The organism is Acidisoma sp. (genome assembly GCF_035492295.1).
Lineage (GTDB): Bacteria > Pseudomonadota > Alphaproteobacteria > Acetobacterales > Acetobacteraceae > Acidisoma.
Genome location: NZ_DATJJK010000197.1, coordinates 1 through 56,453 on the forward strand (window position 1 = coordinate 1; position 56,453 = coordinate 56,453).

General features: G+C 65.2%; 55 protein-coding genes (1 of these 55 running past the window's edge). 20 read left to right on the plus strand and 35 right to left on the minus strand.

Going from position 1 to position 56,453, the window contains the following annotated elements; translation table 11 throughout:
• The 3 genes from VL752_RS14790 to efeB all read left to right on the plus strand — a co-directional run.
• A partial coding sequence (locus VL752_RS14790; protein WP_325356594.1) for an FTR1 family protein occupies positions 1–1,087 on the plus strand: 1,087 nt, incomplete at its 5' end.
• Positions 1,074–2,312 (plus strand): iron uptake system protein EfeO, encoded by a 1,239-nt coding sequence (gene efeO, locus VL752_RS14795; RefSeq protein WP_325356596.1) that lies wholly within the window; start codon positions 1,074–1,076, stop codon positions 2,310–2,312. The genes VL752_RS14790 and efeO, both read left to right, overlap by 14 nt.
• 2 nt (positions 2,313–2,314) lie before the next feature.
• Entirely contained in the window at positions 2,315–3,574 is a 1,260-nt protein-coding gene (gene efeB / locus VL752_RS14800) for an iron uptake transporter deferrochelatase/peroxidase subunit (protein ID WP_325356598.1), read from the plus strand.
• A 40-nt stretch (positions 3,575–3,614) separates the two neighbouring features.
• On the opposite strand, the gene VL752_RS14805 is transcribed toward efeB, so the two are convergent.
• From VL752_RS14805 to VL752_RS14835, 7 genes are all read right to left on the minus strand, one after another.
• Complete coding sequence (locus VL752_RS14805; protein ID WP_325356600.1) at positions 3,615–5,258, minus strand: GMC family oxidoreductase; 1,644 nt, start codon at positions 5,256–5,258, stop codon at positions 3,615–3,617.
• The gene (locus VL752_RS14810; RefSeq protein WP_325356602.1) at positions 5,248–5,895 is read right to left on the minus strand and encodes a gluconate 2-dehydrogenase subunit 3 family protein; all 648 of its coding nucleotides are present in this window, start codon (positions 5,893–5,895) and stop codon (positions 5,248–5,250) included. Before VL752_RS14810 ends, VL752_RS14805 begins: the two co-directional genes overlap by 11 nt.
• Positions 5,888–6,898 (minus strand): hypothetical protein, encoded by a 1,011-nt coding sequence (locus VL752_RS14815; protein ID WP_325356604.1) that lies wholly within the window; start codon positions 6,896–6,898, stop codon positions 5,888–5,890. Before VL752_RS14815 ends, VL752_RS14810 begins: the two co-directional genes overlap by 8 nt.
• A gap of 10 nt (positions 6,899–6,908) precedes the next feature.
• A complete protein-coding gene (locus VL752_RS14820) occupies positions 6,909–8,009 on the minus strand; it encodes an enolase C-terminal domain-like protein (RefSeq protein ID WP_325356606.1) in 1,101 nt (366 codons plus the stop codon).
• A gap of 3 nt (positions 8,010–8,012) precedes the next feature.
• Positions 8,013–9,800: a thiamine pyrophosphate-requiring protein gene (locus VL752_RS14825; RefSeq protein ID WP_325356608.1), complete on the minus strand. Its 1,788-nt coding sequence runs from the start codon at positions 9,798–9,800 to the stop codon at positions 8,013–8,015.
• A gap of 227 nt (positions 9,801–10,027) precedes the next feature.
• Positions 10,028–11,236 (minus strand): DUF5666 domain-containing protein, encoded by a 1,209-nt coding sequence (locus VL752_RS14830; protein ID WP_325356610.1) that lies wholly within the window; start codon positions 11,234–11,236, stop codon positions 10,028–10,030.
• The gene (locus VL752_RS14835; protein ID WP_325356612.1) at positions 11,233–12,078 is read right to left on the minus strand and encodes a DUF6502 family protein; all 846 of its coding nucleotides are present in this window, start codon (positions 12,076–12,078) and stop codon (positions 11,233–11,235) included. The genes VL752_RS14830 and VL752_RS14835 overlap by 4 nt, the downstream gene beginning before the upstream one ends.
• Before the next feature lie 117 nt (positions 12,079–12,195).
• On the opposite strand from VL752_RS14835, the gene VL752_RS14840 reads away from it, so the two are divergent.
• The 3 genes from VL752_RS14840 to VL752_RS14850 are packed head-to-tail and all read left to right on the plus strand — an operon-like array spanning position 12,196 to position 15,532.
• On the plus strand, positions 12,196–13,008 hold the full coding sequence (locus tag VL752_RS14840; RefSeq protein WP_325356614.1) for a glycosyltransferase family 2 protein: 813 nt from the start codon (positions 12,196–12,198) through the stop codon (positions 13,006–13,008).
• Positions 13,005–14,567, plus strand: coding sequence for a DUF2142 domain-containing protein (locus tag VL752_RS14845; protein WP_325356616.1), 1,563 nt, complete (start codon positions 13,005–13,007; stop codon positions 14,565–14,567). The genes VL752_RS14840 and VL752_RS14845 overlap by 4 nt, the downstream gene beginning before the upstream one ends.
• Before the next feature lie 41 nt (positions 14,568–14,608).
• Positions 14,609–15,532: a bifunctional helix-turn-helix transcriptional regulator/GNAT family N-acetyltransferase gene (locus VL752_RS14850; protein ID WP_325356618.1), complete on the plus strand. Its 924-nt coding sequence runs from the start codon at positions 14,609–14,611 to the stop codon at positions 15,530–15,532.
• Between the two features lie 7 nt (positions 15,533–15,539).
• On the opposite strand, the gene VL752_RS14855 is transcribed toward VL752_RS14850, so the two are convergent.
• From VL752_RS14855 to VL752_RS14880, 6 genes are read right to left on the minus strand one after another with little or no spacing between them, the layout of a single operon-like run.
• Positions 15,540–16,352, minus strand: coding sequence for a sulfite exporter TauE/SafE family protein (locus VL752_RS14855; protein ID WP_325356620.1), 813 nt, complete (start codon positions 16,350–16,352; stop codon positions 15,540–15,542).
• A 16-nt stretch (positions 16,353–16,368) separates the two neighbouring features.
• Positions 16,369–17,967, minus strand: a complete 1,599-nt coding sequence (locus tag VL752_RS14860) for a TIGR01244 family sulfur transferase (RefSeq protein WP_325356622.1) — start codon at positions 17,965–17,967, stop codon at positions 16,369–16,371.
• 20 nt (positions 17,968–17,987) lie between these two features.
• Entirely contained in the window at positions 17,988–18,410 is a 423-nt protein-coding gene (locus VL752_RS14865; RefSeq protein WP_325356624.1) for a DUF6691 family protein, read from the minus strand.
• Entirely contained in the window at positions 18,407–18,841 is a 435-nt protein-coding gene (locus VL752_RS14870; protein WP_325356626.1) for a YeeE/YedE family protein, read from the minus strand. Before VL752_RS14870 ends, VL752_RS14865 begins: the two co-directional genes overlap by 4 nt.
• Positions 18,838–19,332, minus strand: coding sequence for an ArsR/SmtB family transcription factor (locus VL752_RS14875; protein ID WP_325356628.1), 495 nt, complete (start codon positions 19,330–19,332; stop codon positions 18,838–18,840). The genes VL752_RS14870 and VL752_RS14875 overlap by 4 nt, the downstream gene beginning before the upstream one ends.
• Positions 19,325–19,981 carry a peroxiredoxin gene (locus VL752_RS14880; RefSeq protein ID WP_325356630.1) on the minus strand — a complete coding sequence of 219 codons (657 nt, stop codon included), beginning with the start codon at positions 19,979–19,981 and terminating at the stop codon, positions 19,325–19,327. The genes VL752_RS14875 and VL752_RS14880 overlap by 8 nt, the downstream gene beginning before the upstream one ends.
• Positions 19,982–20,100: 119 nt before the next feature.
• Here VL752_RS14880 and VL752_RS14885 point away from each other — a divergent pair, with 119 nt between their 5' ends.
• From VL752_RS14885 to VL752_RS14900, 4 genes are all read left to right on the plus strand, one after another.
• The gene (locus VL752_RS14885; protein WP_325356632.1) at positions 20,101–21,048 is read left to right on the plus strand and encodes an MBL fold metallo-hydrolase; all 948 of its coding nucleotides are present in this window, start codon (positions 20,101–20,103) and stop codon (positions 21,046–21,048) included.
• A 71-nt stretch (positions 21,049–21,119) separates the two neighbouring features.
• Positions 21,120–22,724, plus strand: a complete 1,605-nt coding sequence (locus VL752_RS14890; RefSeq protein WP_325356634.1) for an FGGY-family carbohydrate kinase — start codon at positions 21,120–21,122, stop codon at positions 22,722–22,724.
• Positions 22,725–22,815: 91 nt separating this feature from the next.
• Complete coding sequence (locus VL752_RS14895; protein ID WP_325356636.1) at positions 22,816–24,261, plus strand: aminotransferase; 1,446 nt, start codon at positions 22,816–22,818, stop codon at positions 24,259–24,261.
• A 16-nt stretch (positions 24,262–24,277) separates the two neighbouring features.
• Positions 24,278–25,897 (plus strand): amidohydrolase, encoded by a 1,620-nt coding sequence (locus tag VL752_RS14900; RefSeq protein ID WP_325356638.1) that lies wholly within the window; start codon positions 24,278–24,280, stop codon positions 25,895–25,897.
• A gap of 144 nt (positions 25,898–26,041) precedes the next feature.
• Here the strand turns inward: VL752_RS14900 and VL752_RS14905 are convergent, their stop codons facing one another.
• The 8 genes from VL752_RS14905 to lhgO all read right to left on the minus strand — a co-directional run bounded on the left by VL752_RS14905 (position 26,042) and on the right by lhgO (position 34,317).
• The gene (locus VL752_RS14905; protein ID WP_325356640.1) at positions 26,042–27,055 is read right to left on the minus strand and encodes a homocysteine S-methyltransferase family protein; all 1,014 of its coding nucleotides are present in this window, start codon (positions 27,053–27,055) and stop codon (positions 26,042–26,044) included.
• 121 nt (positions 27,056–27,176) lie between these two features.
• Positions 27,177–28,130, minus strand: a complete 954-nt coding sequence (locus VL752_RS14910) for an SIS domain-containing protein (RefSeq protein WP_325356642.1) — start codon at positions 28,128–28,130, stop codon at positions 27,177–27,179.
• Between the two features lie 40 nt (positions 28,131–28,170).
• The gene (locus VL752_RS14915; RefSeq protein WP_325356644.1) at positions 28,171–29,037 is read right to left on the minus strand and encodes a carbohydrate ABC transporter permease; all 867 of its coding nucleotides are present in this window, start codon (positions 29,035–29,037) and stop codon (positions 28,171–28,173) included.
• Positions 29,034–29,942 (minus strand): carbohydrate ABC transporter permease, encoded by a 909-nt coding sequence (locus VL752_RS14920; protein ID WP_325356646.1) that lies wholly within the window; start codon positions 29,940–29,942, stop codon positions 29,034–29,036. Before VL752_RS14920 ends, VL752_RS14915 begins: the two co-directional genes overlap by 4 nt.
• A 34-nt stretch (positions 29,943–29,976) precedes the next feature.
• Positions 29,977–31,239 (minus strand): ABC transporter substrate-binding protein, encoded by a 1,263-nt coding sequence (locus tag VL752_RS14925; RefSeq protein WP_325356648.1) that lies wholly within the window; start codon positions 31,237–31,239, stop codon positions 29,977–29,979.
• An 18-nt stretch (positions 31,240–31,257) separates the two neighbouring features.
• The gene (locus VL752_RS14930; protein ID WP_325356649.1) at positions 31,258–32,208 is read right to left on the minus strand and encodes an N-acetylglucosamine kinase; all 951 of its coding nucleotides are present in this window, start codon (positions 32,206–32,208) and stop codon (positions 31,258–31,260) included.
• On the minus strand, positions 32,205–33,044 hold the full coding sequence (locus tag VL752_RS14935) for a DeoR/GlpR family DNA-binding transcription regulator (protein WP_325356650.1): 840 nt from the start codon (positions 33,042–33,044) through the stop codon (positions 32,205–32,207). The genes VL752_RS14930 and VL752_RS14935 overlap by 4 nt, the downstream gene beginning before the upstream one ends.
• A gap of 82 nt (positions 33,045–33,126) precedes the next feature.
• Positions 33,127–34,317, minus strand: coding sequence for an L-2-hydroxyglutarate oxidase (gene lhgO / locus VL752_RS14940; protein ID WP_325356651.1), 1,191 nt, complete (start codon positions 34,315–34,317; stop codon positions 33,127–33,129).
• Positions 34,318–34,424: 107 nt separating this feature from the next.
• Here lhgO and VL752_RS14945 point away from each other — a divergent pair, with 107 nt between their 5' ends.
• Positions 34,425–35,858 carry an NAD-dependent succinate-semialdehyde dehydrogenase gene (locus VL752_RS14945; protein ID WP_325356652.1) on the plus strand — a complete coding sequence of 478 codons (1,434 nt, stop codon included), beginning with the start codon at positions 34,425–34,427 and terminating at the stop codon, positions 35,856–35,858.
• 48 nt (positions 35,859–35,906) lie between these two features.
• Here the strand turns inward: VL752_RS14945 and VL752_RS14950 are convergent, their stop codons facing one another.
• The 3 genes from VL752_RS14950 to VL752_RS14960 all read right to left on the minus strand — a co-directional run bounded on the left by VL752_RS14950 (position 35,907) and on the right by VL752_RS14960 (position 38,310).
• The gene (locus VL752_RS14950; protein WP_325356653.1) at positions 35,907–36,083 is read right to left on the minus strand and encodes a hypothetical protein; all 177 of its coding nucleotides are present in this window, start codon (positions 36,081–36,083) and stop codon (positions 35,907–35,909) included.
• 167 nt (positions 36,084–36,250) lie between these two features.
• Complete coding sequence (locus tag VL752_RS14955; protein WP_325356654.1) at positions 36,251–37,453, minus strand: GGDEF domain-containing protein; 1,203 nt, start codon at positions 37,451–37,453, stop codon at positions 36,251–36,253.
• 182 nt (positions 37,454–37,635) lie between these two features.
• A complete protein-coding gene (locus VL752_RS14960; protein ID WP_325356655.1) occupies positions 37,636–38,310 on the minus strand; it encodes a DUF1345 domain-containing protein in 675 nt (224 codons plus the stop codon).
• 147 nt (positions 38,311–38,457) lie between these two features.
• Between VL752_RS14960 and VL752_RS14965 the strand changes: the two genes are divergently transcribed.
• Positions 38,458–39,729: an AGE family epimerase/isomerase gene (locus VL752_RS14965; protein ID WP_325356656.1), complete on the plus strand. Its 1,272-nt coding sequence runs from the start codon at positions 38,458–38,460 to the stop codon at positions 39,727–39,729.
• 78 nt (positions 39,730–39,807) lie between these two features.
• Here the strand turns inward: VL752_RS14965 and VL752_RS14970 are convergent, their stop codons facing one another.
• Entirely contained in the window at positions 39,808–40,560 is a 753-nt protein-coding gene (locus VL752_RS14970) for a manganese catalase family protein (protein ID WP_325356657.1), read from the minus strand.
• Between the two features lie 265 nt (positions 40,561–40,825).
• Between VL752_RS14970 and VL752_RS14975 the strand changes: the two genes are divergently transcribed.
• Positions 40,826–41,182 (plus strand): response regulator, encoded by a 357-nt coding sequence (locus VL752_RS14975; RefSeq protein ID WP_325356658.1) that lies wholly within the window; start codon positions 40,826–40,828, stop codon positions 41,180–41,182.
• Between the two features lie 15 nt (positions 41,183–41,197).
• Here the strand turns inward: VL752_RS14975 and VL752_RS14980 are convergent, their stop codons facing one another.
• From VL752_RS14980 to cysE, 5 genes are all read right to left on the minus strand, one after another.
• Positions 41,198–41,890, minus strand: a complete 693-nt coding sequence (locus VL752_RS14980; RefSeq protein WP_325356659.1) for a cysteine hydrolase family protein — start codon at positions 41,888–41,890, stop codon at positions 41,198–41,200.
• A gap of 97 nt (positions 41,891–41,987) precedes the next feature.
• Positions 41,988–42,782 carry an AttM family quorum-quenching N-acyl homoserine lactonase gene (gene attM, locus VL752_RS14985; RefSeq protein ID WP_325356660.1) on the minus strand — a complete coding sequence of 265 codons (795 nt, stop codon included), beginning with the start codon at positions 42,780–42,782 and terminating at the stop codon, positions 41,988–41,990.
• A gap of 36 nt (positions 42,783–42,818) precedes the next feature.
• The gene (locus tag VL752_RS14990) at positions 42,819–43,985 is read right to left on the minus strand and encodes an iron-containing alcohol dehydrogenase (RefSeq protein WP_325356661.1); all 1,167 of its coding nucleotides are present in this window, start codon (positions 43,983–43,985) and stop codon (positions 42,819–42,821) included.
• Positions 43,986–44,156: 171 nt separating this feature from the next.
• On the minus strand, positions 44,157–45,089 hold the full coding sequence (cysK, locus tag VL752_RS14995) for a cysteine synthase A (RefSeq protein ID WP_325356662.1): 933 nt from the start codon (positions 45,087–45,089) through the stop codon (positions 44,157–44,159).
• A gap of 108 nt (positions 45,090–45,197) precedes the next feature.
• Positions 45,198–46,028, minus strand: a complete 831-nt coding sequence (gene cysE, locus VL752_RS15000) for a serine O-acetyltransferase (protein ID WP_349255519.1) — start codon at positions 46,026–46,028, stop codon at positions 45,198–45,200.
• 199 nt (positions 46,029–46,227) lie between these two features.
• Between cysE and VL752_RS15005 the strand changes: the two genes are divergently transcribed.
• Positions 46,228–46,908 carry an endonuclease/exonuclease/phosphatase family protein gene (locus VL752_RS15005; RefSeq protein ID WP_325356663.1) on the plus strand — a complete coding sequence of 227 codons (681 nt, stop codon included), beginning with the start codon at positions 46,228–46,230 and terminating at the stop codon, positions 46,906–46,908.
• Here the strand turns inward: VL752_RS15005 and VL752_RS15010 are convergent.
• Genes VL752_RS15010 through VL752_RS15025 form a run of 4 tightly spaced genes read right to left on the minus strand, consistent with a single transcriptional unit; the run spans position 46,870 to position 50,939 of the window.
• Entirely contained in the window at positions 46,870–47,958 is a 1,089-nt protein-coding gene (locus VL752_RS15010; protein ID WP_325356664.1) for an ABC transporter ATP-binding protein, read from the minus strand. The two genes, VL752_RS15005 and VL752_RS15010, sit on opposite strands and share 39 nt — an antisense overlap.
• A complete protein-coding gene (locus tag VL752_RS15015) occupies positions 47,958–48,821 on the minus strand; it encodes an ABC transporter permease (protein ID WP_325356665.1) in 864 nt (287 codons plus the stop codon). The genes VL752_RS15010 and VL752_RS15015 overlap by 1 nt, the downstream gene beginning before the upstream one ends.
• Before the next feature lie 16 nt (positions 48,822–48,837).
• On the minus strand, positions 48,838–49,773 hold the full coding sequence (locus VL752_RS15020; protein WP_325356666.1) for an ABC transporter permease: 936 nt from the start codon (positions 49,771–49,773) through the stop codon (positions 48,838–48,840).
• Between the two features lie 38 nt (positions 49,774–49,811).
• Positions 49,812–50,939 (minus strand): ABC transporter substrate-binding protein, encoded by a 1,128-nt coding sequence (locus VL752_RS15025; protein WP_325356667.1) that lies wholly within the window; start codon positions 50,937–50,939, stop codon positions 49,812–49,814.
• Between the two features lie 508 nt (positions 50,940–51,447).
• Here VL752_RS15025 and VL752_RS15030 point away from each other — a divergent pair.
• The gene (locus VL752_RS15030; RefSeq protein WP_325356681.1) at positions 51,448–52,539 is read left to right on the plus strand and encodes a PA0069 family radical SAM protein; all 1,092 of its coding nucleotides are present in this window, start codon (positions 51,448–51,450) and stop codon (positions 52,537–52,539) included.
• On the opposite strand, the gene VL752_RS15035 is transcribed toward VL752_RS15030, so the two are convergent.
• Entirely contained in the window at positions 52,536–53,306 is a 771-nt protein-coding gene (locus tag VL752_RS15035; RefSeq protein ID WP_325356668.1) for a DeoR/GlpR family DNA-binding transcription regulator, read from the minus strand. The genes VL752_RS15030 and VL752_RS15035 overlap by 4 nt on opposite strands.
• 84 nt (positions 53,307–53,390) lie before the next feature.
• Between VL752_RS15035 and VL752_RS15040 the strand changes: the two genes are divergently transcribed.
• From VL752_RS15040 to VL752_RS15060, 5 genes are all read left to right on the plus strand, one after another.
• Entirely contained in the window at positions 53,391–53,972 is a 582-nt protein-coding gene (locus tag VL752_RS15040; protein ID WP_325356669.1) for an NUDIX domain-containing protein, read from the plus strand.
• A 75-nt stretch (positions 53,973–54,047) separates the two neighbouring features.
• Entirely contained in the window at positions 54,048–55,499 is a 1,452-nt protein-coding gene (locus VL752_RS15045) for a cryptochrome/photolyase family protein (protein ID WP_325356670.1), read from the plus strand.
• Between the two features lies 1 nt (position 55,500).
• Positions 55,501–55,962, plus strand: a complete 462-nt coding sequence (locus VL752_RS15050; protein WP_325356671.1) for a hypothetical protein — start codon at positions 55,501–55,503, stop codon at positions 55,960–55,962.
• A gap of 69 nt (positions 55,963–56,031) precedes the next feature.
• On the plus strand, positions 56,032–56,268 hold the full coding sequence (locus VL752_RS15055) for a CsbD family protein (protein ID WP_325356672.1): 237 nt from the start codon (positions 56,032–56,034) through the stop codon (positions 56,266–56,268).
• A gap of 42 nt (positions 56,269–56,310) precedes the next feature.
• Positions 56,311–56,453, plus strand: the beginning of a protein-coding gene (locus VL752_RS15060) for a CPBP family intramembrane glutamic endopeptidase (RefSeq protein ID WP_325356673.1). Its footprint extends 526 nt past the window's final position; only the first 143 of its 669 coding nucleotides appear in the window; its start codon is at positions 56,311–56,313; the stop codon falls past the right edge of the window.

Here is a 56,453-nt window from a genome sequence, read left to right on the forward strand (position 1 = left end):
GAAGATCAACCTGTCCCGGTTTTTTCGCGTCACCGGCGCCTTCCTCATCCTGGTCGCCGCCGGCCTCGTCATCTCCGCACTCCGCACCGCGCATGAAGCAGGCTGGCTCAATGCTGGTCAGCAGATGACCGTTAACCTCGCGTGGCTGGTCGCACCCGGTACGGTGCAATCGGCGCTGATCACCGGTGTGCTCGGCATCCCAACCGATCCGCGCCTGGTCGAGGGTCTTGGCTGGCTCGCCTATCTCATCCCGGTCTGTCTTTTCGTTTACTGGCCGCAGAAACACCGGCCGTCGGCGCGCGGCATCCTCCACCTGCGCTACGGCATCGGGGCCGGCCTGCTCGCGCTGGCGGCGGGGCTCGCCCTGCTCTATCCGGTGCCCTTGGTCAGCCTGCCAGCGCGTGCGCCGCTCGCAGGCGGCGGCTCGGCGCAATTTGCTCCAGCGCAGAACGGCGCCGCCGCCAACCTTTCCATCATCCGTGCCGATGGCAGCAAGGCCATCCTTCCACTTCCAGAAAAACGTGCCCAGGCCGAGCAGCATGACGGCATCGGCGGCCGCGCATGGCATCTCGACGCCACCGCTACCCCCGCAGGTGCGCCGGCAACGCTGACACTCGACCAGGTGGTCGAACTCGCCGGCGGCCGTGTGCCGCTGGGGCTCAATGCCGCCCAGCATCCCGGCCCCTACCAGGCACGCTGGACACTGCAAACCTCGACCCATGTCTGGGTCGCTGGCGACATGCTGCAGGATGCCCGGCAGAGCGGCACGACGATTCTTGCCCTCTCCGGCAGTGGATTGAGCAGCCCGCGGATTCTCAGCGTGAGCCATGGCCCCTATGCGGGCGCCGCAGGCTGGTCCGTCTCACCTGCCTATGCCGCACGGGCCGCTACCGCCCTCGAGGACCTGCCGCACGCCCGGCGGGAGCGGCGCTTCTGGGCCGTACACCTGCCCCTGCTGCTCGGCCTCGCGGGACTTCTCCTGATCGTCGTGACAGCAGCCAAGGCAGGCCGCCGCGCGACCCCCCGTGCCTCTTTCGATCATCACAGACGCAGTTCCACAAAGGAATCGACCCATGCCGCTGAATAGCCTGAACCGGCCGCTTCTCTCCGCTCTGGGCCTTGGCACCGTCCTGACGCTGACGACGGCGCTCTCGTCGCTCGCGCAGGCGCAATCGGCCAGCGTCGCCCCGGTCGTGAAAGGGGTCTCCCATGTCGCCATCACCCTGACGGACGACAATGGCGGCGCCTGCGTGCTGGACCATGACAGTGCCCAGGCTGGGCCGATCACCTTTACGGTGACGAACAAAACCGCGACGGCCATCACGGAGGTCGAGATCCAGAACGACAACCGCATTCTCGGCGAGAAGGAGAATCTTGCGCCGGGTCTGCCCTCCGTCGCGCTGACGCTCACGCTCGGCGGCGGCAAGTATCAGATCTACTGCCCGGGGGCCGCGGCCGAGATGGTGAACTTCGCGGTTACCGGCCAGGCGGCGGCACAAGCCACGGGCTCGGCCGCGCAGTTGCTGCAGGCCGGCGCGGAAGGCTACGCGCATTATGTGGAAGGCGTCGCGGACGCGATGGTGACCGCGGTCGGCATCCTGAAGGCCGATATCGATGCCGGCAACCTGGAGAAGGCGCGCGCGGAATACCCCCTCGCCCGCCCCTTCTACGAGCGTATCGAGTCCGACGTGGACGGCTTCATCCTGCCGGGCTTCAAAGCGACCGACAATGCCGGCAACCTCGATTATCTGATCGACATGCGCGGCTCGAATCTTGACCCCAAGGTCGGCTGGCACGGTTTCCATCTCATCGAGCGCGACCTCTTCCGCGACGGCAAGATCACCGATCAGACCAAGGCGACCGCCGCCGAACTGCAGACGAACGTTACCCTGCTGGCGAAGCTCGTGAAGGGTCTCAGCTACAAGCCGGAAGACCTCGGCAATGGCGCGGCCGATCTTCTGGAAGAGGTGCAGACAACCAAGATCACTGGCGAGGAAGAGAATTTCAGCCACGACGATCTCGTTGATTTCGCGGGCAATGTGGAAGGCGCCCAGCAAGCCTTCGCCTTCCTCGAACCGGGCATGCAGAAGATCGACCCCGATCTTACCGCGCGCGTGCAGAACGAGTTCAGCAAGGTGACCGCCCTGCTCGACAGCTACCGTGACCCGAAGGTGCCGGGCGGCTACGTGGTCTATACGGCCGACATCAGGAAGGCGGATGCCGCGAAGCTAAGCCGCGCGATCCAGGCGCTGCAGGAACCCCTGTCCAAGATCGCCGAGAAGGTGGCGACCGCCGGAGCCGTGGGTAACTGATCATGACCGAACGCCGCGCACAGGCGGGCGCCAGCTGCCCCTTCTCCCGCCGGGGTCTTTTGATGGGCGCGACGCTGGGCGCGGTCGGCGCGGTGGGGGGAGCCCTCCCCGCCGCGGCCGGCACCGAACCCGCGGCCGAGGATATGGTCGACCTCTCGCTGTCCCATCCCTTCTACGGTACGGCCGAACAGGCGGGCATCCGGACACCGCCGCAGCGCCATGTCTTCTACATGACCTTTGATCTGACGACCGCCAGGCGCCGGGATCTGCAGGTGCTGCTGGCCCTGTGGTCCGCCGCCATCGCGCAGATGATGAAGGGCGGCACCATCGGCCAGGTGGAGCCGCACGCACCGAATGCGGTCGGCATGGATACCGGCGAGGCGATGAATCTCGGTCCCGCCTCGCTCACCGTGACCGTGGGGCTCGGCCCCAAGGTCTTCACCGATATCTACGGCCTCGCCCACCAGAAGCCGGCGCTGCTGCGCGAGCTGAAGCAACTACCCAGCGATTCACTCGACCCTAACCTGACCGGGGGCGATCTTTCGCTCCAGGCTTGCGCGGATGACCCGCAGGTTGCCTATCACGCGGTGCGCGACCTTGCCCGCCTCGCCAAAAGCACGGGCGCCGCTTCCACCCGCTGGACGGTGATGGGTTTCGGCCGCGCTTCCGCCGGGCGCGGCCAGTCCACCCCGCGCAACCTGCTCGGCTTCAAGGACGGCACACGCAACATCCAGAGCGATGACGATTACAAGGAGTTTGTCTGGATCAAGGACGGCCCGGCCTGGCAGCGCCAGGGTACGTACCAGGTCGTTCGCAAGATCCAGATGCATATCGAGAACTGGGACACGGATCGCGTCAGCGACCAGAACAACGTCTTTGGCCGACACAAGCTCTCCGGCGCGCCGCTAACCGGTGCCAAGGAATTCGACGCGCCTGATTTCGCCCAAACGGATGGCAATGGCGACCTGACGATCCCCGTGAATGCGCATATTCGCCTTGTCGCGCATGAGAACAACGACGGCCTCAAAATCCTGCGCCGCTCCTACAACTATACCGACGGCATCAATCAGTTCGGCCTGCTCGATGCCGGCCTGCTCTTCCTCTCCTACCAGAAAGACCCGGCACAATTCGAAACGCTGCAGACCAAGCTCGGCGCATCGGACGCGTTGAACGAATATATCGCGCATATCGGCTCGGGCATTTTCTTCGTGCCGCCTGCTCCGCAGGAAGGCAGCTACATCGCGGAACAGATGTTCGCCTGAGACTTCTTATATCGTATTTTCAACAAAGACCGGTGCGGGGTCACAACTCCCCGCCCCCAGCCATCGCCTTGATCCGGTCCGCCGTGCGCAGCGATAGCGCGGTAATGGTGAGCGAAGGATTGACCCCGCCAACGGTCGGAAATACCGAGCCGTCGCAGATCCAGAGATTAGGAATGTCCCAGCTTCGGCAATCGGCGTTGACCACGCTCGTTTTCGGGTCGAAGCCCATGCGCGCGGTGCCGGCGAGATGGTTGGTATCGTTCTCCTGCCGGAAGACATCCCTGACGCCGGCCAGTTCCATGCTCGTCTGCATCTCCCTCAGCGCATGCTGGATCAGGGCTTTGTCATTCTCGCCCCAGCTGTAGGTGATGCGTGGAATACGGAGGCCGTATTGATCGACCTCGTCCGCGAGCGTCACGCAATTGCGCTCCTCCGGCAGCATCTCACCCACCATCTTGATGCCGACCGCGTGGTTATACTGCTGCATGGCGTTCCGCAACGGCTGCCCCCAGAGACCGAGCGAGCCGGTGACGATGGAGGCCCATTCGATCGGCAGCGGCCCCTGGGACATCCAGGCATAGCCGCCGAAGAAATCCTTGCGGTCGTCATAATTCCAATGCTCGGTAATGGCGAGGGATGGCGGCCCCTTGTACCAGCGCACCTGCTCCGGCACCGTGCCGAACACTGCCTGATTGGACTGGGTCATCAGATTCTTACCGACAAGGCCGGAGGAATTGGCGAGCCCCTCAGGGAAGCGGTCGGTTGCTGAAGCCAGGAGCAGGCGCGGCGTCTCGATCGCATAGCCCGCGACGATGACGTTCTTCGCACGCTGGAAGCGCCATTCCCCCGCGCGATGATAATGCACCCCGCGGGCGCGGCCGTCCGGCCCCATCTCGATTTTCCCCACCATGGCGAGATCGCGGATCTCGGCGCCAGCCTTGATGCCGCGGGGGATGAAGGTCACGAGCTGGCTCTGCTTGGCATTCGTCGAGCAGCCGAAGCGACAGAAGCCGCGATAGACGCAAGGCGGAGAATCGCCGCGCGGCGCGGAGACGGTCGCGAGCGGCGTCGGTGACCAGGCATAGCCCTGGGCTTCCGCACCGCGCGCCAGGATCTCGGCGGCCGCATTCAATTCATGCGCACGATAGGGGTAGCGCGGACGCTTCGGCCCCCATGGATACTTGACCGGGCCGGAGATCGCCAAGGCCTGCTCCGCCATTTCGTAGTAACGCCACATCTCCTGCCAATCGAGCGGCCAATCCACGCCATAGCCAAGCTTGGTGCGGGACTTGAACCAGTCCGGACGGAAGCGGAGCGAGACCATGGCGAAATGGACCGTGCTGCCGCCCACCGCCTTGCCGCTGTTGTTGCCGCCCATGCGAAGCGGATTGGCGCCGTCCACAATGCGTTGATCGGTCCAGTAGAGCTTGTCCTGCGCCACTTCGTCGGAGGCGAAATCTTCAAGCGGACGGAAATAGGGTCCGGCATCGAAGCCGACGACGGAGAAGCCCTGCTCCGCGAGACGCGCGATGAGCGGGCCGCCACCGGCACCCGTGCCGATGACAACGAAATCCACAGCCTCGGTCTCCGGATACTCGCGCATCTTGATCCAGCCGCCGGGCTTGAAGACGTCCGGCGCGCGGCCGCCCGTCGCGCGCGGTTCACTCAACGCATCAGCGGACATGAGCGTTCTCCACCCGGGCAATTTCTTCCCGGCCGGGCTCTGCCTCCGCCGCTTCCCATGGGTCGCGCCGGTTGGCACCCATGCGGACATAGCCGCGCGGGCTGGCGGGGCCGCCGAAACCCATTTCCGACCAGGCGGAAGGATGGGCGTAATAGACGGTGGTGACATCGGTCAGCAGGCGGTGGGAGAAGAAGAGGCCGCAGGGCATGTCGCCCCAGGCGCCGTCCCGCAGCGCGCCGCGCTGGCAGGCGCTCAGGATCTGGTCCTGCTCCGATCCATCCAACTGCACGAAGGATTTGCTAAACTGATGCCGGGCCGCCTCGTCCAGCCCTGCGAGGCCGCGGAGGTAGCATTCGCCCTGGTCGGGCAGCTGCACGAGACGATAACCGTCTCTCTTATTTTCGAAGAGCTTCTCGTCGACATAAGCCGCGATCGGCACGGGAGCCCGGCCGCTGGGCTGCGGCACGAGACGCGCCGCCGCCGCCTCCAGAATTTGGAAGAGTTCAGGCTTGAGGAAACGCGGTTCGCGCGGCACGGCGAGACGAGCATTGACCACCGCACGCGTCTGGTCATTCCAGGAGGGGGACAGGCGCTTGGACAGCACGTCATATCCGGGAAAAAGATCGCGTTCAGTCATCGGGGGGGTCCTCCATCAATCCAAGGGCGGCGAGCCCCGCGAGGGCAAGGCCGGCGAAGCTCGGGGGCGCCGGCAGCGGCGGCCCGTTCAGCAGCGTCTGCCGCCAGTTGCGCCAGCCGCCCATGTTCCGGCCGACGCCCACCGCGTGGAAGCCGCAACCGAGAAAGCCGAGCAGCGCCGTGAAGCGCAGCCACCAGCGCGTGAGCGGTCTCGGACGCCCGCCCTCCGCCAGCGAGCTCGCGGCGAGCAGGGCGGCCGCGGTCGGCGGCGCCGTCACGGGCAGGTACATCGCCGGGTTGTGGTAGGCGCCACGGAAATGCAGCAGCCCCGCCTCCGCCACCGTGCCGAGGAGGCCCAGGCTTGTCATGAGCCCCAGGATGCGGCCCGCGGGAAAACCCAGAATGGTGGGATGCTCGTCCGTGGGATTGTCCCGCAAACGCTCGGAGAGAAAGCCCAGCATGCCGGAAAGCGTCAGCGCCGCCGGCGCACCGAGAGGCGCCTGATAGAACAGGTTTTGCCAGGAAATGCCGCCCGGCTTCTTGGCGACGTTGTAAAGGTGGAACCCCGTGCCGACGAGGCCGGTGATGCCGGCTGTGGCATAAACCATGTCGCGCGCGATATGAGCGCCGCGCCGGTTATCGAAATGCCCGTGCGCGCTCACCATCAGAGACAGCGCCGAGGTTACGAGCGGCGTCACCATCGCCTTGTTGTGAAAGGATCCACGGTAATGCTCGACCGCGCTGTCCGCGAGGACAGAGAGGGCCAGCGTGCCGGCCGCACGGTTCAGCCTGCGGGCCGCGCGCACGGTGGTTTTACGGTCGAGCGGCGGCACGGCCGGCGGTTTGGCGAGCGGGCGAGGCAGCGACCATTGGGCACGGGCGGCCAGCGGGGCCTCCGCCGACGGAGCCTTTTTCAGCGCCAGCGCGACGCCGCCCAGAACGGCCGCGCCGCCGAGCATCGCGAGGGCAGCCGCGACCTCGCCGGTTGGTCTCTCAGTGCTCATGCTTGTCTCCTCAGGCGGCGTAGCGCTCTGCCACGGAGCGTTTGAAGGATAGGCCGTGGCCAGGGCGGCTCATGTCCGGCGCGATGGCCCCCTGGTGGGGCACAGGCGCGCCGTCGAAGAACATGTGTTCGATCCGCACATGATCGTGGAACCATTCGAGATGGCGGAGCCGCTCCACCGCGCAAGCGGCGTGCAGATGCAGCGCGGGTGCGCAATGGGCCGAGAGATCGCGATGGTGTGCGGCGGTCAGCGCGGCGATGTCGAGAAAACCGGTCAGGCCGCCGCAGCGGGTGATGTCCGCCTGCTGCACGTCTACAGCCTCGGCTGCCAGCATGTGGCGCGCGTCGTCCTCTGTATAGACGTATTCACCGGCTGCAATGTCGACGCGGGAGGGGGCGGCACGGCGCACGGCGACCAGTCCGGCGAGATCGTCCGAGGAGACCGGCTCCTCCATCCAACGAATATCCGCCATGTCGGCGAAAAGATGCGTGTAATGCAGCGCCGTACGGGGCGAAAAGGCGCCGTTGGCATCGACGAAAAGCTGAGCCGCATCACCGATCGCGTGGCGTGCGGCAGCGACGCGGGCCGGGTCCCGTTCGGGTTCCGACCCAATCTTCACTTTGACAGCACGGCAACCATCGCGCTCCACCCATCCCGCGAGCTGGTCCGCGAGGGTTCGGTTGTCATAGGAGGTGAAGCCGCCGCTGCCGTAGATTTCCACCTGATTGCGCGCCTGACCGAGCAGGGAGGCGAGCGGAAGATCCAGGAGGCGCGCCTTCAGATCCCACAATGCCGTGTCAATTGCGGCGATTGCGGACGATACAAGACCCGATCGGCCGAGATTGCGTACCGCACCGCGCAGCCGCATCCAGTGACCGCGGATATCCATCGCGTCCCCGCCGGTAACCAGCGGGCCGAGTTTGCCGTTGATGAGCGTCGCAGCAGCGGGATCGGCATAAGTATAGCCAATCCCGCTCTGGCCGCCTGCGGAAAGCTCCACAACGATCATCGTCGTGCTGTTCCAGGACAGCGTGCCGTCCGCCTCCGGCTGGTCAGTCGGCACCGTATAGGCACGGGCCGTGAGGCCCGTTATCGCTGTGTCCTTCAGCATGGGTCAGCCCCGGCGGCCCGGCAGCACGCCCGCGAGCATTTCCTTGGCACTGTTGACGATGACGCTTTCCCGCTCAGGCTCGGTCAGCAGGGAGCCCATGAAGTTGCGCGCATCCTTGAGCGTGATGTGCGGCGGCAGCGGCGGCACGTTGGGGTCGGTATAGGCTTCGAGGATGACCGGGCAATCCGCGGAAAGCGCCTCGTCCCACGCCGCGCCGACACGATCGGGATGGTCGACGAAAATGCCCTTGAGGCCGAGAAGCTCCGCATATTTGTGATAGGGAAAATCCGGGATGCTTTGCGTGCTCTCGGTCTTTCCGGCGCCCATCTGCACCCGCTCCTCCCAGGTCACCTGGTTGAGATCGCGATTGTTGAGCACAAGCACGATCAGCCGGGGATTAGACCATTGCTGCCAGTATTTGCTGATCGTGATCATGACGTTGAGGCCGTTCATCTGCATGGCGCCGTCGCCCATGCAGGCAATCACGGTGCGGTCCGGATAGGCCATTTTGGCAGCGACCGCGTAAGGCGTGCCGGCACCCAGCGAGGCGAGACCGCCGGAGAGCGAGGCCTTCATGCCGCGCCGCATCTTGAGATCGCGCGCATACCAGTTCGCGACCGATCCACTGTCGGCGGTGATGATCGCACGTTCCGGCAGGCGGGGAGACAGCTCCCAGAAGACGCGCTGCGGGTTGAGCGGCTCAGCCCCCTGCATGGCCCGCTCCTCCAGCGTCTTCCACCAGGTCTGGACTTCGCCCTCGATCTTCTTCCGCCAGCCCGTGCCGGTCTTTTGCTGCAGGTAGGGCAACAACGCGCGCAGCGTGGTTGCGGTGTCACCCACCATGCTGAATTCCATGGGATAGCGGAGACTGAGCGCACCGGCGTCGATATCGATCTGCACGCCGCGCGCCTGGCCGGGTTTAGGCAAGAACTCGCTATACGGGAAGGAAGAGCCCACCATCAGGAAAGTGTCGCATTCCTTCATCAGATCCCAGGAAGGCTTGGTGCCGAGCAGGCCGAGCGAGCCCGTAACCCAGGGCAGATCATCCGGCAGCGCCGCCTTGCCGAGCAGCGCCTTGGCGCAGCCCGCCTGAAGCTTGTCGGCAATCGCAATCACCTCGTCGGTCGCCTCCAGCGCGCCGGCGCCTACCAACATGGCGACCTTCTTGCCGGAATTGAGAATCTCGGCCGCCTGCTTCAGCGAGGCATCGTCCGGCAGCTTGGCCGGTCCGGCATAGCCCACGCCAGTATGGGTCGCGCCATGCGCCATGGGCGGCTCTTCATAGGGCATCAGCTGCAGATCGTTCGGCAGGATCACGCAAGTGACCACACGACGCGCGCTTGCGATGCGTACGGCGCGGTCGATCGCGTGGCGCACCTGGGCGGGCACGCTACAGGTCACGACGTAGTCGCCAGCCACATCCTTGAACAGGGTCTGAAGATCAACCTCTTGCTGGTAGCTGGCGCCGATGGCACTGCGCGCCTGCTGGCCGACGATGGCGACGACCGGCACATGATCCATCTTCGCATCATAAAGGCCGTTGAGAAGGTGGATCGCCCCGGGGCCCGAGGTCGCGTAGCAGAGACCAACCTGGCCGGTGAACTTGGCGTGGGCGGAGGCCATGAAGGCCGCCATCTCCTCGTGCCGCACCTGAACGTATTGCATCCGGTCCTTGGCCTTTTCGAGTGCGACGTCGAGCCCGCCGACGCCATCGCCCGGATAGCCATAGACCCGCTTGAGACCCCATTCTCCGAGGCGATTCCAAATGTAGTCGCTGACATTCAGGGCCATGGCTTTTCTCCGCACGAGGGATTGGATGCCCATCCAAGGGTCCGTGCCCGTGATGTTGCCCGCAAAAAGCCATTTTCCATTCACGAGACCGCGTGCAGCCCCTGTGCGGGGCCCGTCGGAGGCGACAGACGCGCCGTGATCGCCCCAGGCGATCACTCAACTATTCGAGAGCGTCAGTATCGTCGGCGAGCCTGCCCGATCTCTGGCGCCGATATCATTCCCGGCCTTCAGGGCGGACCGTGGCCAGCGTGGCCGGTGTCGCCACCGGATCTGCCGGACCCAGGACCCGCGCCGGCACCCATGCCAAGACCGGGCGCGGCAGGCCCATGCGCGGTGCCATCCTCCCCTCGCATGGGCGGGCCCATTCCCGGGTCAGCATGGCTCTCGAAGCCAACCCCGGCTCCGCCTTCAGGACTGATCGAGGTCGCGGCCATGCCCTCAATCCCCGTCCGCTCGAAGCCGATCAGGGCGGGTACGACCGAACTAGGCAGGGGCACGTCGCGGGGCAGCGGCACCTTGAAATCGTAGCTCGCCAGCGCGTGGCCATCCGGCGCCACCAGCGCTTGAATCGCATAGCGATGCACCGCAGGGCCGAAGTAGCCGGCAGGATTCGTCTCCAGCAAGTCCGGCTGCCAGAAGGCAACCTGCAGACGTCCGTGCTGAAGCCGGCCGCGCACCACAATGGCGCCGGTCGCCGCGACCGGATCACCCGGCAGGTCGATCGCAAGGTCGCCCATGTGCCAGTTCCCAGGGCCGCCGGAGAGCCGACCGCGCAGCAGCACGCCGCCCGCGGGTGCGGGGTCGATCCGGCTCGCCAGGATGACGCCATTCGGCGCGTGCAGGCCGCTGACGGAAATCCAGGCACCGAGCGCAAGCTTCGCCGCACGCCAATCACCTGCGACCACCCGCACGGGCTGCCCCGCTACGGTCAGGCGCCCGTCTGAGCCCAGGGAATCGATGGGCCCCACCACCTCGTGGCGGACCGCGATCGCCCCAGTGACGGGCCGCCCGTCTTCCCAACGTGCCGTCAGCGCCGCACGCTGGCCGGCCCGCAGACTGCCCTCGGCAGCGGGCGCACCGTCGACCGAGACGGAAACATCGGGGGCGAGGCTGACTTCCAGCCCGGCGAGACAGACACTGCCGAAGCCAGTGATGATGGCGGCAACGCCGGTGGGGTCCGATTTGCCCGGCTGTGGCTTGGGTGCGGTCGGCTGCAGGGGCCCGGTGCCGCCAACGCCGCGCTCTGCGAGCTCGATCGGCCGACCATCCGGCGTCGCGCGGCAGGTCTGCCCGGACCCGGGCCCGTGCAGCCAGTCGGGCGGCACGACGACAGTTCTCGCCCCGCCACTGTCCGCAGGCGGACGCATCACAGGCGCGCAGCTGGCGGGCAGCACTGCCGCGAGCAGGGAAAGGGAGGCGAGCCGCGACAGCCTCATGCCTCCGGCCCCTTCTCCACGTCGTCCGCAACATAGAGGTAGACGCCGAGGTTAACCCGGCGGGTCAGGCCCTTCTCGCCAGGCGCGTCATCCTCGGCGGCGATTGCGGCGGCGCGCCGGTTGAGATCGCGCAGCAACCGCGCCGCCCCGGCCCGGGCCGCAGCTTCCAGCGCCGCCGCGGCGGGTGCGCTCAGCCGGTCGTAATGCAGACTGAGATCCGGGAAGGGCGCCGCCTCGGCGGCCAGAACATTGGCCGAGGCCGCCGCCAGATGATCGTGCAAGTTGCGGCCGAAATAGAACAGTTGCGCCTCCGCTCCCGGCAGGGGCACGAAGGCGAAGGTATTGAGACGCACGCGATCCTCCGCATCCAGCGCGACGATGCCCTGGGCCAGCCAGTCATCCAGCACCGCGCGCGGCCGCACGTCCTTGGTAACCGACCGCACGAGCGTCTCGAAAGACGGGCCTTCGGCAGCCACGCGCGGCAGGCTCGGCACCTCTCCCTCGATCGGCGATTCGCCGAGCGTCCCAAGCCAGCGGGAGAGAATGGCGCTGGTCAGGGTAACCGCCGAGGGTTCCACGAGCGCGGGCACCGGCGCCCCCTGCCCTGCCTCGCGCAGGCGGCGGATCTCTTTGCGGTGAATGCCCGTCGCCAGGCTGATGCGGCTGTCCGTCCGCGCTTTTTCGGCGAGGCTCGCGGCCGCCACTTCCACGAAAAGCAGGCGCAGCCGATCCGCCAGGAGGGGGAAGGTGATGCCGACCCGTAGCAACAAACGCACGAGCGGCCGCAGCAAATGAGCGGCAGCATTCAGGATCGCTTCGGTGGGGAGGGCATGCGGGTTCATCGGTCGAAACGAAAGGTAACACGTCCGGCTGTCTGTGGGAAAGTGTCCCACAGTTCTTGCGTGGGAAATTTTCCCACGGTATAGCCTCTGCGCGCCCACTGATGGACGGAAGGTTTCATGCTTCTCGGAAAACGCGTCGCCGTCGTCCTGCCTGCCTACAATGCGGAACGCACCCTGGCCCGCACGATCGCGGAAATTCCCCGCCATATCGTCGACGATGTCATCCTGACCGATGACGCCAGCAAGGATGGCACCGTCTCGCTTGCCCGCAATCTCGCCCTGCACACGATCCGGCACGATCGTAACCGGGGCTATGGTGCCAATCAGAAGACCTGTTACGCCGCCGCCTTGGGTCGCGGCGCCGACATCGTCGTCATGCTCCATCCCGACTATCAGTATTCGCCGCGCCTTGTGACCGCGATGGCCTCGATGATCGCCTCCGGTCATTATGACGTCGTGCTCGGCTCGCGAATCCTTGGTGGCCAAGCCCGGGCAGGCGGCATGCCGGGCTACAAGTACTGGGCCAATCGCGGCCTGACCGCCGTGCAAAACCTGCTGCTGGGGCAGCGCCTTTCCGAATACCATACGGGCTATCGGGCGTGGAGCCGCGAGGTGCTCGGAAGCCTGCCTCTGCTGCGCTGCTCGGACGACTTCGTCTTTGACAACGAGATGCTGACGCTCGCCGTGCGGTACGGTTTCCGCCTCGGGGAAATCTCCTGCCCCACGCGCTATTTCGCCGAAGCGTCCAGCATCAATTTCCGGCGCAGTGTGATCTACGGCCTCGGCGTGCTGCGCACGTCCCTCACCTTCCGCCTATCCCGCCTCGGCCTCCGGCGCTCGCCACTCTTCGATGCCGGCGGCGGATACCTCATTCCCGGAGACCCGGTGGCGCAGACCGGCGCCGGCCCTGCCGGCGGCATGGCAGCATGAGAACGGACCGCGCCTGGGATGCCTGGAACGACCCCGAGCGGCACTTCTTCCCGCCGGAGGCCGCGCACCCCACGCCCCGCCCGGTCGTCCGGATCGGCGCCGCGTCCGTAAAATCCGCGCGACGCATCTCGCTCCTCATCTTTCTGTGCCTCGTGCTGCCGCTCGGCATCATCCTTGCGCTCGTGACTCCACCGGGTGGCGTCGCAGACGAAGCTGCCCATGCACTGCGCGCCGAAAGCCTCGGCCATGGCGAGATCGCCGGGCATCGCGCAACGATCCGGCTGCCGAACGGACGCGTGGCGGCGGCGGCAGGGGTAGAGGCCGATCCCGGCCTGCTCGACGCCATGGCCGTCACCGGCCCCGGCCAATGGGTGACGCCCGCGAGGCTGCGCGCCGCTCGCGCCGCGCAATGGCGCGGACAGCGAAGCTTCGCCGAGATCACCCCGCTCGCCCTCTATCTGCCGATCTTCTACCTGCCGTCCGCCATCGCGATGCGTGTGATTGAACTCCTGCAAGGCGGCCCGTCCGCCGCTGTGCTGGCGGGAAGGATGATCAATCTCTTCACTTACGCGCTGCTCGGTTTCGCGGCGCTGCGTACCGCGCGCAGCGGCCACGGGCTGCTGCTTTGCACGCTGGCGCTGCCGATGGAGGTCTCGCTCGCCGCCTCGCTGAACCAGGACGGCCTGCTGATCGCGAGCACGGTGCTGGCGCTCGCCCTGCTGACCCGCGCGGATGGCCCTGCCCCCTGGCGCGGCACCGCTGCCCGTCCGGTGCCCACGCCCTGGCTGCTCGCGCTTCTGCTGCTCGGCTTCACAGCCCTCGCCAAGCTGCCCTATGCGAGCCTGCTGCTGCTGCCGGTCCTGCCGATCGAGATACGGCGCGCCTGCCTTCTGCGCACGGCCCTGGCCACTCTGGTCGCACTGCCCGCACTCGCCTGGACCGGCTTCGCGATGTGGCACATCAGCGTGCCCTGGCCGCCTCTGCCGCCCTATCATGCCGGCCCGCTCTGGCCGGGCCCTGGCAGCCGCATCTTTTTCTCGCCAGATCCGCTGGCGCAACTTCAAGTCCTGCTGGCCGCGCCGAGCCGCATCGTCACGCTCACGCTACAGTCGATCCTGCCGGACCACGCCCTTCTGCTCCAGTTCATCGGCGTGCTCGGCTTCCTGTCGCTCCGCCTTCCCGGCTGGGTCTATGCGCTTTGGGCGCTCGCGCTCGCTGCCGGCTTCGCGCTTGATCGGCTGCATCCGGCACCGCCGCCCGCGCGGCTGCGCGCTCCTGATGCCATCGCCGTTCTGTTTGCCCTCGCAATAGCCGTCGTTGCGATCTACATTTCTCAGTATCTGACCTGGACGAGGGTCGGGGAAACGCGGGTTCAGGGCCCAAGTGGTCGCTATTTTCTGCCGCTGTTGCCGGCGCTGGTGCTGCTCTGCCCGGGGGGAATCGCGACACGGCACGCGACGGTCCTGCGCGGCGCCTGCTTCCTCCTCATCGCGGCGGCGGCGCTCGGCAGCCTCGTAGCCGTCCCTCTCTGTATCCTCGATGGATTTTACGCCCCATGAATTTACTTGACGGAGGCAACTTTTCCGGCGCATCGTCGCGCATGAGTTCCGCCATCAGTCAGTTCCGCCGGTTCAGCCGCTTCTTCACCCAGTTTGTGGGCGCCCTCGATCCGCATTTCGCGGGCATGGAGATGACGATCGCCGAAGCCCGGCTGCTCTACGAGATCGCCAATCGCACCCGGCCGCTGGCGGCTGATCTGCAACTTGCCCTGAAGATGGACGCGGGTTTCGTGAGCCGCGTGCTGCGTCGCTTCGAGACGCGGGGATGGATCGCGCGTCAGCGTGGAGAACAGGATGCCCGGCGCCGGCCGATCACGCTGACCGTCGCGGGGCAGGCCGCCTTCGCCGAACTCGACCAGCGGCAGAACAAGGTGGTGGAAGGAATTCTGCAGCGACTCAGCCTCCCCGAGCGGAACCAGCTCGTCTCGGCCTTGACCATCACCCAGAGCCTGCTTGATCCAGGCGCCGGCGAGCGCGGTTTCACCCTGCGTAGCGTCCGGGCCGGCGACATGGGGCTGATCGCCGCGCGCCAGTCCATTCTCTATCGCGAGACCTATGGTTGGAGCGAGCAGATCGAGGTGGTGATCGGGCAGGTCACGACCGATTTCTTGCGCGACTTCAAACCAGGGCGCGAGCAGTGCTGGATCGCCGAGGTCGAGGGGATGATGGCGGGCTCGGTCATGCTGACCGACGAGGGAGATAACGTCTGCCGCCTGCGCCTCCTCTATGTCGAACCCTTTGCTCAGGGTCTCGGAATCGGTCATGCCCTCGTCGCCACCTGTCTCGAATTCGCCCGTGCGGCGGGCTATCGCGAGATCGTGCTTTGGACCCATACGATCCTGGAGACCGCACGGCGCATCTACGCAAGCCACGGCTTCACCATCAGCGAAACCGCGATGCACGATACTTTCGGCACGCCGCTGATGGGCGAAACCTGGCGCCTCTCCCTCGCGCCGCCAGTGTGACACGTCCTCAGAGATGCACGACCGCCGCGTTGCGGTAGAGCATGTAGGCGGCCACGACGAAGACGAAGCCGGCGAAGACCCGGTTGAGGGCGGATTTGCGGCCGGCAAGGCTCTTCGTCAAAGCCATGCCGAGCATCCCTCCTGCGAAGCCGCCCGCGATATATTCGAGAGCAACAATCCAGTCGACGAGGCCCGACGCCCCGTAACTGATCGCGGTGGTCAGGCCGAAGGCACCGACCGCGAGCAGTGACGAGCCTATGGCACAGATCATCGGCATGCCGGTCGCGAAGAGCAGGCCCGGCACGATGAGAAACCCGCCGCCGATGCCGAAGAATCCTGAGAGGATGCCGACGGCGAGCGCCATGCCGAGCAGCGGCCATTGATTGCGGGAGGCCGGCTGCCAGAGCCGGCAGAGCCGGCCACTGTCGCTCCCCTCCGCACTGCTCGTCGGTCGTTCCTTCCGACGCAGCATGAGGATACCGACCACCACCATCAGGATCGCGAAGAGGAAGATGAGCTGTTTGCCGTCGACCTGCTTGCCGAGCACCGAGCCCAAGGCAGCGCCGAGGACGCCGACGATGGAAAAGAGGATGGCGCATTGCCAGCGCACGATTCCCTGCCGCGCATAGCCGCCAAAGTTGCCGAAGGCATTGGCCGAGACGGCAAGCGCGCCGGTGCCGATGGCGACATGGGGCGGCAATCCCACGACATAGAGAAGCAGCGGCGTCGCCATGATCGAGCCGCCACCGCCGATGAGCCCGAGCGTGAAGCCGACGAGCCCGCCGCAGAGAACGGCAACCACTCCATGAAGCAGATCCATGGTACCCTCGCTTGCCTCAGCCCCGGATCGAGATCGGACGCGGGGCGGCCAGCCACTCGCGCCCCTTCAGCATGCCCTGCCAATAAATCCAGGGCAGCATGCGGTCCTTGAGAAACCAGGCGAGTCGGCTCGGCTTCGTGCCGTCCAGAATGAATTTCGGGAAAGTCGGATGCAATTTGCCGCCATAGCCGAATTCCGCGAGCACGATGCGGCCGCGCTCCACAGTCAATGGGCAGGAGCCGTAGCCGTCATAGACGGCGACGGGCGGTTTGCCGTCGAGTGCGGAAAGAACGTTCAGCGCCACAACGGGTGCCTGCACGCGCGCCGCAGCTGCGGTCTTGGCATTGGAAGTCGAACAACCGTCACCGAGGCCGAAGACATTCGGGTAGCGGGTGTGCCGCAAGGTATCCTGATCAACGTCGACGTAACCGCTCACGCCGGCAAGTGGACTGTTGCGCACGAAATCGGGCGCGGTCTGCGGCGGCACCGCGTGCAGCATGTCAAATTCTTCATGAACATGTGCCATGCTGCCGTCGGTCGCACGGCGTTCGAAGGTCGCGACGCGCGCGGCACCGTCGACCGCGACGAGCCGCGACTGGAAGCGCAGATCGACACCGTAACGCTTGATGTAGTCCATGAGCGCAGGAACGTAGTCGGGCACACCGAAGAGGACGCCGCCAGCATTGTGAAAGGCGACCTTGGTGTTGCTTAGCGTCCCGGCCTGCCGCCACTGATCGCAGGACAGGTACAAGGCCTTCTGCGGCGCGCCGGCACATTTGATGGGCATCGGCGGCTGCGTGAAGAGCGCCCGCCCGCCCCGCCAGTTCCGCACGATCTCCTGTGTGTAGGGAGCGAGATCGAAGCGGTAGTTCGAGGTGACGTTGTTGCGGCCGAGTGCCTCGACAAGCCCGGGAATGGCATCCCAGTCGAGCTTGATGCCGGGGGCGGCCACCAATACGCGATAACGGACAGCATCCCCCCCTTCGAGTACGACCTCATTGGTCTCGGGCGAGAAGCCGGTGGCGGCTTTCCGCAGCCAGGTGACCGAGGGCGGCATGACCTGGGCCATCGGCCGGCGGGTGACTTCGGGCCGGAAGACTCCGGCGCCGACCAACGTCCAGCCCGGCTGATAGAAATGATCCTGAGCTGGTTCGATCACGGCGATGGCAAGCCTCGGGCGGCGCTTCAGAAGGCTCGCGGCCGTCGCAATCCCGGCGCTCCCGCCGCCGACGATGACCACATCGAAGACCTTCGGCTGAGGAGCCTGCGGAGCGAAGGGCGGGGTCACCGCCTGTGCGGATTGCCAGATCATCGCAGAGCGGTTGCCCGAACGGCAGTAGGCGAGCACGGCTCCCTCGGCCGCTGCCAGGGCCTCGGCCATGCGGCGGGCGGCCTCGGGCGTAACGCCGGCAGGGGTGACGGGGATATGGCGGAATTCCATGCCGTGCCGTGCCGCCGCCGCCGCGATCTCGGCCGCCGGAACCTGCCCCGGCTCCTCGCCATCGGGCCGGTTGCAGATCACCATGCGGAAACCCTCGAGCGCCGCCGCGGCAACCTCCGCCTCGGTCAGTTGAGCGGAAATCCAATAACTGTCGTCGATTTTCTTGAAGGCCATATATCCCTACCCCTCCGCCATCATTGCCGGCGGCGCGATTGAACTGTGATCCGGTAAAGCGCCATGCCAGCGAGCATGGCCGCGACGAACAGAAAACTCTTGCCGAGGCCAAGCGTGAGGGAGGCGATGGCAGGGCCGGGACAGAAGCCGGCCAGTCCCCAGCCGATCCCGAAAAGCGCGGCGCCTGTGAGCAGTTTTGCGTCGATGCCCGAGACCGCGGGCCAGCCAAAGTGCTGGGCGAAGACCGGTGTGCGGCATCGCCGCGCCAGCAGGACACCGATCGTCGATACGGCAACGGCGCCGACGAGGACGAAGGCGAGGCTCGGGTCCCAGGCACCGGCGACATCGAGAAAGCCCAGAATCCGCGCCGGGTTCATCATACCCGACAGGGCTAGACCGAGGCCGAAGACGAGCCCGGCGAACAGTCCGGCGAGCGGCCTCACCGGGCGTCTCCGGCCAGAAAATGATGGGTGATGAACACCGTCACGATCGCCGCAGCCATGAACATGCCGACCGCCGCCATCGAGCGCGGCGAGAGGCGGGCGAGACCGCAGACCCCGTGGCCGCTGGTGCAGCCGGAACCAAGCCGCGTGCCGAAGCCGACGAGCAACCCGCCAGCGACCAGCGTGCCGAACCCGGCTGCGATATCGACCTTCGGCAGATGTCCGGCGAAGGCCGCATAGAGCAGCGGACCGAGCAGAAGACCGACGAGGAAGGTGACGTTGGTCACAGTTTCCGCACTCGGCGGACCGAAGAGGCTGCCGATGATGCCGCTGATGCCCGCGATGCGCCCGTTGAGTAGGAGAAAGAGCGCGGCCGCACCGCCGATCAGCAGGCCGCCGCAGAGCGATTGAAAATAGAGGGGCCAGTTCATGCGGCATTCCCGTCTCTGCCAAAGGCTGGCCGTAGGCGTGCGAAAGACGCGACACCGGCCTGGGCGAAGGACGAGGATGTCGCCCCCGCCAGCGCCTGGCTCCGCGCCGGGTCCAGGGCTGGAGCCAAAACTGGGGCCAAAACTGGGGCGAGTGCCGCCGCAGCGGCCTCGACCCCTTCGGGACAGAAGATGCGCTGCAGCGCCGAAAGCAGCAGCGGCACACGGTCGTCAGCCAGGTGATAGATGACCGCTTTGGCCTCGCGCCGCCCCTGGATGACCCTGGCCTCACGCAAGGCCCCCAGCTGCTGGGAAAGACTCGGTTGGCGGATGCCGAGGCGCGCCTCGATCTCGCTGACGGCACACTCGCCCTCGGCCAGCAGGCAGGCGATCATCAGCCGCTGCGGATTGCCGAGCAGCTTGAGCAGATCGGCGACCTCCGTCACGCGGGTGGCGAGATCCGCCGCTGCCGGCCCTCCCGAAGCATCAACCACGGGCTTTCCCCAGACGATAATACCAGGCACCGCCCCCGACCCGCGCATGTGCTTCGGGCAGAGTGAGGGCGGGCGGGTGCAGAATGGGCTCACCCGGACGCCAGCCTTCGGGGGTGAAAACCTCCTGCGCATCGCTCGTCTGGAGCGCGGTCACCAGCCGCAGCAATTCCTCGACGCTTCGGCCGATCGACATCGGATACCAGGTGATGGCGCGGATAATGCCGGCAGGGTCGATGACGAAGGTCGCCCGGACGGTCGCGCTGGTATGGGCGCCGGGATGGAGCATGCCGTAGGCGCGGGCGATGACCATCGATGGGTCTTCGACAATCGGGAAGGGCACGCGCACGCCGAAGCTGCGCTCGATACTGTCGAGCCATGCGATATGGGCAAAGAGGCTGTCGACCGAGAGGCCGAGTAGATCGCAGCCGATCGCCTGAAAGCGATCGTAGTTATTGGCAAAGGCGAGGAATTCGCTTGTGCAGACCGGCGTGAAATCGGCCGGGTGGGCGAAGAAAATCAGCCAACGCCCGCGATAGTCCTCAAGCCCGCGCTCGCCCTGGGTGGTCCGCGCATGAAAATCGGGGGCTGATTCATGCAGTAAGGGCAACGCCTGGCCATCGATCCCCGACCCGTTATCCGCCTGATCCAAGTTTCAGCTCCCCGGCGATACGCGCCTCTTGCGTCATCCAACATCATTATATAATTTACTAAAGTCAATATAGAAAATTCGATAGTGACGAGTACAACGGCATGGACAGGAGAGTTCAGATGTCTGGCGATCAGGAAAACAGGGCTGACACCGCCCTGAGCGGCGCCCAGGCGCTTGCCGCCCAGGCCTTGGGCGCGCCCAAGCCCCGGCCGGAGGTGACGGCGTTCTTCGACGAACCCACTAACACCGCCTCCTACGTCATCCGCGATCCGCGCTCGCCGAGCTGCGCCGTGGTTGATTCGGTACTGGATTTCGATGCTGCCGCCGGCCGCACAGACACTCGCAGCGCGGATGCGATCATCGCCTTCATCCGCAAGGAGGGCCTGGCAATCGAATGGATCCTGGAAACCCATGTCCATGCCGATCACCTTTCCGCCGCGCCCTATATCAAGGAGAGGCTGGGCGGCAGGCTCGGCATCGGCGCCAATATCCGCGTGGTGCAGGATATCTTCGGTAAGGTCTTCAATGCCGGAACGGAGTTCCAGCGCGACGGAAGCCAGTTCGACCATCTCTTCCAGGACGGCGAGCGTTTCACAATCGGCGGCATGGCGGCGGTCGCACTGCACACGCCGGGCCATACGCCGGCCTGCATGACCTATGTGGTTGAGGACGCGGCCTTCGTCGGCGACACCCTTTTCATGCCGGATTTCGGCACCGCACGCGCCGATTTCCCCGGCGGGGACGCCGCCATGCTCTACCGCTCCGCCCGCCGCGTGCTCTCGCTGCCCGAGGAAACGCGGCTTTTCCTCTGCCACGACTACAAGGCGCCGGGGCGGGATACCTATGCCTGGGAAACGACGGTCGCAGCCGAACGCGCCGGCAATGTCCATATGCATGATGGTGTCACCGAAGCCGATTTCGTGGCGATGCGGGAGGCGCGGGACAGGACCCTCTCGATGCCCAAGCTCATCCTGCCATCGGTGCAGGTGAACATGCGGGCCGGCGAGATGCCCCCGCCCGAGAATGACGGCCACCGCTATCTGAAAATTCCAATCAACCGGCTCTGACTGTCCGGCCAAGCGCGCTTCCGCTAGGCTCGCCGGACATCCGCCATAAGCGGGGAGCGGAGGAGGCGCGCATGGGCGACTATTTCATCGGCATCGATATCGGCACGGGCAGCGCGCGCGCCGGCGTTTTCACGGCCCAAGGCCGCATGCTCGCCGCCGCAAGACAGGATATCGCGCTCTTCCTCGAAGCCGGGGACATCGCCGAACAGTCGAGCCATGACATCTGGGCGGCGGCCAGCCGCGCGACCCGCGCGGCCGTGGCCGAAGCGCGCATTGACCCTGCTGAAATCCGCGGTATCGGCTTCGATGCCACATGTTCCCTCGTCCTGGTCGATGCGACGGGAGGCCCCGTCACTGTCAGCGCCACAGGCGATCCGGATCGCAACATCATCGTTTGGATGGACCATCGCGCGACCCGCGAGGCGCGGGAAATCAATGCCACCGCGCATCCGGTCCTGCGCTATGTCGGCGGGCGCATTTCGCCCGAAATGGAGACGCCGAAGCTCCTCTGGCTGAAGCGCCATCTTCCCGAAAGCTACGCGCGGACCGCGCATTTCTTCGACCTCGTGGATTACATGACCTGGCGGGCCACCGGCAGCCTTGCGCGCTCCATTTGCACGGTCACCTGCAAATGGACCTATCTCGGCCACGAGACGCGCTGGGACGAGAGCTATTTTCGGACCGTGGGCCTCGGCGATCTTTCCGAAAATCATTTTGCCCGCATCGGGGCCAAGGTGGTGGAGCCGGGCATGGCGGTGGGCCACGGGTTGACGGAGGCAGCTGCCGCCGATTTCGGCCTGCTGCCCGGAACAGTGGTCTCCGCCGGACTGATTGACGCCCATGCGGGCGGGCTCGGCACCGTGGGTGCTGCCGGGGGTGACGGTTCGATTACGGGTCGCATGGGCTATGTCTTCGGCACCTCAGCCTGCACCATGGCGAGCAGCACGGAGCCGGCCTTCGTGCCGGGCGTATGGGGCCCCTATTATTCGGCCATGGTCCCCGGCCTCTGGCTCAACGAGGGCGGACAATCGGCGGCCGGAGCCGCGATCGACCAGCTGTTGCGTTGCCATCCGGCAGCGCCCGAGGCAGAAGCCCGCGCCCGGGCGGCGGGCCGCTCCCTCGTCGATCTTGTGGCCGAGGAGGCCGAGCGCCTCGCGGCCGAAACCACCCCCGCCGCGCTGATCGGCACGCTCACCGTGGTGCCCGATTTCCTCGGCAACCGCTCCCCCTTCGCCGAACCCGAGGCGCGCGGCGTCATCGCGGGCCTCGGCATGGATCGCTCCCTCGTCTCCCTCGCCGGCCTCTACCTCGCCGGCATTTGCGGCCTCGGCTACGGCATGCGGCAGATCCTGAACGCCATGGAAGCAGAGGGCATCGAGATCGAAACCGTGGTGGTCAGCGGCGGCGCCAGCGGCGCGCCCTTCATCCGGCAGCTCCTCGCCGATAGCGCGGGCGTCGCCATCGCGGGCACGGAAGCGACGGAGCCGGTCCTGCTCGGCGCCGCCATGCTCGGCGCGGTCGCCGCCGGCCGCTACGAGGATCTGCCTACCGCCATGCCCGCCATGTCCCGGCTCGACGCAATCCATCGCCCAGCCGAAGGCGAAACAGCCACATGGCATCGCCACCGCTTTGCGGCCTTTGAGGCACTGCAGCTCGCCTCCCGCAGCGTGGTATAACGCAGAGGCTTGGCGGCCCCCAAAAAAGAGATCACATTTGCCTCGCAACGCTTCATCCTCGGATGAGGCTCCCCCTTTCAAGCGAGCACAGATGACGATTTCCGCCCCCATCGACCGCCTCTCCAATTCTCGCGCGCAGGATTTTGCCATCCCTGAAGCGGAAGCGAAGGCGGCTTGGGAGGCGGACCGCCAGCACCTGCTGCACCCCTGGACCAATTTCGCGACCTTCAAGGAGCGCGGCTCCTTCATCGTCAGCGGCGCGCGCGGCGTGCATGTGTACGACACGGCGGGCCGCCCGTTCCTGGACGGCATGGCCGGCCTCTGGTGCGTCAATCTCGGCTACGGGCGCGAGGATATCGTCGAAGCGATGGCCGAGCAGGCGCGGCGCATGCCCTATTTCACGCCCTTCGTGGATATCGGCTCCCTGCCGGCTGCCGAACTCGCAACGGAGATCGCGCGCGTCGCCCCAGGCGACCTCAACCACGTCTTCTTCACCTGCGGCGGATCGACCGCCAATGATTCCGCCGTCCGGCTGATTCATTTCTACCACGCGCTGCGCGGCAAGAAGGAGAAGCGCCGCATTCTGGTGCAGATGGACAGCTACCATGGCAGCACCTACCTCACCCATTCCATGTCCGGCCGCCATACGGCGCGCAGCCCGCTGCTCAATTTCGAAACCGAGATGGTGCAGACCCTGCGCTCCCCCAATACCTATCGCCGGCCCGATGGGATGGACGAGGCTGGCTTCCTGGATCTGCTCATCAGCGAGATGGAAGCGCGCATCGCCGAACTTGGCGCCGATACCATCGCCGCCTTCTTCGCCGAGCCGCTGATGGGCGCGGGCGGCGTGCTGGTGCCCCCCAAGGGCTACCACGCCCGCGTGCAGGCGGTGTGCCGGAAGAACGACATCCTCTATGTCTCGGACGAGGTCGTGACCGGCTTCGGACGTCTTGGGCACTTCTATGCCTCGACCGCCGCATTCGGCATCGAGCCCGATATCATCATCTCCGCCAAGGGCATCACCTCGGGCTATCAGCCGCTCGGCGCCGTCATCTATTCCGACCGGATGCAGGCGGTATTCAACGCGGCGCCGGAAGAAGCCTGGTTCACCAACGGCTTCACCTATTCCGGCCATCCCGTAGTCTGCGCCGCCGGCCTCGCGACACTGCGCGCCATGGAAGCCGAGGATATCTGCGGCCATGTGCGGGAGACCGGCCCGAAATTCGAAACGGCGCTGAAGTCGCTCCTTGACATCGACATCGTGGGCGATGTCCGCGGCAGCCACTTCATGATGTGCGTCGAAGCCGTGGCCGATCCTAAGACCAAGGAACTATTCGCGCCCAAGGTGGATGTCGGCCACAGAATCGCGGATCATGCCCATGAGCTCGGCCTCATCGCCCGTTCCATTGGGCACCAGATCGTGCTCTCCCCACCCCTGGTCTTCACCGAAGAGCACATTGCTGAAACCGCCGCGACGCTGCGGGAGGCACTCCTGCGGACGCGCGCGGATCTGAAATCCGAAGGTCTGATGGGCTGAGCGGGGAGCGCGCGACATGGGCTTCGACGGTATCCTGATCAACGCGACGCTGATCGACCCAAGCCGCCCCGAAGGCTGTCGCGGTGCGGACGCCATCGCCATCGAGGGCGGCCGCATCGCGGCGGTGGGGAGCACAGCCGACCTGCTCAACAGCCCCACCGGGCAGACCGAAGTGCTGGACCTCGGCGGCGCCTTTCTCACGCCAGGCCTGGTAGACGGGCATGCCCATCCCGTGGGCGGTACCGACCTGCAGATCGGCGCCGATCTTTCCGGTGTGCAAAGCATGGAGGCGGTGGTCGCCCTCCTTCGCGCCGAGGCCGCACGCACGCCGCCGGGGCAATGGGTCATGGGCTTCAGCCTGGACCCCATCACCTATGCCCAGGTGCCGCATGTGGCAGATGTGATTGAGGAAGCGGTCGGCGGACGCCCCGCCTGCCTTTACATCTTCGATTTTCACGGTGTCGCGGTGAGCCGCACGGCCCTGACCATGGCCGGCGTCACCGGGCCTCGGCAATTCGTCGGTGCTTCGGTCGTGGTCTGCGACGATCACGGCAAGCCCACGGGCGTGCTGCTGGAACCCGAGGCGATCGAACTCGTCCGCCGGCTCATTCCCGTCCGCAGCTTCGCCCAGCGCGCCGCGGCGCTGCGCGCGTCCCTGAACCGCATGGCCAAGGCCGGCCTCACCGGCATCCACGTGATGGATGCGAATAACGAGAGCCTGGATCTGTTCCGGGCTCTGGAGGCGGAAGCACCGCTGCCTTTGCGCCTGCATGCCGCCCCCTGGCTGAACCCGGGCGACACCCAGGCCGATCTCGACCGCGTTCTCGCTTTGCAGGGGCAGCACGGCGCGCATTGGCGCGTCTGTGCCGCGAAATTCTTCATCGATGGCACGATCGATGGCGGCACAGGCTGGCTGCATGCGCCGGACAAATTCGGCGAGGGTCTCGCAGCACTCTGGCCGGATCTCGATTTCTTTCAGCACGCCATTCGCTTTTTCGCGGAGCGAAGGGTTCAGACCATCACCCATGCGATCGGCGACAAGGCGGTACGCTTTGTGCTCGATACATTGCGGGACGTGGCGGAAGACATCCGCCGCGCGGCGCGCCACCGCATCGAGCATATCGAGAGCCTGCCGGACGAGGATATCGCCCGCTTCGCCGCCGAAGGCGTGATTCCCTCCATGCAGCCCTCCCACGCGGTGCGCTATACGCGCGCCGATCATGCGGACAACTGGTCCACCCGCCTTGGGCCCGAACGCGCCAACCGCGCCTGGCGTTGCCGGGACATCACCGATGCCGCAGCGCCCGTGGTGATGGGATCGGACTGGCCGATCGCACCCTTCGATCCGCGCGAAATCCTGGTCTGCGCCCGCTTCCGCCGCTTGGCGGGGCAGAGCACGGCAGAGGCAATCCAGCCGTCCCAAGCGCTGACGGGTCTGGAAGCGCTCGCCGGCCTCACCAATGTCGCGGCCTATGCAGTGCATGAGGAAGCGGTGTCCGGCGCGCTCACCCCCGGCATGCGGGCCGATCTCACCGCCTTCTCGGTCAATCCCCTCACCGCCTCGGCCGAGGATCTGACCGAAGCGCCCTTCCGTCTGACCATGATGGACGGCCGCATTACGCATCAGGCGCTCTGAACGCGTCGCCGCGCTAGGCTAGGTCAGCGCATCCGCGCACGCCGGGCCTTGATCGCGAGCATGCGGAGCGCCTGGGCGAGGAAGCGGCGCCCGCGCTCGGTTCCCGCGATTCTCTTTGAACCGACGAGACCCTTGGCCTTGTTGTCAGACCGTTTTGGCCTTGGGTGCGGCAACGGCCTCGCTCTTCAGCCGCTGCGACAGGGCATGGATGTGATGGACGCCGATGCCGCAGCATCCACCGACGATGGAAGCACCGGCCGCGACCCAGCGATCGGCCCAATCGCCATAGCTGCTGCTGTCCAGATCCTTTCGGATCTCGGCCAAGGTCTCATTGGCCTTTTTATCGTCATGCGCCTCGAAGGCATTGGCATAGACGCCGATCGGCGTTTTCGCACCCGTATCGGTGAAGATCTTGGCGGCCACGCGCACGGCGGGTTCCATCACCTCAGGCGCACTGCAATTGAACAGCAGCGCGGCGATACCGGCCTCGGCCGCCCATGCCGCCGCCTCCGCTACCGTCTCACCGGAGCGAAGCGCAGGCGCGCGGGTCGCTGCACCGGGCTCGTCCTCCAGCGTGAAGGAGATCCAGACCGGACGACCATCCCCGGCCACGGCTTCGAGCACGGCGCGGGCCTCAGCAATGCTGGAGAGTGTCTCTCCGAGCCACAGGTCGACCGCTGGGCGCAGCCCGGTGACGAGTACGGAAAGATAGCCCTGCACGCGGCCCGGATCGAAGAGATCCGGACGGTAGGAGCCGAAGATCGGCGGCAGCGAGCCGGCGACGCGGACATGGCGGCGGGGCTCGGCGCGGTCGGTCTCGGCGCGGCGGGGCTCGGCGCGGTCGGTCTCGGCGCGGCCGGTCTCGGCGCGGCCGGCCTCGGCAGCATTCACCGCATCTGCCGCGCTGCGGGCGGTTTCCCCCGCGAGTTTCGCGAGGCCAGGCCCTTCGATGCGGAAACGCTCTTCCCCGATATGGAAAGGCACCAGCGCGTAGCTGTTGGTGGTAATGACATCGGCACCAGCGGCGGCGAATTCCCGGTGCAGTTGCTCGACCAGCGCCGGCGTCTCGATCAGGGCCAGCGCCGACCATTCCGGCTGGCGGAAGGGGGCGCCGATGCGCTGCAACTCCCTGCTCATGCCGCCGTCTAAAATAATCATCTTCGTCAATCCTCGCGAACAGCAGGCCTACGGCGTGATCGGCCAGGCAGATCACGTCCCCGTCATCCTGGCCGAGGATGTAGAGGCCGCGGAGTAGTGCGGCCTCTACTGCCCGCCGCTGTCAGCCTAGCACGACGACCTTCGAAAGCCCGCGCGGGCTCAGCGAGTCGAGACCCTTGAGCTGCGCCTCGCGCTCCCCCAGCACCTGCAGCGCCGGCAGGCAGATGAGGCCGCGCGCGGCGTCCAGGCCGCCGACCTCGAAGGAGACCGTGCCAGGACCACCAAGTCCCAGCACCCGCGCGCCCTTCGCCATCAGCTCCGCGGCAAGCTTCGCATCGTCCTCATGCCCCTCCGGGGTATAGAGGAGGATCGCGGCCGTCCGCTCATCGGCGAGGGTGATGGGACCGTGCCGGTAATCGGCCGTGGGATAAGCCTGGGTGTAGCTCAGGCTCATTTCCTGCAGTTTCAGCGCGCCCTCCTGGGCGATGCCCTGGAGTGGGCCTGTGCCAAGGAAGACGAAATGCGACCGCCCTTCGAGCAGTCCGTTCGCCGCCTTGTCGACAAGCTTGAGCAGCACTTCCGCCGCGGCAATCTCGGCCGCGCCGATCGTGACCCCGGCAAGGCGCAGGCCCATGAGCAGCATGAGGCTGGCGGAAGCCGTCATCACGATGCCCTCATCGGCATGCGTCGGCGCATAGAGCACAGTGTCGGCGAATTTCGTGATGGCACTGCCCTCGGCACAGGTGAGCGCCGTCACCTTGTGGCCGGCCTTCTGGCTTCCCTCCGCCGCACGCACCGTCTCGGTCGATTCCCCGCTGCGCGACAGCACGATGACATGGGCGCGGCGGCCGGCGGCGAGATAGTATTCCGGGCGGTGCCACCATTCGCCGCCAGTGACCGCGATGGCCTGTTGGCCGTGGGCGTTGGTGGCGGCTGCCAGGGCCTGGGCGATGTAGAAGGACGTGCCGCAGCCCACGAAGACGTGGAGTGCGGCGGCATCGGCGAGCGGCGCGGGGTTCGGTGCGGTAGCCCAGAAGGCGAACTGCTCGAAAATGCCGCGTTCGGTTGCGTTCATGATTTTTCCTGTAGAATCGGTGACTGTTATATCTCTTCGCTTATTTTCCCGACCCGGCGGTGAGGCCACTGATCAGGTAGCGATTGAGAAAGACGACGAGAAGCAGGGGCGGAATGATCGCGAGGACGCCGGCCGCGTTCATCAGCCCGTAATCGATGTAGTTCTTGCTCACGAATTCCGGGATCAGCACCGTCAATGGCTTGGTAGCCAAGGTCGGCGAGAAGACGAGCGGAATCAGGAACTGGCCCCAAGCGGTGAGGAAAGTAAGGATTGCGGCGGCGATCAGCCCGGGGGCCGCCATCGGCATGACAATCCGCAACAGCGTGTGCAGCCGACCGGCGCCATCGATCCAGGCTGCTTCCTCAAGCGAGATCGGCAGGCCGCGATAGACGCTGCGCATGAGCCAGAGGGCGAGCGGCAGGAAAGCCGAGACATAGACCAGGGTGACACCGAGATAGGTATCCACCCAGTGGACGCTTACCATCATGCGGTAGAGCGGGATCATCACGGTATAGGCGGGGATCGCCAGGGTTGCGACGACAAGGCCGAAGATCGTATCTCGGCCCGGGAAGCGCAGCCGTGCGAAAGCGTAGCCGCCGAGAGCCGCTGCGAAGACCGTGACGATGGTGGCCGCCCCCGAAGTCACCATACTGTTCAGCAGCGCGCGGCTGAACTGGGGCCAGACGGACTGCGTCACAGTGCCTCGAAAGGCGCTGACCGCGCCCAGCAGGTTGGCATAGTGTTGCAAGGTGAAGACCGGCGGCAGCACGCTGAACTTCGCGGCTGTGAGATCGACCGGCCGGGTGAGGCTGGAGCGGAGCGCCCAGAGGATGGGCAGCAGACTCCAGGCCAGCAGAATCAGGGTGCCGACGCGGATGGCCCAGCGCTGGAGGGGTTTTTGCGTCATTCCGACACCGTCTCCCCCGGGATGCGCAACACATAGATGAGAGAGACCGCCAGCGAGGCGAACATCACCAGCACGGAGAGCGCCATGCCATAGGAGAAATGCAGGTCCTGGAAGGCGGACATATAGACCTGAATGAGAAGGGTGCGCGTATCGCCGCTGCTGCCGTTCAGGATCCAGGCTTCGTCGAAAAGATTGAAGGCCAGAACGGTCGATTGCGTCATGGCAATGGCGAGGCTGGGGGCCACCAGCGGCAGGGTGATCCACCCGAAGCGGCTGAATGCACCCGCGCCATCCATGCGCGCAGCCTCATAAAGTTCCTGCGGAACGGATTGCAGACCGGCGAGAACGATCACCGCCGTAATCGGCAGCATGCGCCAGATATGTACAAGAGCTATGAGAAAGAGTGCGGTCCAGCGATCGTTGAACCAGACGTGGTTATGGCTGATCAGCCCAAGCATATGCAGCACGCCGTTCAGCACGCCGTAACTCGGATTGTAGATCCAGAGCCAGATGATGGAGTTGACGACGGGCGGCAGCGCCCACGGCAGAATGACGGCGGCGAGCATCCATTTGCGCGCTGGCCCCATTGCATTGAGAAGAAGCGCCGCGGCAATGCCGCCGAGCGTCTCCACCACCACCGCCACCACCACATAGGTGAGCGTATTGATCGTCGCCGCACGCACGTCGGAATCGGAGAAGAGATTGAGATAGTTCCGGAGCCCGACGAAGGGCGTGCCGAAGCGCATCGGATCGACCCGATGCAGACTGTCCCAGAAAGTCAGAATCAGCGGCCAGAAGACAAGGCTGCCCATCAGGATGATGATGGGCAGCGCCAGGAGAAGGCCGAGCCCGGCATCCTTGCCGCCAATTTGGGCGCGGCGCCGGGTAAGAGTAAGCGCTGTCACGACCGCTCCTTCCGCCTCGTGTCTCGAAGGATCGTTATTGAGACTGCGCCTTCTTGGCCTGGGCCGCGATCTGTGCGATCGCCTGGGCGACCGTCAGCTGCCCCTTCGCCGCCTGGTTGATGGCGGAGGAGACACCCGCACTGAACTGCGGATACCATTCCGGCGTGCCCTGGGCGAAGAGCGGCTCGACCGTCGGGATCTGCTTGAGCAGCACATCGCCGCTCGGCAGTTTGCCCTCCTTGCTGAGGTCCGAAAGTGCCGCGGTGCTGGTCGGCAGATCGCCCAGCGCCTTATAGGCCTCGATCTGCACCGCAGGCTGCATCCACCAGTCGATGAAGGCGAGGGCTGCGCCCTTGTGCTTGGCATTGGCGGGAATGCCGAGCGCCTCCGGCAGGCCGAAGCTGCGGCTATGGCCCGTCGCACTCGGCATGAGCGCCGCGACGACATGCCCCGCGACCTTGGACTTCGAGGGATCGTTATAGACGGTGAGATTGCCCGCCCAACCGGCAAGATCGATCGCCGCCTGCCCACCTGAAAGGAAGGCCTGCACCTGGACATCCGTAAGCCCGGTGGAAGCCGGGTCGATCAGTCCCGCCTTCGCCGCTTTCACGATCCAATCAAGCGCCTTGTAGCCGGCGGAATCGGGCGTGGTGAATTCGGGCTTCATGGAAGCGTCGAAGAGATCGCCACCGAAGGCCTTGGTGAGCAGGTACCAGGCGGTGGAGGTACCCTCATTAGCCGAGAGCGGCAGGGCGATCGGATAGGTGACGCCAGACTTCTTGAGCGCCACGGCATCCGCCCAAAGCTCATCCATCGTCGTCGGCATCTGGGTGATGCCCGCCTTGTCGAACATCGCCTTGTTCACGATGAGAACGCGGAAATCATTGTTATACGGCATGGCGATGAGCTTGCCGTCGATCGTGAAGATCTTGTCCGACGCGATGTCCTGCACCACGGGCGCAGGCACCTTGCCCTGCAGCGGCTCAAACCAGCCGGCGGCGCCGAACTGCCCGACCCAGGACCAGTCAACCTCGCTCACGTCGGCGGGCGGATTGTTGGCAATCATCGCGGTCAGGATTTTGGCGTGGATCTGGTCCCAGCCCTGGGTCTGCATGTCGACCGTAATGCCTGTCTTGGCCTTGAAGGCGTCCGTCATCGCTTTGGGCAGCGTGCCCCAGGGCGGCAGCAGAACAGTGATCGTTTGCCCCGCATAGGGCTGATCGCCTGCTGCATGTGCCGCAGGCACGGCAAAGGAACAGAGGACAGAGAAGGCGAGCAGCGTGGCACGGAGTTTCATCGGTCCAACCTTCACGGTTCAGGATTGAGGGAAAAGTTCGCTTCGCAGTCGGTCTACCCAGGCGGCATCCACCGCCCATCCGGCATTGGTCGCTGCCCGCCACAGCGCGCCGCCGATCGGCGGCAAGGCAGGGTCCACTGGCATCGTCTCAAGCAGCCGGGCGAGGTGGGCTGCCAATATCCGGCTCTGCATGACGCTGCCGACGCAACTCCAGACACCCATGGGAAGGCTGGGCAGACGGTTCCAGGCGGCGCGCACATGCATGGCGAGATGGGCTGACGCCTGGGCCAGAATTGCCTTGGCTGTCGCATTGCCGGCGTTGGCGAACCGGTCCACGACCTCTGCCAGCGCCGCTACCTTCACCCTCGGATCAGAACCGTTGTGGTACCAGTCGGCCAGTGCCTCGGCGCAGCCGTCCTCGGGCAGACAGAGATGCTCCACCATCGCCGCGGCGAAATCCATGTCCTGCGCTCGCCCATCGAGGCAGTGAGACAGCATCGCGACGGCCTGCTGGCCGATCCAGAAGGCGCTGCCTTCATCACCGTATCCATGCCCCCAGCCGCCGACACGGATGTGCCGCCCCGCCGCATTGCAGGCCCAGACCATGGAGCCGGTGCCTGCCAGCAGCAGCACACCCGGGCGGCCGACGAAAGCACCTTCATAAGCGGTATGCACGTCATTGAGCACGCAATGTGGGTGCAGTGCGAAGTCTGCGGCAACTTCCCTCTGCTGGGCTGCGACCGCTGGGATCTCGCCATAGCTTGGCATGCCGAAACTGGCATAAGCGACGCGCGGACTGAAAGCCTTCGCCTCCTGCATCAGATGCGCCAGACGCCGCGGCCAATCCGAGGTTTCGATCGGACCGATCCCCGGCCCCACGCGATGCAGCACAAGACGACCCTCCCGGTCGGCCAGCGCGAGTTCCGTCTTGGTGCCGCCGCCATCGATGCCCAGAACAAGATCGGTCATTCGCGGAACTCGCTCGGCTCGATGAAGCGTGTCTTCGTCCGCGGCAAGTGGCCCAGGCGGTCGCGCCAGGCGGGGGGAGCCGCGACGTCGGTCACGATCAGGTCGAGATCGGAGAGGGGGGCGACCCGAAAGGTCGTGTGCAGGCCAAGCTTGCTCGCATCCGCGATCAGCACACGGTAGGCCGCCCGCCGCAGCATCAGCGCGTTGAGGCTCGCCTCGCGATCATCCTTGCTGTAGATCGCGCCGTCCTCGGCAATAGCCCCGGCGCCGAGGAAGAGCTGATCGCACCAGATGCCGTCGAGCATCGCTTCCGCCTGAGGGCCCACCATGGACATGTTTTCGGCACGAAGATCACCGCCGACCAGAACCACCCGTACCGCTTCCACGGTCGCGAGTTCCTGCGCAACCATAAGGCCGTTCGTGATCACGGTCAGGGCGATGGGTTGCACGCGCAGCCGCCGCGCGAGCTGTGCCATGGTGGTTCCGGCATCGAAAAGCACCGTCTGGCCTGGCCGCAACAGCCCGTATGCGGCCTCGGCGATGGCCCGCTTCGCCTCGATATGGCGCTGTTCTCGCAGATCGAAGGCGACTTCGGAGCCGATCGCCTGCATCAGCCGCGCGCCGCCATGGACTCGCTCGATGGCCCCATCCTCCTCAAGCAGCTTGAGGTCGCGCCGGATCGTCGGTTCAGAGGCACCGGTTGCGACCGCCAGTTCCTGAATGGTCTGGGAGCCGGCTTGGTAGAGCTGTCGGCGGATAGCGGCCAAGCGGTCTAGCTGCACGAGATTGCCCAATGATTGATCGTCACGATCATCCTGACGACTCAGTGTGATCATTGTCAATCAGATTTTTGATCTTATTTGATCATGCAGCCTCGAAATGATGCAGTGCACAAGACCAGGTCGGATGGTAGGCGCTCTATCCCTGCAAAGCGCGTCCGAGCACCATCTCGGCGATTGGGATGGCCGAGGTCGCGGCCGGGGATGGCGCGTTGCAGACATGGAGCATCCGCGCGCTCTGCAGGAAGAGGAAGTCGTGCACCAGCGTGCCGTCCTCCATCACCGCCTGGGCGCGGATGCCGGCCTCGTAGGGCAGCAGGTCAGCCAGATCCAGGCCGGGGCAATATTTTTGGCACTCGGCGAGGTAGAGGGATTTCGAGAGGCTGCGCCGCATCTCACCCAGTCCCGAGCGCAGATGCTGCCGCATCACCCGCCAGAAGCCGGGGAAGCGCAGATAGGTCAGCATGTCGGCTGCCGAGACTGAAAACCTGGCGTAACCCTCCCGCGACATGCCGAGAACCGCATTCGGCCCGACGGTCAGCGCGCCACCGATCAAAGGCGTCAGATGGATACCGAGGAAGGGCAGCGCCGGATCAGGCACCGGGTAGATCAGGTGCCGCACGATGCCGCTCTTTTCCGGCCGCACCAGATAATATTCGCCACGGAAGGGGATGATCTGATGCCGGATCGGCAGACCCGCGAGCCGCGCCAGTCGGTCCGATTGCAGGCCGGCACAGGCGATAAGCCGCTCTGCCTCCCAGACACGCGTGCCCGCACCGATTGTGACGGACTCCGGACCTTCCACGATCCGGTCCACGGTCACGCCCTGCACGATAGTGCCGCCTGCGGCCGCAATCTCCTCCGCCATGGCCGCGCAGACGGCGCGGTAATCGACGATGCCGCTGGTGGGCACGAAGATCGCGCCGATGCCCCGCACATTGGGTTCCTTGCGTTGCAGGGCGGCTTGATCGAGGATCTCGATCTCAATCCCGTTCTCCCGCGCATTGGCGGCCAGCAACGCCATCGCCGCTTCTTCCTGTGCGTCGGTCGCGACCACAAGCTTGCCCGGCGTCTCGAAAGGAATGGCGTGCTCGGTGCAGAAAGCCTTCGTCGCTGCCGCGCCGCGCCGACAGAGATCGGCCTTCAGGCTGCCCGGCTTGTAGTAGATACCGGCATGGATCACGCCGCTGTTGTGTCCGGTCTGATGGACGGCGAGGCCCCGCTCCTTCTCGAGCAGAATGAGCCGGCTGCCCGGGTGCTTGCGCAGATAGGCTCTGGCGGTGGCCAAGCCGACGATGCCGCCACCGATGATACAGAGGTCATAAGTCATAGAAGCCCTCGCCAGTGGACCGTTGCGCCCTGATCGCCGAAACTGCCGGAGAAAGTGGCGGGCCTGAAGCCCGCGCTCAGACAAGACGCGCAGAAAGAGGTTCAACGATGGTGTCCTACCCCGATACCCAGCTTTTCATCGACGGCCAGTGGGGACCGGCCGCGGCCGGCGGGGCGCTGCCCGTCGTCAATCCGTCGACCGGCGAGCGGATCGGCAGTCTCGCCCGTGCCGAAGTGGCGGATCTCGACCGGGCGCTTGCCGCTGCCGAACGCGGATTCCAGGTCTGGCGCCGCACCTCAGCCTTCGAGCGTGCGAAAATCATGCGCCGTGCCGCCGCGCTGATGCGGGAGCGGGTGGAGCAAATAGCGCCGCTCATGACCATGGAACAGGGCAAGCCGCTCGCGGAAGCGCGGATCGAGACCGCGCTTTCGGCGGATATCATCGACTGGTTGGCGGGCGAGGCGCCACGCGCCTATGGCCGGGTCATCCCGCCGCGGGCTGAGCATGTGATGCAGACGGTGGTGCGCGAGCCGGTGGGGCCTGTCGCCGCCTTCGCGCCGTGGAACTTTCCGATCAACCAGATCGTGCGCAAGATCTCAGCAGCGCTTGCCGCCGGCTGCTCGATCATCGCGAAGGGACCGGAGGAGACCCCAGCCTCCCCGGCCGCCCTGGTCCAGGCTTTTCACGATGCCGGCGTGCCGCCCGGGGTAATCAACCTCGTCTACGGCGATCCGGCGACGATCTCCTCCTACCTCATTCCGCATCCCGTCATCCGCAAGATCACCTTCACGGGGTCCACTGCCGTCGGCAAGAAGCTTGCGGGTCTTGCCGGCGAACACATGAAGCGGGTGACGATGGAACTCGGCGGCCATGCCCCGGCGATCGTCTTCGAGGATGCGGATCTGGACAAGGCCGTGACGCTGCTCGCTGCCTCGAAATTCCGCAATGCCGGGCAGGTCTGCGTCTCTCCAACCCGCTTTCTGGTGCAGGAAAGCGTCTACGATCGATTCGTCGAGGATTTCGCGGCCGCGGCCCGCGCGATCAAGGTTGGAGACGGTCTTGCCGAAGGCACCACCATGGGGCCGCTCGCCAATGCGCGCCGGGTGCAGGCAATGGAGGCGCTCGTCCAGGATTCGGTGCAGAAGGGTGCCCAGCTGGTGGCGGGCGGGCAGCGCATCGGCAATGCCGGCAATTTCTTCCAACCGACGGTGCTGAGCCGCGTGCCGCTGGATGCGCGCTGCATGACAGAGGAGCCTTTCGGCCCGGTTGCACTCTTCCGCCCCTTTTCTAAGATGGATGACCTCATTGCGGAGGCGAACCGTCTGCCCTACGGGCTTGCGGCCTACGCCTATACCCGCTCCGCCGAAACCGCCCACGCCGTGTCGACCCGCGTTGAAAGCGGCATGATCTCGATCAACCATGCCGGGCTGGGCGTGCCGGAAACCCCCTTCGGCGGCATTAAGGATTCGGGCTACGGATCGGAAGGCGGATCGGAAGCGATCGACGCCTATCTCATCACCAAATTCGTGACTCAGGCCTGAGAGTTCAGAAAAAGAAAGAGGCGCCGCTGGCGCCCCTTTTTTCGGATCTTAGTAGTAGCGATAGTAGCCGTGCGGATGGCTGTGGTTCTTCACCCACTCGCGATGGTGGTAATTATGGTGATGCCAATAGTAATCGGCATGCGCCGCAGAAATGGTTCCAGCCGAAACACCGGCCAGGCCAAGAGCCATCAAAGCGTATCGCGCGTAAATTCTGACGGTTTTCATTTCATCTCTCCGTGTGACCTGACGATCCGGCGGCAATCTGGCCGGGATGTTCAGCTGAGCGATGAATTGATCTTTCGCGGGCCAATATCAAGATGAGCCCGGCCTAAAGATACAATGAGTAACACGATGCCCTGCCTCTGCCATAAGAACAGGGCGGATTGCCCTAATCAGGAGGCGATCCGGCCGATCACCACCTCGGCCGCAGCCGTGCCGGCGGCCACGACCCGATCCCGTCCGTCACGCTTTGCCCGGTAGAGGGCATGGTCGGCCGCGCGCAGCAGGCTCTGAGCCGCCTCGCCCACCGGCTCGTTCAATCCAGGCCTGAGGGAAGCGACTCCCTGGCTGATCGTAACGATGCCGCCTTCCCGCCCACCATGGGCGATCTCCAGCCGGCGCACGGCGAGGCGCAACTCCTCCGTGGCCGCCACCGCCTCCTCGACGGCCATGCCGGGGAGCACCAGGGCGAATTCCTCTCCCCCGTAGCGGAACGCGCCGGCATCGCGCGGCGCGGCCGCCGCCAGCGCTTGAGCGACGGCCCGCAAGCAGCGGTCGCCGTCGATATGGCCATAGCGGTCATTGTAGGATTTGAAACTGTCGATATCGACCATGACAAGCGAGACCGGGCGGTGGCGGCGGCGAGCATCGCCCACCGCTTGCAGAAGCGCCTCGTCGAAGGAGCGGCGGTTCGGCACGCCTGTAACAGCATCCAGCAAAGCGATCCGGCGATAATGCGCCATGGCGCGTTCCCGGATCAGCACGATCAGCCCGATCGCCATGAGCAGGCTGAAGACGATCGTCGCGAGGTCGAACAGCACGATGCCGCGCATCGTCAGGATGTCCGCGCTCCGGCTCGCGGGGAGGATCAGATTGTAGAGTGCCCAGACGAGATTGATTCCGGCCTGGATGGAGAGAAGCATGGCGATGGACAGGCGCAGCAGGCGGCTATCCATTTCCAGCGCCCAAACTTCCCAGGCGGCAAGACTGAAGAGGCAGCCGAGCACGCAGTTCGCGAGGACGATCCGCGCGGACAGCGCCTGCGCGAAGCCCGGCAGGATCGCCGCGACTGCCCAAGGGAGGACGGGAAGGCCGAGCAGCAGCAGCGGCATTGTCCGCGCGCCGCGCAGTGCCCGGCAAGCCATCCAGATGCAGGCGACGCCCATGTCGATGAGGCTGTTGGAGATGACCAGGGCGGGCATCAGCGGCAGCAGGAAGCGCGTGATCATGCCCGCGCCGACGAGGAGAGAAGAACCCAGCATCCAGAGAAGCGCGGTCTCCTTGCGGTTCTCCAGCCAGACAATACCGTAACTGAGACTGACGAGGAGGACGATCAGGATATCGATCAGAAGCAGCGTGAGAGGATCGAGAGTCATCGCCACCTATCTTCTTCAGCCTGTCCGTCCGCATCGCGGACCAGGATCGGGAAGCCACCCTTGCGCCCAGCGACAGGGCAGGTCATCGTCGATCACGCGTCTTTGATAGTCATATCCCAGGGCCCTCGCGGGGTGAAGACACGCAACCCAGGATGACAGCGCAGAACTTGACGAGGCGCTCGCTACAGCATGCTTGCTGCGATATTGACGGTCAGTGCCAGGATCACCGTATTGAAGAGGAAACCCACGAAACCGTGCAAGGTCGCGAGCCTGCGGATCTTGCGGGCGGTGATGTCGACGTCGGAGACCTGGAAGGTCATGCCGAGGACCATGGCGAAATAGACAAAATCGAAATAGTCTGGCTCCGGCTCGTGCGGAAAGTCGAGCCCTCCATCCGTCTGCCCGCTGCCGTCCGACGAGGCATAGAACTCGTGCGCATAGCGCAGCGCGAAAATAAGCTGCATCGTCAACCATGACAGGACGAGGGTGACGACCACGAGCGCCAGATGATAGGCGCGCACCGATCCTTTGAGGCTGCTGATGTTCTGGAATTCCAGGATGATGACGAACAGGCTGGCAAAGATCGCAGCCAGGCTGACGGCGAAAACCGCCCATTCGCCGTCCTCCTGCGCCTTGGCCCGTGCCGGCATGTCGATCGGCGGCGTGCGCAGCATGATGACGCCCCAGAGCACGATCAACGTCAGCGCGCCGATATCCCAGCTCACCACCAGGTGCGCCTTGCCACCGGCCATGGCGTTCACCGCCTGCCGGGGCAACAGGAAGGCGGCCAGAAAGCCCGCGAGGATACCCAGGAAAAGCGGGGCACGGCTTGTCAGGAACAGGGAAAGTCGCTGCATGGGATGCCACTTGGTTTGGACGACGCGGAGATGGACACAAGCGCCGGCCGGCGGCAAGCAGCCCGTATGGCGCCACCCCCGAGGCCCAGCCTTGCGCCCCGCCCCGCTCTCTGCGAGTGGAACCTGACAACGATCCAGGAGGCAAAGATGACGCCGTCAAACGGCCCAGCGACACAGCCAGGGGCTGCATCCGATCTGGGAATAGCGTGGACCTCCCGTCCCGCGCACCGGCGCTGGCTGACCGAGCGGGCGGACGCCCTTCTCACTCAGTTCCAGCACAGCTCCATCGACCCGGCGGGCGGCTTCTTCGATCTCGACATCGCGGGCCAGCCGCGACGGGAGACGCCAATCCGCGAACTCGTCACCACCACGCGGGTCACCCATTGTTTCGCCATCGCCCATATGATGGGCAGGCCGGGCGCGGCCGCCCTGGTCCGCCATGGCCTGGTGGCACTTTGGGACCTGCACCGAGACAAGACGAACGGCGGCTATCGCTGGCAGAGCGGCCCGGGAGCGGATGCGACCAAGCAGGCCTATGGCCATGCCTTCGTGCTGTTGGCCGCGGCCTCGGCCAAGATGGCCGGTTTTGCGGAAGCCGACCGTCTCCTTGCCGATGTGACGGAGGTTCTCGAGACGAAATTCTGGGAACCCCGCCATGGCGCGACCGCGGAGGAATTCGCCGAGGACTGGAGTCCGATCAGCGGCTATCGCGGCCAGAACGCGAACATGCATCTGACCGAGGCGCTGATGGCCGCCTTCGAGGCGACCGGCGAGCGGGGCTATCTTTCGAAAGCCGAGAGCATCGCGGACCTCGTGATCAACCGGCTCGCCCGGGCCCATGGCTGGCACGTCATCGAGCACTTCGACGCCGATTGGCAACCCGATTTCGCCTATCGGGGATCGGACATGTTCAGACCTCAGGGTACGACGCCCGGACATGCGCTGGAATGGTCCCGCCTCATTGCCCAGTTGCATGTTCTGGGGGGTGAACGCACGCATTGGATGCCGGAAGCGGCCACGGGCCTCTTCCGCCAAGCGGTAACCGATGGGTGGGACGAGACCGCGGGCGGCTTCTACTACACCCTCGACTACGACAACGCGCCACTCATCCGCGACCGGCTGTGGTGGCCCTGCTGCGAGGCCGTGGCAGCTGCCGCCTTCCTGGGTCAGCGAAGCGGAGACGCAACCTTCTACGAAAGCTGGTATCGCCGAGTCTGGGATTGGATGGCGCAGCAGCTCGCTGATCCTGTCCATGGCGGTTGGTATCCGGAATTGGACGACAACCTGTTCCCTCGCCCGCGTTTCTTCACGGGTAAGCCGGATGTCTATCACTTGCTTCAGAGCTTCCTCATCCCGCTCTTTCCCGCGACGGGAAGCTTGGGCGAGATGACGCGACAAGCGGCCGGTCAGGCTCTCTGAAACCTGAGGCATGCGGATCGGCGGCTGGACCCGCATGCCTCAACCGCGTTGACAGATTAACGTTCTCGCCCGCCCGCCTTATTTCGATTTGCGCGAGATCTTCTCATCGTCCGGATTGATCGGCGAGGGCGGGATCTGACCGCGCGGCTGCGGATCCTCGATATAGTCGAAGCTCTGGCCGTTATAGATCTTGCCCTCGTTCCAGGGTCCGCGATGATCGTCCCCATGCGAGAGGTTAAAGACGACGTTGACCGTGTCGTCAGGCGAGATCGTACCAAACATCGGATCGTCGAGCTTACCCATACTGTCCAGCGCCTTCATGAACATCTGGGCATGCGTGACCTCACGCGTGAGGAGGTGCGTCAACACCTGCTTCGTGCCTTGGTCCTCGCAGCGCTTGATGAGCGCCTCATAGGTCTGACGGGCCCCTGCTTCAGCCGAGATATTCGCACGCAAATCGCGGATGACATTGCCGCCTTCCTGCACGTAGGTTGCCGTCCAGGCGCTGCCCTGGCTATCGACGAGATGCGGCCCGACGCCCTTCATCTGGAAGAGCGGCGCATCATAGACCGGCGTCTGGTCAACCTTCGCGGTGTGCTGAACGATGAGCTTGCCCACCATCTCGAGATGACTGAATTCTTCCATCGCGATGTCCTGCAGCATGTCGCGCAGTGCCGGATCTGTGACGTGAAAGGACTGCACCCAGTATTGCAGGGCCGCGGTCAGCTCGCCTGTGGCACCCCCAAACTGTTCGAGCAGGTATTGGCCGAAACGAGCGTCGGGCGCGCCGACGTTCACCGGCATGATGGTTTCTTTACGATGTACAAACACGAGAACTTCCTTCTCTGCATGGCGGTTATGCCAGTCGGAAGGTTGGAGCGGCCAGGAAGACAAACAAGCGACCTGCGGGCACGGAAGCGTGACGGCCGTTCAAGTTCAAGTGCGCGATAAAAACCGCCGCTCGCGTAAATTTGCCTGGATTGTGGCGGTAGAAGCCTTGCATTGATGCCATCCAACCGTCACTAAGGTCCCTGCCGTGATCACAACCGGCCTGCAAATTCGACCCGCGATTGGAATTCATAACGGCCGGGAAATAATGTGTATCCTTCTTGTCGAGGATGAGTGGCTTATCCGCACGATCATGGCAGAAGAGCTGGTCGAAGCGGGGTTCAGCGTGACCTCGGTCGAAACCGGGGATGAGGCTATGGAGCTTCTGACCCAAGATCCGGGCTTCGACGTTCTGGTGACAGACATTCACATGCCAGGAAAGACGGACGGCATTTCACTCGCTCGCACCGTGCGCCAGCGGTACCCCGAGGTCCCGATCATCTACACCACCGGCCGGCCCGACGCGCTGGACCGCGCTGGCTTGCCTGGCGGGCGGGTGCTGACCCTGGTCAAGCCCTATAAGCCCAGCCGCCTGATCGAAGCGATCCGCGGCGTCCTAAGCTGAGGCTGGGACTCAGGCTCAGCCGTCCCCCAGTCCCGCGAGCAGCGCGGAGGACGGCGCGACCCAGCCGAAAATTCCGCCCTGCGCCCGGATCATCGCCAAGGCGGCGGCGTGGAACTCCGGAAAATAGGACGCCGTGCAATCCGCCAGCACGAGGCAGTCGAAGCCCCGATCATTGGCCTCGCGCACCGTCGTGTGAACGCAAACCTCGGTGGTGACACCGCAGACGATGAGGCGGTCGATGCCCCGCCCCCGCAAGATGGCTTCAAGGTCCGTGGCGAAAAAGGCACCCTTGCCCGGCTTGTCGATCACCGGCTCCCCGGCGACGGGAGCAAGTTCGGGAATGATCCCATGCCCTGCCTCTCCCCGCACCAGAATGCGGCCCATGGGGCCGGCATCGCCGATCTTGGTCGCGAAATTGCCCCGACGATGCTTGGCGGGGGCGAGATCGGAGAGATCGGACCGATGTCCTTCCCGCGTATGAACCACCGTCATCCCGGCGCGCCGCGCCGCTTCGAGCACCGCCGCAGTGGGCGCGATGGCCGCACGCAGGAGGGAAACATCGTTCCCGAGCGCATCACCGAACCCACCAGGTTCAAGGAAATCACGCTGCATGTCGATGATGACGAGGGCGGTCGTGGCAGGCAGGAGCGGAAACTCATAGGGTTCGGCACGGACAGGCCGGACATCGGCGGTATGGGGCTCGGGCATGACGGCGCTTTGTCCTCGCGTGCTGGGGTAACGCGAGCCTAACCCGGCATCCAGAGGCGGACAATCGGGGAGCGGCGGGTCGCCCCCCGGGTCGAGGTCAGTCGTAGAAACCTGGCGCCTGGGTGAAGCTCGGCCAGGCATCGGGATCATGCCCGGTCACGACCTTCGCATTCAGCCGGTCGGCGAGCGCCCGCAGCTTGCGCACGGAGCGGACCGTATCGACGGTGGAGGCGAGGAAGCCCGGCAGGGATTTTTCGTTCCAGTGGTCGAGCGTATAGGCCGCGTCGATGGTCAGTAGCAGGTTACCCGATTTCGGGAGGGAAACGACGAAGGACTGGTGGCCCGGCGCGTGGCCGGGCGTGAACACCGTCTTCAGCACGCCATCGCCGTAAAGATCAAAATGGTCGTCCTCATGACCGTTGAGGAATTCCCATTTCAGCCCCGGGCGATCGAAGTCTTTCCGGATGTAGCCGCCGGCGGCAAACCAGTCCGGCGTATAGGCATATTCGTATTCCGAGCGCTGCACGAGATGCGTCGCATTGGGGAAGCGGCCGATCGCGCCGGTATGATCGAGATGGAGATGCGACTGCACGACGTAACGCACGTCTTCGACCTTGATGCCCATCTCGGCGAGCTTCTCGACACAGCCGTCGTTCTTCTGCATCACCGGCCAATAGACCTGAGTGATGCCCTCGCCCCACCAGCCCACAGGATCGGTCGCACATTCAACGGCATTGCCGCCGTCGATGACGATATGGCCCTTCGGGTGGGTGATGAGGAACCAGGGAACGGGAATGGCGTAGTCCGCGCCGTTTCCCTCGTTCATCTTGATGTTATGAACTTTGCATTTCAGAATGCCTGACTGAAACATGTAAAGCCGCACGTCGGTCATTATCGTTCTCTGATTTATTTTGAATGGGCAATTTAGTCAGAAGGCTTCCCGATAGAGCGCAAGCGCATCCGCCTCGGTGACCTCGACGGGATTGTTCACGAGAAGCCGCATCTGTTTCATCGCATCCGAGGCGAGCATGGCGAGGGAATTGTCGGTGACACCGACATCGCGCAAGCGTCGCGGCGCGCCGCTCTCGTTCATCAACCGCTCCATCTCTGCCACGAATTCCTGGCTGCGAACGGCCTCATCGCGGCCTGGCCTCGGGCCCAGCAGCACGTCGGAAAGCTCGGCATAGAGCGGGGCGGCGGCAGCCATGTTGTAGCGCAGCACCGGGCCCAGCATCAGGGCGTTCGAGAGACCGTGCGGAACGTGATAGTGGCCACCGAGCGGATAGGCGAGCGCATGGACGGCGGCGACCGGCGAATTTGCGAAGGCCTGGCCGGCGAGCGCCGCCCCGAGCAGCATCGCTTCGCGCGCGGCGCGGTCTTTGCCGTTCTGGCAGGCGGCGATGAGGTTGCCGCCGAGAAGCCGCAAGGCTTCACGCGCCAGCGTGTCCGAAAGCGGGTTCTTCTTGAATTTGCTCGTATAGGCCTCGATCGCATGAACCATGGCGTCGATCCCGGTCGCCGCCGTATGCAGAACCGGAAGACCGAGGGTGAGTTCGGCATCGAGGAGCGCGAGGTCACCGTAAAGTTGCGGCGAGACCACACCCATCTTGGTGGTCTCGCCTGTGGTGATAACGGAAATGTTGGTGACTTCCGACCCCGTGCCGGCCGTGGTGGGGATGAGTACAAGCGGCAGGCGCCCCCCCGTGACCTTGCCGATGCCGTACATCTCGGCCAGCGGCTGGTCCGAACCCATCAACACGGCGCAGAGCTTGGCGATATCGAGCGAGGAGCCGCCGCCCAAACCCACGACGAGTTCCGTCCCCGCCGCACGCGCCTTTTCGGCACAGGCATGGACGATCGCTTCCGGCGGGTCCGCGACGACCTGATCAAAAATCGTTACTGCTAAGCCCGAAGCATCGAGACTGGCGAGTACCGGATCGAGCAGACCGGCGTGGCGCACCCCCATGTCGGTTACGAGCATGACGCGGCGTGCCGCGAAGCTTTCACTCAGAATCTCGCCCAGGCGCCGGGCACCCGCCCATTCGACGGCAATCGTCGGAACCGTTCTGAAGATGAATGTGTTGAGAAGCGACATGGGTCCCTGCCTTTGTTCTCTTCTGCCGAGAGGGCATGGAAGACCGGTTGCAGGGTTTCGTAAAGCCTTTGGGGGTTGCTGACTTTGCGTCAGATCAATGCCGCAAATCGATGGCTGCGCCGGTTGCGTGACAGTCGGCGCAGCCATCTCGGATCAGTCAACTAGATCGGATCAGTCAACCAGATCGGCGTAGAGCGGCGTGCTGAGATAGCGCTCGCCATAGGACGGCACGATGGCGACAATCAGCTTGCCCGCATTCTCCGGACGCTGGGCGATCTGGACGGCTGCCCAGAGCGCGGCGCCGGAAGAGATGCCGACCAGCAGTCCTTCCTCACGCGCCACGCGACGCGCCGTGTCAAAGGCATCCTGATTGGCGACGCGGACGATCTCGTCATAGACCTGGGTATTCAGCACATCCGGTACGAAGCCCGCGCCGATACCTTGAATGGGATGCGGGCCCTTTTTGCCGCCCGAGAGAATGGGTGACGCGTCGGGTTCGACCGCGATGGCCTTGAACGAGGCCTTGCGGGACTTCAGCACTTCCGCAACCCCGGTGATCGTGCCGCCGGTGCCGATGCCGGCGACCAGGAAATCGACGGTGCCGTCGGTATCCCGCCAAATCTCCTCCGCCGTGGTGGAGCGGTGAATTTCCGGATTGGCCGGGTTCTTGAACTGCTGCGGCATGAAATACTCTGAGCCCGAAGCCGCGATCTGCTCGGCACGCGCGATGGCGCCACCCATTCCGTCCGGCCCCGGCGTTAGCACGAGTTCGGCGCCATAGGCACGCAGCAGCATGCGGCGCTCCTTACTCATGGTCTCGGGCATGGTCAGGATGCAGCGATAGCCGCGCGCGGCGCAGACCATGGCCAGTGCGATGCCGGTATTGCCCGAGGTCGGCTCCACGATGACGGAATTGGGCCCGATGAGCCCTGCCTTCTCGGCAGCGTCGATCATGGCGACGCCAATACGGTCTTTCACGCTGTGGCCGGGGTTGAAGTATTCGAGCTTGGCAACGATGCGCCCGGGCGAATCCGGCGCCAGCTTACGGATGGCGACGAGCGGCGTATTGCCGATCAGGGCCGTCACGTCATTCGCGATCTTCATGAAAATTCTCTCCAAGCAATCTGTGGCAACAGCTTACACCGCCTGGAGTTTTCTCAAAACTAGGGCTGAATTTTCTCTTTTCCAGCGCGCCCGGACGGCGACTTTCTCTCAGATCGTCCAGTCAAAGGAATCATAGGCGAGGCTGGCCAGAACTTCGTCCATCCCGCCGAGCGAGGGCGCCACTCCCATCATGCGCACGAGCTTGGCCGGCACACCCGCGACAACCGCATTGGGCGGCACCGCGCGCAGCACGACGGAGCCGGCCGCGATGCGGGCATTCTCGCCAATCTCGATATTGCCGAGCACCTTGGCCCCCGCCCCGATCATCACGCCGTGACGGATCTTGGGGTGACGGTCCCCCGCATCCTTGCCGGTGCCGCCGAGCGTCACATCCTGCAGGAGGGAGACATTGTCCTCGACCACCGCCGTCTCGCCCACCACGAGTCCGGTCGCGTGGTCGAGCAGAATACCCTGGCCGAAGGTCGCCGCCGGGTGGATGTCAGTCTGGAAGACCTCGGAGGAACGGCTCTGCAGGTAGAGCGCGAAATCACGTTCGCCATTGTGCCACAGCCAATGCGTCACGCGCTGCGCCTGGATGGCATGGAATCCCTTGAAGTAGAGGAAGGGTTCGATGAGGCGCTCGCAAGCCGGGTCACGCTCGAACACCGCCTCGATATCCGCCTTGAAGGCACAGCCGATCAAGGGATCGGCCGAAAGCGCCCGGTGGAAGGCCTGGACGATGAGTGGCAGCGAGACGACGTCGTTCTTCAGTCTGGATGAGACCCGATGGCAGACAGCCGCCTCGAAGGAGGGCTGGTTGATGATCGATTCGAAAAAGAGCGTCGCCAGTGCCGGGGCCTTTGCATAGGCCTCCTCCGCCTCGCGCCTCAAGCGCTGCCAGAGTGGGTCGGTCGGGTGGCCTTCCTTGGTGCGCGGCACCAGAGCAAGGCTGCTGTTGGTCGCGCGGGTCAAGGCGGTCCTCCGTCTCTACCGGGGTCAAGGCCCAGCTTTGGGGAACTATAGGCGATCCTGGCGCCAGAGCCATGCAAGCTGGCGCATGCCGCCCCGGCTTCCATCGGGGATACAAAACCCTGCGGTCATCACTCGACGGTGAGAAAGGACCTACTATGGTATTGATATGAAGCTCATCAGCTGGAATCTGCTGCACCGGGAAGGTGCCGCACTGTCCGAGGTCGCCAAGCTCATCGAGCAGGAGCGGCCGGACGCCCTGCTGATGCAGGAGGTCACTCCCGTCTTTGAGAATCTGCCGCAGTTCGTCGGCGGCAGCTACAGTCGCACGCCGCTGCCCGGGCGCCGCCATGGCCTCGCTATCTGGACACCCGCCCCGCCGCCGCGGCCACCCGCTATTTTCGCGCTCCCCGCCGGCGCGGTGGTGAAACGCATCTGCCAGATCGTCGATCTCGGCCCCTTCTCGGCGGCCAATGTTCACCTGTCGCACTCACAACTGCTGAACCGCCGCCAGTTGCGCCACGTGGCGCTGCATCTCCCGGCCCACGCCGCCGTGCTCGGGGACTACAATCTCGTGGGGCCGGTGCTTCTGCCGGGGTTCCGCGACGCCGGGCCGCGTCAGCCGACGCACCGGATGAGCGACTTCCTGCCCCTCCGGCTCGACCGCTGCCTCATCCGCGGCCTCGCCTGCCTTGAAACCCGGGTTCTGGAGCGTGCCGGCTCCGATCATCATCCGATCCTGGTACGGCTGGAGCCGGCGCCCGCGGTGGAGCGGCGGACGCTCCACCCGATCATCGCGCGCTACGCCGACCTAGCGCGCGAGAACGCGCGGCGCCTCCGGCGACCATGAGGCCCAGGCCGGCATCGACAGCGTCAGTCCGCCGGCGCTATCGCTCGGCAGATCGGCCCAGAGCTCACCCTCGCCCCCGTCCGCAAGGGCGAGTTTGACGCGGGTGAGCGAGCCGAAGAAGGTCAGCTCGTCGATCGTAACCGGCACGGCGCCGGCTGGCTGCGGCTCGCTTCGTGCGGTCAGTGTCACATGTTCGGGTCGGAGGAACAGCTCGACCTCCGTGCCCGAGGCGAGACCGCCAGCCGCATGGGCGGCGAGATAGGCGGCACCGACCCGCACGCCCGGCCCTTCGGCACGACCGGCGAGAACGCCGCCTGCGCCGATGAAGCGAGCCACGAAAGCATCCGCCGGCGTGCGATAGATCTCGGCCGGTGGCGCCATCTGCAGCACATGCCCTTCGCTCATCACCGCCACGCGATCGGAGATGGAGAGCGCTTCCTCCTGGTCATGCGTCACGAAAACGGTGGTGACGCCAGTCTCCTGCTGGATGCGCCGGATTTCGGACCGCAGCTGGGTGCGGACTTTGGCGTCCAGCGCCGAGAGCGGCTCATCGAGCAGCAGGATATCCGGCTTCACGGCCAGCGCACGGGCGAGAGCGACGCGTTGCTGCTGGCCGCCCGACATCTGGTGCGGGAATTTGTGGACATGAGCGGCGAGCCCGACCATAGCGAGCAGCCGCTCGGCCTCGGCGATCTGCGATTTCCCGTCACCCAGGCCGCGCACACGCGGCCCGAAGCGCACGTTCTGCAGCGCCGTCATGTTGGGAAACAGGCTGTAGGCCTGGAAGACCATGCCCATGCGCCGTTTGTTTGGCGGCAGATGGGTCACGTCCTGGCCGTTCAGCAGAACCTGCCCCTCATCCGGCGTTTCGAAGCCGGCCAGAATACGAAGGAGCGTCGTCTTGCCGCAGCCGGAGGGGCCGAGCAGGCAGAGAAGTTCGCCATGGGCGAGCTCCATGTTGATACGGTTCAAGACCGTACGCGGGCCATAGACCTTGCGGATGCCGGTCAGGGTCACGCCGGACATGCTGATATGCGCCGAGTGATCCATCAATGCGCGCCTCCGACTGTGGCCGCGTTCTTGCGGCCGGTTAGCAACACGCCGAGCATCAAAAGCCAGGTCAGCAGGAAGGCGAAGAGCGAAAGCGCGGCCGCTTCGGTGATCGCATTCTGGCCGGTGTCATTGATGAAGACCGCAAAGGTGTGGAACAGCAGCACGCTCGCAAAGGTGAATTCGCCAATGACCGTCGTCAGGATCAGCAGCACGGCACCAATGAGAGCGGTGCGCAAGTTCGGCAGCAGCAGGTAGAAGATGATTTCTCCCCAGCCAGCGCCGAGCGACTGGCCGGCTTCCGTCAACGTTTGCACGTCAAGCGTTGTCAGCCCAACCTCGAGCGAACGGTAGGCATAGGGAAGTGCCAGGAAGAAATACGGAATGACGAGGTAGTTCGGTGTGCTGATGAGCCAGGAGGGACCGGTGTAGAGCGTAGTCAATCCGTCGATCAGCGCGATGGCGGGAATGACGAAGGGCAGGTTGGAAATGAACTCGAACAGCGGCTTCAGCTTCGGCGCCTTGAGATGAACAAAGATCATCGCCGGCACCAGGAGGGCGAAGCTCAAAATAATGGTCTCGATGGCGAGCCGCACGGAAAGGAACAGGCTTGTCCAGAAACCGGGCGTGCTCAGCATCGCGATATAGGCCGAAAACCCGTATCGGTTGCCGCCTTCCCAGAAGCTGAAGATGCCAGTCATGATCAGCGGAACCAGGAAGTAGGCCGCGGCGAGCGCAATCACCACCCAATTGAAGGCGCTCAGCCGGGTGCGGGCTCCATGGGCCGGGCGCGGACGCGGTGCTGGCGCATTCGCAGCAAGCTTGGCTTCCGGCTCGGCGGCGGCGGCAATGGTCGCGCTCATGCCCTGTTTCCTCCGCTCAGCGACGCCAGCGCGCTGAGTAGCGCGAGACGATGCTGTAGATGGCGAGCACCACGGTCATGACGAGGATCATGCCGGTTGACAGTGCGGCACCCACCTGCGGATCGGACATGACATTGCCGGAGAGCACATTGCTGATGTCGATGGTCACGAGCGCGATGTTGCCGTCTGTCAGCGCATAGGGGGTCGCATAGGCCGAAAAGGCGCTGCCGAAGAGCAGCAGGAAACCGCCGAGCAGCGAAGGGGTAAGGATCGGCAGGCCAACCAGGCGCCAGTATTGCCAGCTCGTCGCCCCGAGTCCCTCTGAGGCTTCGCGCCATTGCAAGCGCAAGCCCTGGATCGCCGGCGTGATGATGATGAGCATCAGCGGAATCTGGAAATAGGCAAAGGTGACCGTCATGCCGGTGAGCGAATAGAGCGAAAAGCCCATGGCGTAGATGTCGACGCCGATGTGCTTCAGCATGATCGTTACGAAGCCGAGGCTGCCGAGCGTGCTGATGAAGGCGAAGGCGAGCGGGACCCCGGCGAAATTGGCGGCGACCGCCGCAAAGCTCGTGATGATGGAGCGCAGCCATGCGGGAGCCCCGGGCTGCAGGCTCGTATACGCGATGAAGAAGCCACCGATGAGACCAGTGAAGGCGGAAGCGAGCCCCAGGATGATCGAATTCTGGAAGGCGATGCGATACTGATAGTCCCAGAGGCCGGTCAAATAGGACAGCGTGAAGCCGTGGTCGCCCGTGAAGGTTTTCACAACCAGAACAAGGGTCGGGGCGATCAGGAAGGCGAGGACGAAGACTAGAAACAGAACGACGAAGAACCAGGGGATGGCACGGCCGACCAGCGCGCCGAAACCGCCCGAGCCCGCGCTGCGGGGGGCGCTGGCTCCCCCGAAGGTCGTGGGTGCGGAAGATGCGGTTTGGCCTGTCTGGCTCACGGTACCCCTGGTCCTTTCGTTATTCCTCGGCAGACGGCTCAGATATGAACCAGCTTCGGCCAAAGCTCGGCGAGCGTCTTCTGCGCCTTGGCGACCTGTTCCTGGGTCGCGAACTTGACCTGGGAATAAGGGCCGGCCGGCGGCAGCTTGGCGGCGAGATCAGCCGGGATCAGGTTGCGCTTGGCAAGGTCAGCGTACCGTGCCGGATGGGCATACCCTGCCAGGAAGAGAAGCTGGCCTTCGTCGGAATAGAGCCATTCTTGCCACAGCTTGGCAGCGTTCGGATGCGGGGCGTCCGCTGGGATCGCCTGGCAGTAGAAGCTACCATAGGGCTGGCTGCCTTCCGGCACTACAACCTCAATGGTCGCCTTGCCGACGGCCGCATCGCGATAGCCGAGCGAGAGATAGTCCCAATTGATGACGATCGGCGCCTGGCCGCTGACGAGCAGCGCGGGCCCGGTGGCGGCCGCCGGGTTCAGGTTGCCGAGCTTAGCGAGCTCCGCGAAATAATGCACGCCGGGGGCAATATCGTCATAGGAGCCGCCACTGCCGAGGGAGGCTGCGAAGACGGCGGCAAAAGCAGCGCCGGCGCCGAGCGGGCTGCCATTGAGCGCGATCATGCCCTTGTAGGCGGGCTTCTTGAGATCGGCCCAGCTCCGCGGCGCAGTTTTCACAACATTGGTGTTGCTCGCGATGGAAACGACGCCGAAATAATCGGCAACCCACAGCCCGCTCGGATCTTTCATGCCGTCCGGAATGCTGTCCCAGGTCGCGACCTTGTAGGGGGAGAAGAGGTTCTGCTTGACGCCGATCGAGGCGAAGGACGGCCCGATGTCGAGCGCGTCAGGCGCGCGATTTTGGCCCTTCAGGCTGCGAACGGCCTGAAGTTCCTGCGCGGAGGAACCGTCCGGGTTCGCATCGTCAATGGCGATGCCGTATTTCGCGGTGAACTTGTCCATGAGCGCGCCGTAGTTGGCCCAGTCGCGCGGAAGCGTGATGACGTTCAGCTTGCCTTCCTTCTTGGCCGCGGCGATCAGCGCGTCCATGCTCTCGGCAGCGCGGGCTGGGCGCAGGCCCGGCAGGGAGGCGACGGTCGCCCCCACAAGGCCGGCCAAACCCAGCTTCGCATAGTGACGTCGGCCGAAAAGCAGTTTGTCGTTCGGCATGAGTGAAGCTCCTGATTCGAGGTCAAGAAAGAGAGCAGCGCGGAACTGGCTTGGTCACAGAAATCTGCCTCGCACAGAAATGGCGAGGTGCAGCATTGCAGGTGGGAGGCCGATACAGCCGGACGGCTCCGTCGACAACGCTCCTTTCATGACAGTTAGGAGACGAGTCACGAAACCGTGTCACCTTCAAGACAGCATTGATGCGGCCGATTGAACATAACCGCCAGTGGCGCCAGCCCGATGCGACGGTGGGAGGCACCCCGCTTTTGATGTTCTTCTTTTGTTCTTGACTGACCTTCCCCTTTCCGAGATGCTGTGATCTCCGAAAGGGGGCTGCATGAAACCGACCGATACCCTTTTGGCGGAGCGCCGATCCAGCCCCGCGACCGCCGTGCCGAAGCCCATTGGCCTCGGCACCGGCAAACGCAGCGGGCGGGCGTCACGCAAGGAAACCGCTCCGGACACGGGCATCGCGGCAGATGCCGAGGCTGGTGCCGAGGCTGTGTCCATGCCCTCCCTCGCGCGCTCGGGCCGCGGCGCGACGCTCAACCCGGCTGTCCGATTCGAAACATCGGAAACCGTGCTGACGGATGACGGCTGGGGCACGCTCGATGCCGAGTTCTCGGACCTGCCGGCGCTGGAAACCGTGCTCATCCGAGACCACAGCCGTACGGCGATCGCACGTAACAATAGTCCCGATGTCGGCTTCGACCGCTCCATCAACCCCTATCGCGGTTGCGAGCACGGTTGCGTCTATTGCTTCGCGCGGCCGAGCCACGCCTATCTCGGCTATTCGCCGGGCCTCGACTTCGAAACTAAGCTGCTCTTCAAACCCGAGGTCGCGAGCCTGCTGGAGAAGGAGCTGCGCCGCCCCTCCTACCGGCCGAAGCCGATTACCCTCGGCGCCAATACCGACCCCTACCAGCCGGTGGAGCGGCGGCTGCGGCTGACCCGCCAGGTGCTCGAAGTGCTGCTCCGCTTCCGCCATCCCGTCAGCATCGTCACCAAATCGGCGAATGTGCTGGGCGACATCGACCTGCTGCGGCAATTCGCGGAACTCGGCCTCGTCCACGTCTTCCTTTCGGTGACAACGCTCGACCCGGCGCTCGCCCGGATCATGGAGCCACGCGCGTCCACGCCGACACTCCGGCTGCAGGCGCTCGCGGCACTCGCCAAGGCCGGCGTGCCGGCCGGCGTGCTCGCCGCCCCCATGATCCCGGGGGTGAACGACACCGAGCTTGAAGCCATCCTCGCGGCCTCCGCTCAACACGGCGCGCTGCGGGCGGGCTATGTCATGCTGCGCCTACCGCTCGAACTCAGGGAAATCTTCGAGTCCTGGTTGCGGACGCATATGCCCGACCGGGCGGACCGTGTGTTGAAACTCATCCGGGAGGTGCGCGGTGGCGCACTGAACGACGCAACCTTCGGCCAGCGCTTTGTGGGAACTGGCCCTTATGCCGATCTTCTCGCCCAGCGCTTCGCCCGTGCCGCGCGGCAACACAATCTCGCAGAGCGGATGGCACCACTCGACACCAGCCTCTTCCTTGTGCCGGAAGCGAAGCATGACACGCGGGCACAGATGCAAATGACGCTATTTTAACCGCCGCCCTCCGTCTCAGGCAGGATCGCGAGGCCGCGTTTTCGATAGGGTTCCAGAAGCTCGGCCGGGATATCGGGCTCGACCACCAGGGCATCGACCGCCGTCAGCGGCAGCACCCGGAAGGACGAGGCCGCGCCAAGCTTCTCACGCGAGGCGAGGACGACCGTTTCGGCCGCCTGGCGGCTCAGCATGCGCTTGATCACCGCCTCCTCCGCATTTCCGGTGGTGAGCCCCATCTCCGGATGAATGCCGGTCACGCCCAAGAAGAAGATATCGGCATGCAGGCCCGCCATGTATTCCGCGGCAGCCGCCCCCATCGCGACCATGGAATGCTTGAACAGCCGGCCGCCGATGATTTCGACGTCGATCCTGTCATGTTCGGCAAGTTCCACCGCGACCGAGGGGCTGTGGGTGACGACAGTCGCCGCCAGGTCACGCGGCAACAGGCGCGCCATCTGCACGGCCGTCGTACCGCCGTCGATGATGACGACCTGACCGGGCCGGACGAGGCGCGCAGCCGCCAAGGCCACCGCCGCCTTCGAGCTGGGTGCAACGGCCCAACGGTCCGCGATCGTGACCGTTGCCGGGGAGGCCGGCAGCGCGCCGCCATGGACCCGCTGCAACAGACCCTCGGCCGCCAACTCCCGCAGGTCACGTCGCAGCGTGTCCTCGGATAGGCCGAGTTCGTGCGCCGTATCCTTGGCCACGACCCGACCGTCGCGGCGCAACCGCTCAAGGATGAAGGTCTTGCGTTCAGAGGTCAGCATACGATCCCTCTACACGAAATTTCTTGACTATGCACGATTATGCACGAATGCTCCCGAACACCGGAATGCGAGGGGCGCGAAATCATGAGTTTGCATGAAAGGCTGCAGATCCACGAAGTCCGCACGCTGGCGGAAGACTGGTCAGTACTCAGGAAAACCCGCCTCAGCTTTCGCCGCAGTGACGGCACTTGGCAGGAGCAATGGCGGGAAACCTATGACCGTGGCGACGGCGCGACGATTCTGCTCTACAACCGCGCGCGCCGCACCGTCCTCCTCACCCAGCAGTTTCGCTATTCGGCCTATGTGAATGGCCATGACGATCTCATGATCGAAGCACCTGCCGGTCTGCTCGACCGGGCCGCGCCGGAAGTGCGTATCCGCGCCGAAGTCGCGGAGGAAGCGGGGGTCCGAGTAGGGCAGGTCGAGCCTCTCTTCGATGTCTTCATGAGCCCGGGTTCCGTGACCGAGCGGCTCCATTTCTTCATCGGCCCCTATGAGCCGCAGGACAGGATCGGGCCCGGCGGGGGCTGCGCGGAGGAGGGCGAGGATATCGGCGTGATCGAGATGACGATCGACGCGGCGCTCGACGCAGTCCAGACTGGCCGGATCCGCGACGGCAAGACGATCATTCTCCTGCAGCATGCCGCCCTTCACATCTTCGCGTGAGCCGTGCCACTCCTGCTGCATCTACCGGCCGGTTTGGCCAGTACAGGGGTTTGACCGCCCAAGCTGAGAGACCGCGTGAAACGCCCGAACCCTTCCGAGCTGCCGCCCGTCATCCTCTGGTTCCGGCGCGATTTGCGTCTCGCGGATCAGGAGGCAGTCGCCGTCGCTGCCGAAAGCGGGGCGCCCGTCATCCCGGTCTTCGTCTTGGATGAGGGTGGCGGCTCTTCCGCGCGTCCCCTCGGCGGTGCCAGCCGCTGGTGGCTGCATCACAGCCTGAACAACCTGGCCAGCGCGCTGGGACAGCTCGGCAGCGGCCTCGTTCTGCGGCGCGGCCCGGCGGCCGAAATCCTGCCTGCCTTGGCCCGTGAGACGGGCGCCTCCGCAATCCATACCGGCTTCATGCCCGATCCGTCGGAACGGGCGGCGGATCGGGCCGTGACAGAGACACTCGGCGACGGCGGTTGCCGCCTGCACCGCCATCGCACCACCCTGCTGCACGATCCGCACCGGCTGAAAACCCAGACGGGCAAGCCTTACGGCGTCTTCACCCCCTTCTCTAAAACCTTCGAGCGGGAGGTGCATGTTCGCCCCCCGGCCCCTACCCCTGGCAGGTTGCCAGGCGCGGAGCTGCCGCCGTCGGAGAGGCTCGACGACTGGGGGCTTCTGCCCGCGATCCCGTGGGACGCGGACATGGCCCAGGAATGGACGCCCGGCGAGGGAGGCGCCGCCGCACGGCTCGATCGCTTCGTGGAGGAAGCAGCCGCGCACTACGCCACGGATCGGGATTTCATGGCCCGGCCCGGCACCTCCATGCTTTCCCCCCATCTGCATTGGGGCGAGATCTCGCCTTGGCAGGTGTGGGACGCGCTCGACCGGGCAGAGGGCCCAGGCGGCGTCGCGGCCTATCGGCGGGAACTGATCTGGCGGGAATTCGCGGCGCATCTCCTCTGGCATCATCCCGACCTCGTGCAAAACCCGCTGCGCGAGGAATTTCAAGATTTCCCCTGGCGAGAGGACAAGCGGGGGCTTCGCGCCTGGCAGCGCGGACAGACCGGCATCCCGGTCGTGGACGCCGCCATGCGCGAGCTCTGGGCGATCGGCTGGATGCACAACCGCGCGCGAATGATCGCGGCCTCCTTCCTCGTCAAGCATCTGCTGATCCCATGGCACGCGGGTGAAGCCTGGTTCTGGGACACGCTCGTCGATGCCGATCTCGCGAACAACTGCGTGAACTGGCAATGGGTCGCGGGTTGCGGCGCGGATGCCGCGCCCTTCTTCCGCATTTTCAATCCCGTTTTGCAGTCGAAAAAGTTCGACCCGGATGGCCGTTACATCCGCCGCTGGGTGCCCGAACTCGCGCGCCTGCCGGATGCGCATCTGCATGCCCCCTGGGCTGCCCCGGACGACGTGCTGCGGGAGGCTCGGATCAGCCTCGGCCGCACCTATCCGAAGCCGATCGTGGATCTCGCCGAAGGGCGCGCACGGGCGCTCGCCGCACTCGACACGGTGACAGCGAGGCAACGCTAGGATGGACCCGGGTGCGGCCGCTCCCCCCGTCCCGCTGACCGAATGGGCCGGCCTGGCTCTGGCGCTTCTCAGCTGGATCGTCCTGGCCCTGGCCCGGCGGCGATTGGGACCCGGCCGCCGGCGAGCGCTCCTGCTGGGCTTGCTCGGCCTGCTCGCCTGCCTCCTGACGACGGCCGTCCTTGGCGCTCTGCTCACGACGCATGCCTTGGCGCTCGCCGAACTCACGAACCAAAGCTGGTTCATCCTGCCGATGACCGCAATCGCAATCCTGGCCTATCTCGCCAAGCAGCGCTTCGGCCTGGCCTACGGCCTCATCGAAATCACCGTCGCTCTGCTCACCTTCTGGTTTTCGATCAAAGCCCATAACGACAGCCTGCTGCTGAAGGGCATTGGCCTTTCGGGTGGACTGTACATTTTCGTGCGCGGCTGCGAGACCATCCGCAACGGCCTGAGGCGGCGCTAGCGGCCGCCCGCTTGCAACTGCCCCTGCCAAACCCATCTGATCGTCACAACAGCCTTGAGGGTGATCGCCATGAAGCGCCATAACCTGTCCGACGCCGCCCGGGACGCGGCCAGCCGCATTCAGGATGCTGTCGGCACCTTCGCCGGCGAAGCGCAGGACGAGGCGGCCCGCCGCTATCGCGGCGCCCGCGGCCAAGCCGAGGTCTATGTGGACGACGCCGCCGAGCGCATTCGCGAGCAGCCGCTGATGGCGGCCCTCGCAATCCTGGCCATCGGCTACATTCTTGGCCGCCTGCGCGTTATCTGACGGCGAGAGGCCAGGCGAGGACGGCCGGGATAGACCACCGGCATGAGTCTCAATCGGACATCGGGGGAAGCCTGGGGTGCGGGCTCCGGGCTTTTTCGCCTTCGTCTCGCGCTCGAATTTGCGGCCATCTATATCTGCGGGCCGCTCGCCATTCTCGCTGTCCATCGCGGCGGGATACTGTTCCT

Excerpts from the sequence above, each read along its gene's own strand:
- efeO (WP_325356596.1), top strand. The coding sequence starts at position 1,074 with ATGCCGCTGAATAGCCTGAACCGGCCGCTTCTCTCCGCTCTGGGCCTT.
- efeB (WP_325356598.1), top strand. The coding sequence starts at position 2,315 with ATGACCGAACGCCGCGCACAGGCGGGCGCCAGCTGCCCCTTCTCCCGC.
- VL752_RS14805 (WP_325356600.1), bottom strand. The coding sequence starts at position 5,258 with ATGTCCGCTGATGCGTTGAGTGAACCGCGCGCGACGGGCGGCCGCGCG.
- VL752_RS14810 (WP_325356602.1), bottom strand. The coding sequence starts at position 5,895 with ATGACTGAACGCGATCTTTTTCCCGGATATGACGTGCTGTCCAAGCGC.
- VL752_RS14815 (WP_325356604.1), bottom strand. The coding sequence starts at position 6,898 with ATGAGCACTGAGAGACCAACCGGCGAGGTCGCGGCTGCCCTCGCGATG.
- VL752_RS14820 (WP_325356606.1), bottom strand. The coding sequence starts at position 8,009 with ATGCTGAAGGACACAGCGATAACGGGCCTCACGGCCCGTGCCTATACG.
- VL752_RS14825 (WP_325356608.1), bottom strand. The coding sequence starts at position 9,800 with ATGGCCCTGAATGTCAGCGACTACATTTGGAATCGCCTCGGAGAATGG.
- VL752_RS14830 (WP_325356610.1), bottom strand. The coding sequence starts at position 11,236 with ATGAGGCTGTCGCGGCTCGCCTCCCTTTCCCTGCTCGCGGCAGTGCTG.
- VL752_RS14835 (WP_325356612.1), bottom strand. The coding sequence starts at position 12,078 with ATGAACCCGCATGCCCTCCCCACCGAAGCGATCCTGAATGCTGCCGCT.
- VL752_RS14840 (WP_325356614.1), top strand. The coding sequence starts at position 12,196 with ATGCTTCTCGGAAAACGCGTCGCCGTCGTCCTGCCTGCCTACAATGCG.
- VL752_RS14845 (WP_325356616.1), top strand. The coding sequence starts at position 13,005 with ATGAGAACGGACCGCGCCTGGGATGCCTGGAACGACCCCGAGCGGCAC.
- VL752_RS14850 (WP_325356618.1), top strand. The coding sequence starts at position 14,609 with ATGAGTTCCGCCATCAGTCAGTTCCGCCGGTTCAGCCGCTTCTTCACC.
- VL752_RS14855 (WP_325356620.1), bottom strand. The coding sequence starts at position 16,352 with ATGGATCTGCTTCATGGAGTGGTTGCCGTTCTCTGCGGCGGGCTCGTC.
- VL752_RS14860 (WP_325356622.1), bottom strand. The coding sequence starts at position 17,967 with ATGGCCTTCAAGAAAATCGACGACAGTTATTGGATTTCCGCTCAACTG.
- VL752_RS14870 (WP_325356626.1), bottom strand. The coding sequence starts at position 18,841 with ATGAACTGGCCCCTCTATTTTCAATCGCTCTGCGGCGGCCTGCTGATC.
- VL752_RS14885 (WP_325356632.1), top strand. The coding sequence starts at position 20,101 with ATGTCTGGCGATCAGGAAAACAGGGCTGACACCGCCCTGAGCGGCGCC.
- VL752_RS14890 (WP_325356634.1), top strand. The coding sequence starts at position 21,120 with ATGGGCGACTATTTCATCGGCATCGATATCGGCACGGGCAGCGCGCGC.
- VL752_RS14895 (WP_325356636.1), top strand. The coding sequence starts at position 22,816 with ATGACGATTTCCGCCCCCATCGACCGCCTCTCCAATTCTCGCGCGCAG.
- VL752_RS14900 (WP_325356638.1), top strand. The coding sequence starts at position 24,278 with ATGGGCTTCGACGGTATCCTGATCAACGCGACGCTGATCGACCCAAGC.
- VL752_RS14905 (WP_325356640.1), bottom strand. The coding sequence starts at position 27,055 with ATGATTATTTTAGACGGCGGCATGAGCAGGGAGTTGCAGCGCATCGGC.
- VL752_RS14910 (WP_325356642.1), bottom strand. The coding sequence starts at position 28,130 with ATGAACGCAACCGAACGCGGCATTTTCGAGCAGTTCGCCTTCTGGGCT.
- VL752_RS14915 (WP_325356644.1), bottom strand. The coding sequence starts at position 29,037 with ATGACGCAAAAACCCCTCCAGCGCTGGGCCATCCGCGTCGGCACCCTG.
- VL752_RS14925 (WP_325356648.1), bottom strand. The coding sequence starts at position 31,239 with ATGAAACTCCGTGCCACGCTGCTCGCCTTCTCTGTCCTCTGTTCCTTT.
- VL752_RS14930 (WP_325356649.1), bottom strand. The coding sequence starts at position 32,208 with ATGACCGATCTTGTTCTGGGCATCGATGGCGGCGGCACCAAGACGGAA.
- VL752_RS14935 (WP_325356650.1), bottom strand. The coding sequence starts at position 33,044 with ATGATCACACTGAGTCGTCAGGATGATCGTGACGATCAATCATTGGGC.
- lhgO (WP_325356651.1), bottom strand. The coding sequence starts at position 34,317 with ATGACTTATGACCTCTGTATCATCGGTGGCGGCATCGTCGGCTTGGCC.
- VL752_RS14945 (WP_325356652.1), top strand. The coding sequence starts at position 34,425 with ATGGTGTCCTACCCCGATACCCAGCTTTTCATCGACGGCCAGTGGGGA.
- VL752_RS14950 (WP_325356653.1), bottom strand. The coding sequence starts at position 36,083 with ATGAAAACCGTCAGAATTTACGCGCGATACGCTTTGATGGCTCTTGGC.
- VL752_RS14955 (WP_325356654.1), bottom strand. The coding sequence starts at position 37,453 with ATGACTCTCGATCCTCTCACGCTGCTTCTGATCGATATCCTGATCGTC.
- VL752_RS14960 (WP_325356655.1), bottom strand. The coding sequence starts at position 38,310 with ATGCAGCGACTTTCCCTGTTCCTGACAAGCCGTGCCCCGCTTTTCCTG.
- VL752_RS14965 (WP_325356656.1), top strand. The coding sequence starts at position 38,458 with ATGACGCCGTCAAACGGCCCAGCGACACAGCCAGGGGCTGCATCCGAT.
- VL752_RS14975 (WP_325356658.1), top strand. The coding sequence starts at position 40,826 with ATGTGTATCCTTCTTGTCGAGGATGAGTGGCTTATCCGCACGATCATG.
- VL752_RS14980 (WP_325356659.1), bottom strand. The coding sequence starts at position 41,890 with ATGCCCGAGCCCCATACCGCCGATGTCCGGCCTGTCCGTGCCGAACCC.
- attM (WP_325356660.1), bottom strand. The coding sequence starts at position 42,782 with ATGACCGACGTGCGGCTTTACATGTTTCAGTCAGGCATTCTGAAATGC.
- VL752_RS14990 (WP_325356661.1), bottom strand. The coding sequence starts at position 43,985 with ATGTCGCTTCTCAACACATTCATCTTCAGAACGGTTCCGACGATTGCC.
- cysK (WP_325356662.1), bottom strand. The coding sequence starts at position 45,089 with ATGAAGATCGCGAATGACGTGACGGCCCTGATCGGCAATACGCCGCTC.
- VL752_RS15005 (WP_325356663.1), top strand. The coding sequence starts at position 46,228 with ATGAAGCTCATCAGCTGGAATCTGCTGCACCGGGAAGGTGCCGCACTG.
- VL752_RS15010 (WP_325356664.1), bottom strand. The coding sequence starts at position 47,958 with ATGGATCACTCGGCGCATATCAGCATGTCCGGCGTGACCCTGACCGGC.
- VL752_RS15015 (WP_325356665.1), bottom strand. The coding sequence starts at position 48,821 with ATGAGCGCGACCATTGCCGCCGCCGCCGAGCCGGAAGCCAAGCTTGCT.
- VL752_RS15025 (WP_325356667.1), bottom strand. The coding sequence starts at position 50,939 with ATGCCGAACGACAAACTGCTTTTCGGCCGACGTCACTATGCGAAGCTG.
- VL752_RS15030 (WP_325356681.1), top strand. The coding sequence starts at position 51,448 with ATGCCCTCCCTCGCGCGCTCGGGCCGCGGCGCGACGCTCAACCCGGCT.
- VL752_RS15035 (WP_325356668.1), bottom strand. The coding sequence starts at position 53,306 with ATGCTGACCTCTGAACGCAAGACCTTCATCCTTGAGCGGTTGCGCCGC.
- VL752_RS15040 (WP_325356669.1), top strand. The coding sequence starts at position 53,391 with ATGAGTTTGCATGAAAGGCTGCAGATCCACGAAGTCCGCACGCTGGCG.
- VL752_RS15050 (WP_325356671.1), top strand. The coding sequence starts at position 55,501 with ATGGACCCGGGTGCGGCCGCTCCCCCCGTCCCGCTGACCGAATGGGCC.
- VL752_RS15055 (WP_325356672.1), top strand. The coding sequence starts at position 56,032 with ATGAAGCGCCATAACCTGTCCGACGCCGCCCGGGACGCGGCCAGCCGC.